Below are 57671 nucleotides of genomic sequence, written 5' to 3'. Positions count from 1 at the left end.
CGTGCCGGTGGCCGCGAGGACGGTCTGCGCGGTGCTGCTCGTCTCCGCGACGACGGTCCCGCTCTTGTCCGCGATGACGCTGCGCACGACCACCGATCTGGTGGTGGTGCTGTCGTTCCACAGCTTCGTCGTGACGGTCACCGTGGCCGAGGCCGCGCTCACGTTGGTCTGCCGGAGGTAGACGCCGGGGCCCGCGTAGTCCGTCATCCGGACGTGGAGGTCGTCGACGGCCCACAGGCTCACGTTGCGGTAGATGCCGCCCTGGAAGGTGTAGTCCGCGCTCAACGGGGCGATGCCGGTGTCGCGGGCGTTGGTCACCTTCACCGCGATGACGTTGTCCCCGCCCGGGACGAGCGCGGCCGTGGCGTCGAAACGGAAGCGGGAGTACCCGCCCTTGTGCTGCCCGAGGTACGTGCCGTTGACCCAGACGTCGGCGATCTGGTTGACCCCGGCGAACTGCAGGTACAGCCTCTTTCCGGCGAGTTCGGCCGGCACGGTGTAGCGGCGGCGGTACCAGCCCACTCCGCGGTAGTAGTCGTTGCCGCCGTCGGCACCGCCGACGGCGTTCCACGTGTGGGGGGTGACGACGGACGTCCATCCGGAGTCGTCGAAACCGGGCGCTTGCGCACCAGTGGCGTCCGCTCTGATGAATCGCCACCCGTTGTTGAGGTGGATCCACACCCGCGGATCCGGCGCCGTGTACGTCACAGCGGCGGACGCGGCACCGGCATGCGGGATCCCGGCCAGCGTGGCCAGTACTCCCGCTGCCGTCCCGCCGAGTACCTGTCGGCGACTGGGCAAACCTGTCATGTCAGAACTCACTTTCCGTGGAGTCGAGAAGGAAATCGACCTGGCGCGGCATTACGCCGACGACCGTGGCGGGCCGGGCAGCACCCGGATCGGGCTGACGGCCTGCTTCAGACAACCGGGAGGAGTGCCCCGGCCCGCCTCGCGTCCAGTCGGCGCTTCTCCCGGGCAGCGGCGCCGTAGTGGCACGAGGTGTGATTCTCGGAGATGCGGGGCCGCGCCGGCCGGCGCGGCCGTTGGTCATGTGGAAGCCGGGCGAGGTCGCACCTGGAGAGAGGGCCCCGGCACGTCGGCACAGTCGAGCGGAATGCCTCCCGATGACCCCATGGCCGAACCTCGCCAAGCCCGAGGAAGGACCGACACACGGAGCAACCCCCTATACCTGGGCTCACCACTCGGCTTCCGCCATCGGCTCTCGGACGACTGCGACGCGCTCATGGAGTCGGGAACCCGGTAGAGACAACGCTCGTGGCCGACCCTGCGCGCAGGGCACAGCCCGCAAGGCTGGGTGGGGTTGATCACGACCAGGCCACCGGGCTTGAGGCCGGCGACGGCCGGGCCGACCTCGGTGACCGTGCCCACGCCCTCGCGGCCGAGGATCAGGCCCTTCTGTCCGATGGCGTACTTGCCCTTCCGTTTGGTCATCAGACGGTGTGCGAACCCATGGATGCATCCTTGAAGACCGCACCGCTGTTTCGGCCCGTCGCTGACGAAGTGTGTGCCGGGAAACGGTCCTGACGAGGGCGGTGGGCTTCGCCGGGTCGCCTGGCCGGCCGCCATCGCCCCTCGACAGCGGCCCGGGGCTCGCCGAGCTCGGCACAGGCTCGCGCGTAGGCCTCGGCCCGGCCGATCTCGGAGAGGGGGATGCGGCAGGCGCCCGGCTCGAGCGGCATGCTCTCGTCGAGGGCAGTCCGCGGTCCGGGACCATCGTTCGGGGAACCGCCAGCCACCCCCGCCGCCGGGCCGTGCAGCGCCCGGTCGGCCCGCCGGCCCACGGTGGGCAGCAGCGTCGCCGACGGGCTCTGTTGCTCAGGCGCCCGGTGTGATGCGCAGCCTGATGGTGCGGGCTTCGGGGCGCAGCACGAACTCCGGCCACACGTCCGGCCCGCAGGACCGGGAGCCGAGTCCGTGCTGGACGGCGTCGATGATCAGGTGACTCGCGGTCGACTCCGGGAGCTCGAAGGGATGTGCGGCGCTGGCGATCTGCTGGGGGGTGTGGCGCCCGAGGGTGAAGCCGGGGCGCCGACCGCGGGCGTCGGGGAGTGCCACGAGCCGCAGTACCTCGGTGCCGCCGCTGGTCAGCGTGAGGCGCCGCAGCTGGGAGCGGTGGCCGGTCTCCTGGGGGCGCGCGTAGGCGACCGCGAGGTCCCCGATCGGGTAGGAGAAGCGGCCGGTGCGGGCCGCGCGGAGACTGTCGGGGTAGGACTCCAGCGGGCCCAGGCCGAACCAGTCCGCGCCGTCGACGGGTGCCGTCCCGTCGGGCAGTTCGAAGCGCACCCCGATCCGCGGCCACACCGACCGCCAGCCGCGCGACGGCTCGATCTCCACGCGCAGTTCGAGTTCGCCGTCCTCGATCGACCAGAGGGACTCCACGGTCACCGAGAGGGCGGAGCCCGCGGCGGAGACCCGGTCCACGGTGCGCAGGGCGTCCGCGGCCTGCTCGACGTCGAGGCGCCGCGTGGTCAGCCGGTCCAGGCCGTCGCGGCGCCAGGTGTCGGCGCTCGACACCCCGAGGACGCTGTTGTCGCTTCCCTCCAGCCGGTCGGCCCGGCTCTCGTCGTTGTCGGTGGGCGCGCGGAACAGTTCCAGGCGAGGGCCGGCCACGGGGCGCCCGGCGAGGCGGGTGAGGGAGCCGCCGGTGAACTCGGCGATGCCGAGCGTGAGCGTTCCCTCGCCGGGCCGCCAGTCGCGCCGGGGCCGGGCGACGGGCACCGGCCGCCGTACCGAGCGGTCGAGTTGGGCGGTGGCGATCTCATGCCCCTGCGGCGCCCAGGCGGTCGCCGTCGCCAGCACCGCCTCGACCGTCAGCCAGGTCTCGCCGTCCGGGGCCACCGCGACCGGCGGCAACGGCACCCGCCCCGACTCGCCCGCCGCGAGGACCGGGGCATCCCACTCCCCCAAGTCCACGAGGTTCCCGTCGTGCTCGACGCGCCAGCGAAAGCGCAGGTCGGACGTGTCGGCCGAGTGCCGCAGGTTGGTGATCACGAGCTTGTCGCCGTCGAAGGCGAAGCGGATCGGCGTCACGACCGCCTTGAACTCGTACAGGCTCGGCGTCGGCACGTCGTCGCTGAGCAGCATCCCGTCCATCACGAAGTTGCCGTCGTGCACGACCTCCCCGAAGTCGCCGCCGTAGGCGTGGTACGGCGTCCCGTCCGGGGCCGTGGCCAGGATGCCGTGGTCGCGCCACTCCCAGACGAAACCGCCGTGCACCCGCGGGAACCGGTGGACCAGTTCCTCGTACTGGTCGAGGGCACCCGGCCCGTTGCCCATCGAGTGGGCGTACTCGCACAGCAGGAACGGCTTGGTGCGCTGCCGGGCGCCCTGCGCGGGGGTGCAGCCGAGCAGCGGCGCGACGGAACCGTCCGTGCCGATCTGCTCGATCTCCGGGACCGTCGGATACATGCGGGAGTAGACGTCGGTGTACTCGCCGGTGTAATCGCCTTCGTAGTGCACGGGACGCTCGGGGTCGCGGGCGTGGACCCAGGCCGACATCGCGGCGAGGTTGGCGCCGGTTCCGGCCTCGTTGCCGAGTGACCAGATCACGATGGCGGGGTGGTTCTTGTCCCGCTCGACGGTGCGCTGGACACGGTCCAGATAGGCGGCGCGCCAGGCCGGGTCGTCGCTCGGGTTGTCGGCCCAGTCGACGTTCTCGAAGCCGTGGGTCTCCAGATCGCTTTCGAGGACGACCCAGAAGCCGAGTTCGTCGGCGAGGTCGAGCAGCCGGGGATGCGGGGGGTAGTGACTGGTGCGGATGGCGTTGACGTTGAACCGCTTCATGCGGGCCAGGTCCGCGCGGGCGTGCTCCTCGTCGAAGACCCGGCCGCGCTCGGGGTGGGCCTCGTGCCGGTTCATCCCGTGGAAGACGACACGGCGGCCGTTGACCAGGAGCCGGTCGCCGTGGATCTCGACCGTGCGGAAGCCGACCCGCAGGGCGATGCTCTCCGCGGCCGAGGACACGGTGGCGTCGTACAGGCGGGGCCGCTCGGCCGACCACGGCTGGACGCCCGCGATGTCGAGGGGCGCCACGTCGGCCGGGGTGGCCCAGACCCGCTCGACGCCGAGTTCGGGGATGCGCAGGGTGACGGGGAACGCGGCGGCGTCGGCGGTGACCTCCGGGTCGATACGGCCGTTTCCGTGGTCGTAGCCGGTGCGCAGCCAGACGTCCTCGACGCCCCCGGCCGGGCGGGCGAGCAGGGTGACGTCCCGGAAGATGCCCGGCAGCCACCACTGGTCCTGGTCTTCCAGGTAGCTGGCGGCCGACCACTGGTGCACCCGTACGGCGACGACGTTGCCGCCCGGTCGCACCGCGGACGTCACGTCGAACTCGTGGGCCAGCCTGCTGCCACTGGCGCTGCCGATCTCGACGCCGTTCACCCACACCCGGAACAGCGACTCCACCCCGTCGAACCGCAGCAGGACCCGCTCGGCGTCCGACCAGTCCTCGGGGACGTCGAAACGGCGGCGGTAGTCGCCGGTGGAGTTCTCGTCGGGGACGTGCGGCGGGTCGATCGGGAAGGGGTACTGGACGTTCGTGTAGATCGGCCGGCCGTAGGCGCCGTCGCCCTCCAGCACCCAGTGCGCCGGCACCGGGATGCTGTCCCAGCCCCGGTCGTCGAAGTCCTCGGAGGCGAAGTCCTCGGCGACGGCCGCCGTGGGCGACAGACGGAACTGCCAGGAGCCGTTGAGCGACTGGGAGGGAGCGTCGGAATGCAGCCAGGAGCGGGCCGGGCGCAGGGCGCCCCGCCACGGTGCGGTGTCCGACACATACGTGGGGAGCTGGGAAGGCAAGGGGCTCACAACCTTGTTGGGGCGTTCGGTGCTCACAGGTGCTGCTCCGGGGAAGTGCGGGGAACGAGTGGGGGGTTCAGGTTCAGCCCTTGTTGGCGCCCAGCGTGAGGCCGCTGACGAACTGCCGCTGGAGCACGAAGTACACGATCAGGGTCGGGATCGCGGTGAGCAGGGCTCCGGCTGCGACCAGGTTGGGGTCGGTGAAGTACTGGCCGGAGAGGTTGTTCAGCGCCGAGGTGATCGGCATGTTCTCGCCGGTGGAGATCAGCACGATCGCCCAGAAGAAATCGTTGTAGATCCAGATGGACAGCAACGTCGCCAGGGCGGCCATGGCGGGCTTGCACAGGGGCAGCACGATCTGCCAGTACAGGCGCCAGACGGAGGCGCCGTCGACCAGGGCGGCCTCGGTCAGCTCGTGCGGCAGGGAGCGCATGTAGTTGGCCAGCACGAAGGCGCAGAAGCCGGACTGGAACGCCACGTGGATCAGTACCAGGCCCAGCGCGGAGTCGTAGAGCTTGCCGCTCATGGTGATGCCGGGCAGGTCGATGAGCAGATACAGGCGGTACAGCGGGGTGATGATGACCTGCTGGGGCAGCAGGTTGCCGGCCGTGAACACCAGCAGCAGGAACAGATTGACCCGGAAGTCGAAGCGGCTGACGTAGAAGGCGACCATCGACGACAGGAACAGCGTCAGCAGCACCGCGGGGATCGCCACCAGCAATGTGTTGCCGAAGTAGTGCAGCATGTCTGACTGCTGGAAGGCGTTGGTGAAGTTGTCGAGGCTCAGTTCGTCGGGCCAGGAGACGTAGCCCTTGGTGCTGGTCTCGGCGTACGGGCGCATCGCCGCGTACATCGCCCACAGCAGGGGTGCGAGCCAGGCCAGCGCGGCACCGGCGAGGAAGACGTGCAGCAGGATCCGGGCAGGGCGGACGGGGGTGCGCTGCTTGGCCAGCGCGCCAGAGTTCAAAGGGGTGGCGCGAAGCGCCTCGTTCAGGGTGGTGGTGGGCGACGGGTGGGAGCTCATGCGCGCCGCTCCTTCCGGAAGGTCGCGATCAGATACGGGATGATCACGGCAAGCGAGATCACCAGCAGGACCACGGCGATCGCGGAGCCGTATCCGATGCGGCTGGACTCACCGATGATGTTGTTGGTGACCAGGATCGACAGCAACTCGGTGCCCTCGGCGCCCTTGTTGAAGACGAAGACGAGGTCGAAGGCGCGCAGCGCCTCGATGATCGTCACGACCAGGACGACGGTGTTGGTGGGGCGCAGGGTGGGGAAGATGACGTTCTTGAACGTCTGCCACTCGTTGGCGCCGTCCAGCGAGGACGCCTCCCGAAGCGCCGGGTCGACACCCTTCAGGCCGGCCAGGTAGAGAATCATCATGTAGCCGGTGTGGCGCCAGGAGGCGGCGATGAGGACGGACCACAGGTTGAGGTCCGGGTCGCCGATCCAGTCGATGTAGTGGCCGGGCTCGTTGGCGCCGATGATGCTGTTGATCAGGCCGGTGTCGGGGTTGTAGACGAGCTGCCATACGAACCCGATGACCGCCATCGACAGCACGACGGGCAGGAAGAACGCGGTCTGGTACACCTTGCTGAACCGGATCTTCTTGTCGAGCTGCACGGCCAGGAACAGGCCGAGCGGCGTCGGGATCAGGATGAGCACGACGAACCAGACGATGTTGTGCTCGACGGCGGGCCAGAACTGCGGGTTGCTGGTGAACAGCTCACGGAAGTTGTCCAGGCCGACCCATGTGATGGAGTCGAAGCCGATGCCGTCCCAGGTGGTGAAGGCCAGCGCGATCGAGGCGAGAGCTGTGAGCCAGACGAGCATGACGTGCAGGATCGTCGGCACCCCGGCCATCAGGCCGAGGGTGAGGCGGTCCCGTCGGGTGAGCAGCCGTCGGTGGCCCAAGGGGGCGCGCAGCCGCTTGGTCTGATTCTTGGTCACATTCTTCGGGTTGCCCGGGGGCGGCACTGCGGCCGCCCCCGAGGTGCTGGTGGTTCCGGTCCCGGTACCGGTGTTCGTGGTGGCGGTCATGCGGACGCGAAGATCGTCTTCTTCTGGCGCTCGATCGACGCCAGCAGGCTGTCGACGCCCTTGGGGTCGCGGACGAACTTCTGCAGGGCGGGCTGCATCACCGTGGAGGTGAAGTCCGGGCGGCTGTCGCGGTCCATGAACTGGGTGAGGTGCTTGGCGCCGGCGATCGTCTCGTACGCCTTCTTCTGGAGCGGGGTGTACGAGGAGGTGTCGGCCTTGTTGGAAGCCGCGACCAGGCTCGGGTCGGACTTCAGGTAGATCTGCTCTGCCTCCGGGGTGCCCAGGAACTCCAGGAGCTTCAGCGCGCCGTCCTTGTTCTTCGGAGCCTTGGAGAGCATGAAGCCGTCGGTGGGCGCCTCGACGGTGTCCTGTCCGTGCGCGGAGTCGATCTCCGGGAAGGGGAAGAAGTCAAGGTCGTCCAGGTCGGCCTTGTTCGTGAACTGCTGCGCCACGAAGCTGCCGAACAGGTACATGCCCGCCTTCTTCGAGATCAGCGTCTGGGCCGCGTCCTGCCAGGTGCGGCCGACCGCGCCCTCCTGGTGGTAGGGGAGGATCTCGGCCCAGTGGTCGAAGGCGGTGCGGACCTTGGCATCCGTCCAGGACGCCTTGCCGGCCATCAGCTCGACGTGGAAGTCGTAGCCGTTGGTACGGAAGTTGATCTGGTCGAAGGTGCCGAGCGCGGGCCAGGCGTCCTTGTCGCCGAAGGCGAACGGAACCAGGCCGTCCTTCTTCATCTGCTTGCACAGGGCGACGAGCTGGTCCCAGGTGGTGGGGACCTCGTAGCCGTACTTCTCGAAGACGCTCTTGCGGTAGAAGACGCCCCAGAGGGACGTGGAGATGGGCACGAAGTAGTACTTGCCGTCCGCGCCCTTGCTGAGCGCCTTCATCGCCTCGGGGAAGTTTCCGCCGATCTTCTGCCACACGTCGTCGATCGGGGAGGCGAGGCCCTTGGCGGCGAAGAACTGCATGCGGTAGCCGGCGAACCAGTTGAACACGTCGTCCGGGGTGCCCTGGAGGTAGGTGTTGATCTGCTCCTGGAACGTGTTGTGGTCCTTGGTGTTCACGTCGACCGTGATCCCGGACTGCTTCGTGAACGCCGCGTAGATCTCGGCGAACGCCTTCTTCGGCACCGCGTCCGACGCGTTCGACCCGAGGCTGACGGTCTTGGGGTCGGATGCCGTGCCGCTGCCGCTGCCGCTGCCGCCGCAGGCGCTGAGCAGCGGTATGCCGGCGCCGAGGACGGCTGCGCCACCGATACCGCGCAGGACGGTGCGTCGGCTGGCAGAAGGCATGGGCCGACCGAGGGAGGAAGAGTGCATTTCGGCTCCTGACAGGGCGGCCGTGCTCAGGCGGCACGTCGGCCCGCGGGGTGTGACGGGGAAGCGGTCGTCTACGCGACCAAGACTCAACACGATCGAACAAATTCGACCGGCGGTTGGGAGGAAGAGTGAACGCTCCGAGGAGTCGCTGTCAAGCCCCTTCGACCTGACCTCAGAGCTGACCGTACCTGTCGGCAGGACGGCCGGCCTACCGCCGGAGGGGAGCGACACCCCCGTTCCGCGAGCCGGCGCGAGAGCCAACTTGTATCCCTTGACCAGCAGATATGTCCACCACGGGGGCTCTCCGCACGGCGACTGCGACTCCCTTCGCCGACCGGCCGCCCTCCGACGAACCCGCATCCGCCCCTCGGAATCGATACCGCCGGAACCCTTGACGTACCGCTGTCGGCTACGTAGACATGACCACGCGGTCAGACCGCGTGGTCATACAGTTGACCGCCTTCGATGCAGACGTACGGCCGTCGGGAGACTTCATGGCAGCAGTGGTGGGACGGAGCGAGGGCTCCGCTGTGCCGCGCAGCGCGGACGTGGCCCGCCTGGCCGGGGTGTCACGCAAGACGGTGTCCCGGGTCCTCAACAACGAGCCGTACGTCTCCGAGGACGCCCGCACCAAGGTCCTCGCGGCCGCCGAGGAACTCGGCTACCGGCTGAACCAGGCGGCCAGGACACTGGTCTCCGGGCGTACCGGCTCCATCGGTGTGGTCGCCCTGGGCACCGCCGGCTACGGGACCGCTTCACTGCTCGTGCACATCGAGCGGGCCGTGCGCGACGCGGGCTACGCGCTCCGCGTGGTCAACACGCCCGACGGCGACCCGACGGGCATCGCGGGTGCCGTGGCGTCGCTGCTCGAACAAGGGGTGGACGGCGTCATCGTCTCCGAACCCATCGTGGAAGGAGACATCAGCGTCCGCGTCGGCGTCCCCGTCCTCTTCCTGGGAGCACCGCCCGCCTTCACCGCCACCCGCACCGTGACCATGGGTGTGGGCGCACAGGAACTGGCGCGGGCGGCCACCGAGCATCTGCTGGACCTGGGACACACGACCGTTCATCATCTCGCCGGTCCGCGGCGCTGGTACGCCACCAAGGACCGCATCGAAGGATGGCGTGCGGCGCTCGCGGCACGGGGCGCGCACGAGCCGCCACTGCTCAACGGTGACTGGTCGGCTGCCTCCGGCCATGCCGTGGGCCGGGCGCTGGCGTCGGACAGGTCCGTGACCGCTGTCTTCGCGGCGGGCGACGAGATGGCCATCGGGCTCATCCACGCCCTGCGGGAAGCCGGGCGCCGCGTACCCGAGGACATCAGCGTCGTCGGCTTCGACGGCAACCCGGTCTTCGCCTACGTCTCTCCTCCCCTGACCACCGTGCGCCAGCCCTTCGAGGCCGCGGCCAGAGAGGGCATCCGCCTTCTCGTGCACGCGATCGAGAAGCCCGACACCGACCTGCCGCAGGCGAGCGACCCACCGGTCGAACTCGTCGTCCGCGGCTCGACCGCGCCTCCGCCGTCGCACCCCGACAAGACGGACCGGCCCACCACCTGAGAGCACCCCGGCTTCGGAGAACACACCGCGCCCCGGGCACAGCTCCGCCACTCGCACCAGCCGTCTCACTCGCGAGGCGGATCGGTCCGACTCCTATGCCGCACGACACCGCGGTTCCTCGTACGCGGTGGACGTGCACTCCGGGCTCGCCGCTTCCCACCCGGTTTCGTCCCGGGCGGCACGCACCGGACCCTCCTGTCCCTCCCCTGCCCTGAGAGCCGCACATGTCCCCTGCACTGTTGAGCGCCAGACCCGGCGCCGCTCAGCATTCCCGCCCCACCACCCTGCTGTTGCTCATCCTGGCGCTGATCGTCGCCGCGGCGACGATTGTGCTGCCTGCCTCGGGGCGGGCTCAGGCCCTCTCCCGTCCCTCGCAGACCATGTACACCCCGCCCGCGGGTGCGCCCTCGCCCGGTTCGCTGTACCCGCGGGTGCTGCGTCTGCAGCACAACGGATCGGCCAACGGCACCCTGCTCGCCACGTTCGAGCAGTACACCAACGGTACGCCCGTCTTCCCGATCTACCGCTCCACCGACAACGGCGACTCCTGGAGCAAGCTCTCCGACGTAGCCGACACCGAGAACGGCTGGGGCATGCGCTGGCAGCCCGAGCTCTTCGAACTGCCCACGGCCATAGGCGACTTCCCGGCCGGGACCATCCTGGCCGCAGGTGACTCGGTGCCCTCCGACCGGTCGGCCACCAAGATCGACATGTACGCCAGCACCGACCGCGGTCAGACCTGGGACTTCGTCAGCAACATCGCCACAGGCGGCTCGGCGTTCGACACGAACGGCCAGACTCCCGTGTGGGAGCCGTTCTTCCTCGTCTCCGACGGCAAGCTGATCGTCTACTACTCCGACCAGCGCGACCCCGACCACGGCCAGAAGATCGTCCACCAGGTCTCCACCGACGTCCGCAACTGGGGCCCCGTCGTCGACGACGTGGCAATGCCCACCGCCGGCGACCGGCCGGGCATGCCCACCGTCGCGAAGCTGCCGAACGGCAAGTACGTCATGTCTTACGAGTACGGCGGCGCTCCCGAGGGCAACTTCTCCGTCTACTACAAGATCTCCTCCGACCCGGAGGCGTTCGGCTCGGTCACCGGCATCCCGCTGCGGACGACGGGCGGCGTGGTGCCGCAGAGCGCTCCCTACATGACCTGGCTGCCCACCGGCGGCCCCAACGGCACACTCGTCGTCAGCGCCAACAGCGCCGAGGACCTGTTCATCAACACGCAGAACGGCGCCGCGAACACCTGGACGCGCATCAGCGCCAATGTGATCGGCGGCTACAGCCGCGGCATGACGGCCCTCGCCGACGGGCACAGCCTGCTGATCCTCAGCGCCGGACGGGGAGGCAGCGGCCTCTCCAACCCGGTCACCTACAGCACGATCGACCTGGGCGGCGGCGTCTCCGACGGTGCCACCTACACCATGACCAACGCGAACAGCGCCCTGAACCTCACGATCGTCGGCGGCTCCACCACCAACGGCACCACCGCCACCCAGCAGAACCCCACCACCTCCACCAACCAGCAGTGGCGCTTCGAGCAGCAGTCCTCGGGCTACTTCAAGATCTTCAACGTCGCCAGTGGCAAGGTCCTCGGCGTCCAGAGCCAGTCCACCGCCAACGGCGCCACAGTCCTGCAGTGGGATGACAACGGCACGCCCGACCACGAATGGGCCATCGCGCCCCACCCGGCCGGCGGGTACAGCATCACCAACCGCAGCAGTGGCAAGCTCCTCGAAATACCCAGCGCCTCCACCACCGTCGGCACCGCCGCCGTCCAGTGGAGCGGCACCAGCTGCGGCTGCCAGCGCTGGAACCTCACCCAGACCGCCCTGCCGCCCCTGGGCACCGGCCAGTACGTCCTGGTGAACAAGAACAGCGGCAAGTACCTCGACATCCCGAACGGCTCCACCACCGCCGGCACCGCCGCCAACCAGTGGCAGAACACGAACTGCACCTGCCAGCTCTTCACCTTCCAGTCCGCCGGCAGCGGCGCCTGGAACATCAAGAACACCAAGAGCAACCTCAACCTCGACATCCAAGGCTCCTCCAGCGCCGCGGGCGCTGCCATCGTCCAGAACACCGCCTCCAGCGCCGACTCCCAGAAGTGGACCCTCACCGACGGGGGCGGCGGCTACTACAAACTCCGGAACGTGAACAGCACCCTCGTCGCCGGCGTCACCCAGTCCTCCACCGCCGACGGGGCAGCCGTCATCCAGTGGGGCAGCGCCAGCCTCGACGACCAGCTCTGGAAGATCGTCCGGATCAACTGACCGTCCCACCGTGCCATGACCAGGCGCGGGGACCGCCGGCGAAGCGGTTCCCGCGCCTGACGTCCGCCTCGGCCGACCAGCCGAGGCGCAGCCGACCGCTCCTCTCTACAGTGACCGATGTGAACCTCCTGCCTGCGACGGACGACCCGACCACGACGCGGACCCGCCGACAGGGCTGCCTGCGTGCGACGGGCGTCATCACACTGGTCCTGCTGGCCGCCGCGGACGTGCTCATCGCCGTCACCAACGGCAAGACCCTCTGGCCTGTGCTCCTGCTGCTGTCGCTCGGCCTCGCGGCCGTCCTGTGGCCCTCCGCCCGGCAACCCGCGTGGCTCACTCCCCAACTGCGGGCCGCCCTACCAGCAGGCGCTTCCCTGGCCTTGACCGCCGTGGCCACGACGACCGAGCGAATTCGTATGTTCGGCCCTGGGGAAGTGGCGGTCCTGCTCTGCCTGCTGCTGCTCGCCGTCCGTACCTGCCCACCACGATGGGCAGGCCCCTGTGCCCTGCTCGTCGGCGGGGCGGCCATCGCTGCACCGCTGCGCTTCTACGCAACCGGCACCCAGGACGACGCCCTGATCCTGGGGCTCACACTGGTAGTAGCGCTGATGACCGGCATCACCATCGGCCTCGGCGGCTACCTGCGCTCCCTGGACCACAGGCGCGGCGTCGCGGTCGCCGAGACCCGTCGCTCCGAACGCCTCGCCATGGCAGCCGACCTGCACGACTTCGTCGCCCACCACGTCACCGGCATCCTCATCCAGACACAGATGGCCCGCATGATGGTCAGCAGCGAACCAGATCGCCTGGACCCGGTCCTGGCGGGAATCGAGCACGCCGCGACCGAGGCGCTCGACTCCATGCGGTTGACCGTCGGAATCCTGCGCGAAGGCCCGGAGCAAACGGCCCGGCTGGAGCCGGGCGAGAACCACCTGGTGGGCGACCTGGCAGCCCTCACGGAACTCGTCGACCGATTCGGCGGCCCGACCGGCCCGAAGGCCGAACTGCACCGCTCCGCCTCCATGCCCCCGAATCTGCCCCACGAGGTACAGGCCGCCGCCTACCGCGTCGTCCAGGAAGCCCTCACGAACGTACGGCGCCACCCCGCCGACGCCACCGAAGTCACCGTCGCCCTCGCTCACGCCGACGACACCCTGCACGTGACGGTGCGCGACAACGGCCGCGCAGGCGCCCCGCTGCCCTACGCCGCCCGCGGCGGAGGCTTCGGCATCGTCGGCCTCACCGAACGCGTCACCGCACTCGGCGGCACACTGCACACCGGCCCACGCGAGGACCACGGCTGGGAGGTCATAGCACTCCTCCCCACCATGCGACGAGCGGGCCCTGGCAGGGCCGGGCATCGCTAAGGGCGCCGCCAACTCCCGCAGTCCACCCGCCCCCCGGCACCGGACTGAGGTCTGCCCGCCGGGGCGAGCAGGTGCTGCGTCCAGTTGCTGGAGCCGGTGAACGGGCGCAGGCACTTCCTACCGGGTCCCTTGTCCAGCCGTCGCCCAGTCCTCCAACAGGCGCACTGTGCGTCCGACATGTTCCTCGTGCAGGTAGTGCCCGGTGTCAGGCCAGTGTTCGACGCGGGAGCCGGGGACATGCAGGGTGCCGCGTTCCCAGGTGGCCGCTTGCGCCGAGGTCCATACGGTGAGCGCGGGCTGGCTGCGCCGGCGCAGATACGCCTCGCTGTGCGGGCGGACGCCGACCGCGCCGGAGTCGGTGTACATGCCCGCGTACGCCTGGGCGATGACGTGATCCGGGGTGCCGAGCATGGTGCGGACATGTGCCGTACGCAGTCCGGCCGGAGCGCCTGCCGGGAAGGCGCCGGCGATGAACTCGGCCGCGGCACGCGCCCCGCGTTCCCGGTACTCCGCGAGCCGGGCGGGAATCCCCTCCACTTCCGCCCCGTGCGCGCCGTGAGCCGGATCAAGGGCGATGACCGAGCGGACGAGCTCCTGATGCCGGACCGCGAGCAGGTTGACGACCTGGCCGCCCATGGAGTGGCCCACGGCGATCGCCGGCCCGGTGCCAAGGTGCCGGAGCAGCGCGGCGAGGTCGTCGGCCATCTCCGTCGGCGTGTTGCCCTCGTCGGGGACGTCCGACCGGCCGTGCCCGCGCAGGTCGGGGACGATCACGCGGAACCGGTCGGCCAGCGCCTCGGCGTGCGCGGACCACTCCCGGCCGTCCCCGCCCCAGCCGTGCACCAGAAGCAGCGGCACCGCCTCGTCGGACCCGAGATCGGTGCGGAAGAGGTGGACGCGTCTCAGGTCGTCGATCGTCATGCGGGGCCGTCCGGAAAGGTCCGGTACGTGGCGTGGGCGAAGTCCGCGTGGACACCGGCGCCGTCGAGGTCCTGCACCCACAGGCCCCACATGGCGCCGGTGAAGCCGAGAACGCGCAACTGGCCGTCGTGGAACTCGTCGGCGTGCTCGTCGGACAGGACGGTGGCGTCGAGCTCGATCGGCAGCGTCTGGACTCCCCCGCCGGTGTCGTACGAGAAGCGCAGGGCCGGAACGTCGAGTTCCGCGTGCAGGACGACCGGGCGTCCGGGCTTCAGCGGTACGGTCGGCTCATGTGCGACGAGACGGCCGGCTTCGCAGCTCAGTGCCCGCAGGACCGGGGAGCCGTCGTCCTCGGCGGTGACGTACAGGTAGTGCCAGTTGCGGGTGTTGTAGTAGGCCGTCAGACCGGCCAGATGGTCGGGGGTGCGGGGCGAGAAGGTCAGGCTGGTCTCGAAGGAGCAGCGCGGGGCGGTCACCCGCCGGGCCACCAGACTGGGCGTGCGGCGGCCCACCGGCGACTGACCGCCCCGGATGCGCAGCCGCCCCGGTGCCGGCTCGATCCAGTCGTCGCCGGCCGGGCGGCGCAGGGTGGACCAGTCGGGGCCGAGAACCGGAGCGTCGAAGCAGTCGTGCGCCGGTGGTTCGGCGACGGGCGCCGGTGGCAGCGCGGGTGCCGGCACCGCTACGGCGGGTACGGCGCCGGGGATGCGGGGCCAGCCGTCGTCGGTCCAGGTCACCGGTTGCAATGCGGTCTCCCGGCCGAGCACGCACCGGCCCCGCTCCGTGTGAGGGCGGGCGGCGATGTGAGCGGCGTACCACTGGCCCGTCGCCGTCTCGACGAGGGAGCAGTGCCCGGCCTTCTGCAACTCCAGGGACGGGTCGTGCCGGGACGTGAGCAGGGGGCCGGCCGGATCGGCCTCGTACGGGCCGAGCAGGTCGCGGGAGCGGGCCACGGCCGCGCCGTGTTCGTATCCGGTGCCGCCCTCCGCGTGCACCAGGTAGTACCAGCCGTCGCGCCGGTAGAGATGCGGGCCCTCGGCGACACCGACGGAGGTTCCGGTGGTGAGGGTGCGGGGTTCGCCGAGCAGGGCCCGGGTCTTGCGGTCGTACTCCTGGATCTCGATCCCGGCGAATCCCTCGCGGTCCGGACGCCAGTCGAACCGCATGTTCAGCAGCCAGCTGCGGCCGTCACCGTCCTCGTCATGGAACAAGGAGACGTCGAAGCCGCGGCCGTGCAGCGGAACCGGGTCGGACCACGGTCCTTCGATCGAGGGGGCCGTGGTGACGTAGTTGGGAAGGTCCTTCCATCCCTCGGCGTAGGTGTCGACGACGGTGAAGACGAGGTGGAACAGGCCGTCCGCGTACGACAGTCCGGGCGCCCAGATGCCGCCGGAGTCGGGGACGCCGGTGAGGTCGAGCAGGCGCGTGCTGTCCAGAACCCCGCCCAGGGACCGCCAGTCGACCAGGTCCCTGGAGTGGTGGATCCGGACGCCCGGGTACCACTCGAAGGTGGAGGTGGCGATGTAGAAGTCGTCGCCGACGCGGAGGATCACGGGGTCGGGTTCGAAGCCGCGCAGGACGGGGTTGTGGATCACGAAAGCTCCGCTCAGAGGGTGAACAGCAGGGTGCCGAAGCCCACGTGGTCACATTGGAACGCCGCGCCCTCCGGGCTGATGTTCCCGATGGCCGCGTACGTCCAGGGGGCGGGCAGGCTGCGGCGTTTGACGTAGTGGTTGAAGGCCATCTCGTAGATCGGGCGCAGATTCCCGCGCTCGACGGTGGAGATGGAGTTGAACGTGAGCCGGCAGGAGCCCCAGACGGTGTACGGCACGTCGTTGCCGGTGTTGTACTTCGCCGTGTACTCGAAGCCGGCCAGCAGCCGGTTGGCGGAGGCGGAGTACAGGTCCTGGCCCTGGACCCAGGCGATCTCGCAGGCCTCGGCCATGCTGCCCAGGATGAGCTGGGTGTGGGCCTGGTCGCGTCCGCTGTCCACGCACTGGCCGGAGTCCCTGATCACCCGGCTGATCTTGCAGCAGTCGTGCAGGTGGAAGGCGTCGACGGCGGCGTTGTAGAGGGAGGTGTCGTTGCAGAACACCCCGAACGCCATCATCGCCTTGATGCAGTTGGTGCCCCAGCCCGCGTCGCCGAACGTCCTCACCAGGGGCACGAAGACGTTCCTGAAGAGGTTCTCGGTCTGGGTGATCTCGGCCGCGGACCAGCTGCCCGAGGGGGCGGTGTACCGCATCAGCTCGGCTGCCGCCGCGAGTTTGAAGCCGTAGATGGAGGCCGCGAGCTGGGCGTCCTTGCCGGTGATCGAGGTGAGGGTGGAGGACCATGCCTTGATGATCTGCAGTGCCTTGGTGGCGTGGGCGGTGGTGCCCGTCAGGTTCCACATCAGGGCGTTCTGGTAGGCCGCGTTGCAGTCGTTCCAGAACTCCCAGTTGCCGATCTCGGTGGTGCCCCGGTCGATGGTCGTGCGCGGGCCCAGCATGGCGTAGGTCGACTGCGAGTACGCGTTCGCCCTGAACACGTTCCAGCCGCTGAGCCAGGGCTCGGTGGCGGCCGCGATCCGCGTCTTCATCCGCTGGATGTCGGAGAGTTTGTGCAGCACCCCGGGGTGGATGAAGGAGGTCAGGGCGTCCGCGGTCGGGGCCGCGGCGATCCCGGTGGCGGCCGCCGTGGTGCCGACGGCGGTGATCTGCAGGAAACGGCGGCGGCTCGGGGACGCGGGCGTGGCGGGCTGTGACTCGGACATGCGTCTTCCTCTTTCACTCGACGTTGAGTGTCAGGGGGTGGCAGATGAGGGGGAACCGGGCGTCGGCCCGGCTCCCCCGGTGCGGTCAGCCGGCCGCGCGCCGGCCCCGGTACAGCACGAGCGTGCTGCGCGGGCCGACCTTGGGACGCTGTCCGGCGCCGATGACGCGGCCGGTGGCAAGGTCGCGGGCCGGACCGAAGTCCTGACGGGCGGGCAGGGTGTACGTCCGTTCGGTGCTGGTGTTCATGGCGATCAGGTAGTCGCCGTACTCGCACAGATAGAACGGGGCGCGTCCGACGAGCATGGTCTCCACGCCCTCGAAGTCGACGCCCATGGCCGGGTCCGGGACGTCGGCCGGGACCGGAGCGAGCGGGTACACGTCACCCTTGAGTGCCTGGTGGAGGGTGTCGCCGGGGGGCGGGAAGCCGCCGGGCGGGATGTGTCCGGCCCCGGGATCGTTGATCGCGTAGTCCCACAGGATCCAGTCGTGGACCGTGTACGTGTCGTCGGTGGCGCCCGCCGAACGCTGGCGGATCGTCGCGGAGCGCTGGTCGGTGGGTGTGAGGTGGTGGATGCGGGCGTAGTCGTTGACGCCCTGCCGGGCGCGCCAGTACAGGGAGGCGAAGAGGAGTTCCTCGCCGTTCTTCACGGCCAGGACGCCGTTCTCCTCGTCGGTGAAGACGAAGTCGGGCCGGTCCCAGGCGGTGGGGATGCGCCCCGGGCGGGCCGGGAGGGCCTGGAAGGCGTCCCAGTCGCGGGAGACCAGGCGCAGCGCGGCGAGGCCGACGCGGGTCCAGGTGTGGTGGACGAGCAGATCGAGCTGCCGGTAGAACTGCCCGTCGTCGACCATCTCCTGGGTCCAGCCGACGATGTCCGGGTCCTTGAACACCACCGCCGACATCAGCGGGTGCGAGTCCCAGGCCGTGCGGGAGGCGTAGGCGACCTCACCGGGGTAGACCTCGTTGCGCCAGCCGACGACGGTCTCGATGCGGGAGACGCGGGCGCCCGTCTCGTCGACGTCGACCACCCGGAACCGCCCCCGGGCCTTGATGATCTTCACCATCTGCTCGCGCAGCTCCGGCGCCTCCTGGGCCCGGTATCCGCGCGTGACCGACTCGTACATCATGACCAGCCAGTCGTGGACCTCGCCGTAGCTGCCCACGTACCCCAGTTCGCGGGTCAGGCCGGCCCGGCTGACCTGGTGGTAGCTCTCACCCAGCGGCTTGGTGGGGTTGCCGTCCTTGTCCTCCTTGCCGAGGTAGGGCTTCATGCCGAGCGACTGGTACAGGTAGTCGCGGGCCTTGTCCTCCGGCAGTGCGAGGTCAGGGGCGAGCAGGCCGAGGCCGCGGTTGGCCTGGTAGAGGCCGATGGCGCAGATCTGCGACTGGTTGGTGTAGTGCGGGAAGTGCTGACGCCAGTAGTCCCGGCTCGACTTCAGCATGTCGGTGTAGGCGGCGCGCCGCACCGGCTGCTCGTGGGTTCCGGTGGCCTCGGGCGCGACAACGGCCAGGTCGTCGAACCAGGCGGTGCCCGGTCCGCTCAGCCGCAGATGGAACTCCACCTGGGTGGCGCCGGAAGGGGTTTCCAGGTCTATGGAGACCTGCTCCCACCCATGGGTTCCGGTGGCGGCGTACTGCCGGTGGTCGCCGCCGACGAGTTTGCCGCTCGCGTCGAAGAACAGCGGGTCGATGTGGGCGCCCGTGCCGGTGACGCCGTCGGTCCTGACCCAGGCGCCGTAGGTGTACTTCCCCTTGCCGACCTGGAGCTTCGCCGTGTTGTACGCCGTGACGAAGCCGTTCGCCGCGGTGGCGGCCAGCCTCAGCGACGCGGAACCGGACCGGTTGACGGACGCGTCCCGAGCCCAGGAGGCGTCGGCGGTCTTCCCCCAGCCCGGCACCTCCCAGCCCGACGGGGTGCCGGTGCCCTGCTCGAAGCCGGGGTTGCGCAGCTCGGTGGGCCCCACCATGTCCACGGAGTCGAACCAGGCCGTGCCGGGGCCGGACAGTCGCAGGTGCATCTCCACCTGGGTGGCGCCGTCGGGTGTGTCCAGGTCTATGGAGACGTATTCCCAGCCATGGGTGCCGGTGGTGGCGAACTGGCGGTGGTCGCTGCCGACCAGCTTGCCGCCCGCGTCGAAGAACAGCGGGTCGATGTGGGCGCCCGTGCCCGTGACGCCGTCGGTCCTGATCCAGGCGCCGTAGGTGTACTTCCCCTTGCCCACGCGGGTCTTGGGCGAGTTGTACACGGTGATGAATCCGTTCGCCGCGCTCGCCGTCACCTTGAGCGAGGCGGAGCCCGACCGGTTGACGGTGGTGTCCCGGGACCAGGAGGCGTCGGCGGTCTTCCCCCAGCCAGGTACCTCCCATCCCATGGGAGTGTCGCCGCCCTCTTCGAAACCGGGGTTGGAGATCTCGTACGGCGAACCGGTCACCTTCTCGTCCAGGCGGTCGCCCAGGTGCTCCCAGAGCAGCGCCAGCACCAGCCCGACCCGGCCGAAGCCCTGCCACTGCTGGTCGGAGCCGGTCATCACGGTCGCGTCGTTCTTCCACGCCATGTACCGGCCGTCGAGCGCGCGCAGGACGCGGTCCAGCGCCGCCGGGTCGTGGTACGCGGGGCTGCCGGACCAGAGGTAGCCCTCGGCGAGCGACTGGAAGGCGAAGGCGTCCATGCCGGCGGGGTTGGCCCCGGTCAGGTAGTGCTTCTGGTCCTTGGCGACCCGTTGACGCACCGCCTCCAGGATCTCGGGGCCCTCGACGGTACGAGCCTTCGGCAGCGGCGCGGGGCCCTGCACCTCACCCTTGGGCGGGACGAAGTACGGCTCGGTGTGGGTGTAGAGGCGGTAGATGCCCCGCGACGGCGTGGTCATCTTGTAGTACAGCTGGTCGACGTTCTGGCCGTAGGACCAGATGCGGCCCATCGAGCGGATCTCCAGCTTCACCTTCTTCCTGCCCCGGGTGAGCCGCTCCGGAAGCGGCAGGGTGTGGAAGAAGAACCGGCCCGGGGTGCGCGGCGCGGTGTCCAGGATGTCGAGGCTGTCGACGGCTCCCTCGTCCTGGTAGCCGACCTGCTTGCCGTCGCAGAACAGCTGCAGCCGCCACATGTTCGTGCCGGAGCCCGCCTGCTGCGAGGTGGTGTCGTAGTCGTCGCCCCACAGGCGAACGGTGACGTAGGTGGTGTCGGTCGGGCTGACGACTACGTCGAACTCGAGCGTGCCGCCCCAGTACGTGGCCGGCTCGGTGGGGTTGAGGACACGGGCCTTCTGGCCGAGGCCTCCGGTGACCGTGTCGGAGAGCGTGGCAGTGAGACCGTGCGCCGACTCGGAGCTCCCGTTGCCGAAGACGACGATGTCCAGGGGCTTGCAGACGGCCGGCTCGAAGGCGGCGTCCGCGGCCGGGGCCGCGGCGGCGGACGGGGAGTTCAGCAGGCCGAGGCCGGCCGCGGCGACGCCGGTGGTGCCGGCGTACTTGAGGACATCACGTCTTCTGGGTGCGTTGGGCACGGCTGATCCTTTACTTGAGGCTGCCCATGAGGATTCCGCTGCGCCAGTACTTCTGGAGCGCGAACATGAAGACCGCGAGCGGAACGATGGACAACAGGGACCCGGTGAGGACGAGGGTGTTCATGTCGCGGGCGGTCTGCGCCTGCTGGAGCCAGGAGTACAGCCCGAGGCTCACAGGGAACGTGCGCTCACCGGTGAGCATGAACAGGGGCAGGAAGAAGTTGTTCCAGATGTTGATGAATTCGAGCATGAAGATGGTGATGCCGCCGGTCCGCATCAGCCGCAGCGCGACCGACCAGAAGATCCGCAGCTCCCCGGCGCCGTCGAGACGGGCCGCTTCCATCAGTTCGGTGGGGACGGAGCTGTCCGCGTACACCTTGCCCAGGTAGACCCCGAACGGATTGATGAAGTACGGGATGAGTACCGACCAGATGGTGTTGGTCAGGCCGATCTGGGCGAAGACGAGGTACAGCGGGAAGGCCAGCAGGGTGCTCGGCAGCAGCGAGGCACCGACGATGACCGCGAAGAACGCGCCCCGGCCCCGGAAGTCGAACTTCGACAGCCCGTACCCGGCGGCGAGCGAGACCAGGGTGGAACCGGCCGCGCCGAGTGTGGAGTAGAGGATCGAGTTGCCGATCCAGCGGTTGAACACCCCGTCGTGGTAGGTCCAGATCTCCTGGACGTTGTCCGCCAGGTGGTTGGAGGAGAACCACAGTCCGAAGGTGGAGTACAGGTCCGTCTGGTTCTTGGTCGCGGAGACGATCAGGAACCACGTCGGGGCGAGTGAGTAGATCAGGAAGAGGACCAGCAGGCCGGTGGTGAGCGCCACCGCGCGGCGGGTGGGGCGCACGCCGCCCCCGGATACGGCAGCGCTCATGACATCTTCCTGTTCGTGGCCCGGTAGAAGACGAAGGCGAGGATGCCGGTGACCACGGCCAGGACCAGCGACTCGGCGGCGGCGTACTGGTAGTCACCGGTCTTGAACGCCTTGTCGTAGATCTCCATCATCGGAGTGAAGTCGGTGTTGATCGACTCCGGCGCGATCTGCCGCAGCAGCAGTGGTTCGGCGAACAGCTGCAGCCTCCCGATGAGGGAGAACATGCCGGTCAGCACCAGGATGCCGGTGATGTTGGGAATCTTGACCGACCAGGCGATCCGCCACTCCCTGGCCCCGTCCAGTCGGGCCGCCTCGTACAGCTCGCGGGGCAGCGCCTGTAGCGAGGCGGAGATCAGGATCATGTTGAAGCCGATCCCCTGCCAGGTCAGCAGATTGCCCAGGGAGAGGTAGGTGTTGAGGCCGCCGAAGAAGGTGATGTCCGTGCCGGCGCCGTGCGCGAGGTCGAGCAGCGGAGAGCCCGTCGGGCTGTAGAGGAACAGCCAGATCACGGTGGACACCACGGCGGGCACCACGTACGGGATGAGCAGCGCCGCGCGGAAGAACCGCACCGCACGGGCGGCCACCCCGTCCAGGAGCAGGGCGAGCAGCAGCGACAGGCCCAGCATCACCGTGATCTGAGCCGCTCCGAACAGCAGCGTGCGCAGCATGCTCGACCAGAAGGCGCCGTCGCCGAGGATGGAGGCGAAGTTGGAGAAGCCGGTGAAGACGACCCGGGTCGGGCCGAAGCCCAGCCCGCTGCTCTTCTTCTCCCTCAGGCTCTGGCTGAAGGCATAGCCGATCGGCACGACGTACGTGGCCAGGAAGCCGAGCAGGAAGGGCAGTGCGAACAGCAGTCCCTTGTGGGCTCCCCGGCTCCCGGCCCGGCGGGGGGAGGGCCGCCGGGCCGGGGAGTCGGTGGCGACCTTGGGGGGTCGCGTCAGGGTGGACACGGGTGTCTCCAGAGGTGGGTCCTACAGAGGCGGGGCCTACAGGGGAGGTCAGCTGTCGGCGACGGCCTTGATGCCCTTGCGGTTGAGGTCGTCCACGGTCCACTTCTGCAGCGAGGTCAGCATGTCCTTGACCGTCAGCTGCTTCTTCATGACCTTGCCCCACTGCTTCTGCATCTCGGAGTACATCGCCGCGTAGTTCGGCCCGTACTGCCACTGCTCGCCGACCCGCGAGGCCGCCGTGGTAATCACCTGCGCGCTGTCCGACTTCCCGTTGAACATCCCGGTCGGGATGATCTTGTCGACGTACGGCGAGACGTCCTTGACGGCGGGGAACAGGCCCGACTTGGAGTCCGGGTCGGTGAGCGCCGTCAGTGACTCCTTGCTGCTGCTCAGCCAGGCGGCGAACTCGGCGGCGCGGTCGGGGTACCTACAGCCCTTGAGGACGCCGGTGGTGTCGAAGTTACTGGAGGTCTGCGGCTTGGCGGTGTCGAAGGCCGGCGAGTCGGCGAGCTGCCACTTGCCCTTGGACTTGGGGAAGTTCGTGTCGTAGATCGGCAGCTGCCAGGTCGAGCTGGTCATCGCGATGGTCTTGCCGAGGTCCCAGGTCTTGAAGACACCCGGGTCGGCGTACGACGCGTTGGAGGCGAGGTCGTTGTCGACGAGCTGCTGGACGATGTCACCGGCCTTGAGCGCCTCGGGAGAGGCGAAGTCGATGACCCAGTGGTCGCCGTCCACCTTGTACCACTGCGCGCCGGCCTCCCAGGACAGGTCGACGAGCGAGCTCGGGTCCTCGCCCGCCATGTTGTAGATCTTGACGTCCTTGTCCTTCTCCTGGACCTTCTTGCCCGCGGCGATCAGGTCGTCCCAGGTCTTCGGGGCCTCGATCCCGTACTTCTGGAACAGGTCCGCGCGGTAGGCGGTGAACAGCGGCGCCGACCCCATCGGAATGCCGAAGGTGGTGCCTCCGGGGCTGACCGCGTTCCACGCGGCGACCGTGTACGCGTCCTTGTGCTTGGCCGCGACCTCGCTGATGTCGGTCAGCAGTCCGTCGGCGGCGAAGCTCGCCAGGTTCATCCCGTCCATCTTGGACAGACAGGGCGCGGTGCCCGCGTTCACCGCGGCCCGCAGCTTCTGGTAAGCGGTGTCACCCGCAGCGTTGACGAACTTGATCTGCGTCTCGGGGTGCTTCTTGTTCCACACCTCGGCCTGCGCCTCGATGCCGTCCGTCCAGCTCCAGAACTCCAGCGTGACGTTGCCCTTCGTGGCCGCCGAGGCGTCGGTGCCGGAGTCGTCAGAGCAGGCGGTCAGCAGCAGCGAGAGAGAAGCGGCGGCGGCCACCGAGACAAGGACCCTGGGGCGCATACCGGACTTGGACATCGGTCCTCCACGAAAGGAATGGGACGGCGCCTGCACGTGGGGGAACGGCGCGGTCAGGGCGACGCGAGGGGAGAGAAACGGGTACTGCGCGGCGAGGCAGTAATCGTTTGTTGTCGTGGACGGTACGACCGAGGGAGCCAGATCCACAAGAGGTGGCGCCGGATTGTTTCGCTCGACTTTCCAGAACGCTACCTGTCGATGCGCCTGACCATGGACGTTCGCGCCATCGCGGGGCAGGTGGGTGGACTCTCTGTGACGTACCTGTGTCGCAGAGCTGGTCATTGACCGGGTTCTCTGGGGCTTCTAGCGTGGAATACGTTTACTGTGACGCTCAGGCTTGTCGCCGGCCGATCCCGGCGCCCCTCCCCAGGAGCAGCATGCATACGTCAGTGCCGCCGTTCGCCCTCTTCGCCATGAATCCGGTACATCTGCCCGAACTCTTCCCGCCTCCGCTGCTGACCCGCCTCCAGCAACTGGCGCGGGTCGACCTCACGCTCGTCGCCCAGGACTTCTCCGATCCCGCCGTGGCCGAGGCCCTGGGCCGCGCCGAGGTACTGGTCACCGGCTGGGGCTGCCCGCACCTCGGCGCGGAGGTACTGGCGGCGGCGCCGCGACTGCGCGCCGTCATGCACGCCGGCGGCAGCGTCCGCCACCTCGTGGGTGAGCCGTTCTGGGAGCGCGGTCTCACCCTCTCCAGCGCGGTGCGGGCCAACGCCCTGCCCGTGGCCGAGTACACGCTCGCCGCGATCCTGCTGGCCGGCAAGGACGCCTTCGGGCTGCGCGAACGCTTCCGGGCCGAGCACGTCTACCCCGCTGCGACGGAGTACGTGACGGTCGGCAACCTCGGCCGCCGGGTCGGTCTGATCGGCGCCTCCCGGGTGGGCCGCCGGGTCCTGGAACTGCTGCGGCCCTTCGAGCTGTCGGTGAGCCTCCACGACCCCTACGTCGACGCCGCCCAGGCCGCGGAACTGGGCGCGGTCCCGCTGGGCCTCGACGAGTTGCTGCGCACCAGTGACATCGTCAGCGTGCACGCCCCCGACACCCCGCAGACCCATCACATGCTCAACCGCGAGCGGCTGGCGCTCATCCCCGACGGCGGCGTCCTCATCAACACCTCACGGGGCGCCCTCGTCGACCACACCGCGCTCACCGAGGAACTGGTGAACGGCCGGCTCAGCGCGATCCTGGACGTCACCGACCCCGAGCCGCTGCCCGCGGACTCCCCGCTCTACCGCCTTCCGAACGTGTTCCTCACGCCGCACATCGCCGGCTCCCTCGGCAACGAACTGGCCCGCCTCGGCGGCACGGTGGTGACGGAACTGGAACGCCTGACGACGGGGCTGCCGCCTGCCCACCCGGTCCACCGGGCCGAACTGGCGATCAGCGCCTGAGGACTTCGACGCCCACCCGCCGGCCGAGGACGCCGCCCGCCCGCCCGGGCTCCCGCAACGCCGATCCCGTCGCACCCCACCCCACCCCAGCCCGTCCCTCTTCCCTCGGAGACACCCTTGAACACCATTCAGGCCGGACCGGTCCACCCCTCCCCACGTGCCGTCTCACCCCTGCGTCCCGCCTCCGCGGCCCGCATCGAGGGCGGCTTCTGGGCCGAACGTCGCCGGGTCAACGCCCGGATCTCCCTCGCCGAGGGCCCGGGGCGGCTGGAGCAGGCCGGCAACCTGGCCAACTTCCGTGCCGCCGCGGCCCCGCGCACCGACGGCGCGGACACCCCGTCCGGCACCGGCTTCTCCGGCGACTTCCAGTTCCAGGACTCCGACGTCTACAAGTGGCTGGAAGCCGCCTGCTGGCAGCTCGCGGACACTCCCGACGAGACACTCGCCACCGAGGTCGAAGCCATCGTCGAGCTGATCGCCGCCGCCCAGCGCGAGGACGGCTACCTCCAGACGTACTACCAGCTCGGCGGCGGCATTCCCTGGACCGAGCCGGGCTGGGGACACGAGCTGTACTGCGCGGGACATCTGATCCAGGCCGCCGTGGCGCACCACCGGGCCACCGGTTCCGACCGGCTGCTCGCCGTGGCCCGCCGGCTCGCGGACCACATCGACTCCGTCTTCGGCCCTGGCAAGCAGGTGGACACCGTCTGTGGCCATCCCGAGGTGGAGACCGCCCTCGTCGAACTCCACCGGACGACCGACGAGAAGCGGTACCTGGACCTCGCCCGCTACTTCCTGGAACGCCGCGGTCACGGCACCCTCTCCTCCGGCGCCGACCGGGGCCACGACCGCGACCCGGGGCCCGAGTACTGGCAGGACCACACGCCGGTCCGCGCGGCGGACGAGGTCACCGGCCACGCCGTACGCCAGCTCTACCTCCTCGCCGGAGCCGCCGACCTGGCCGCGGAGACCGGCGACACGGAACTCCGCACGGCGCTGGAGCGGCTGTGGCGGGACATGGTCACGACCAAGACCTACCTCACCGGCGCCGTCGGCTCCCGGCACGACTGGGAGGCCTTCGGCGACGCCCACGAACTGCCGGCCGACCGCGCCTACGCCGAGACCTGCGCCGCCATCGCCTCCGTCCACTTCTCCTGGCGCATGGCCCTGCTCACCGGCGAGGCCCGCTACTCCGACCTCGTCGAGCGCACCCTGTTCAACGGCTTCCTGGCCGGCGCCGGTCTCGACGGCCGCACCTGGCTGTACGTCAACCCGCTTCATCGGCGGGCCCGTTCACACGAACGCCCCGGCGACCAGACCGCCCACCGCACCCCCTGGTTCCGCTGCGCGTGCTGCCCGCCCAACGTCATGCGCCTGCTCGCCGGGCTCCCGCACTACCTGGCCACAGCCGACGACAGCGGTCTGCAACTGCACCAGTACGCCACGGGCGTCTACGGCGGCGACGGCCTCACCGTACGGGTGACGACGGAGTATCCGTGGGAGGGCACGGTGACCGTCACCGTGGACGAGGCTCCCACCGCCCTGCCGCGCACGCTCTCCCTACGCCTGCCGGCGTGGTGCGCCGACCACACCCTGACCGTGAACGGCACCACCGTCGAAGACGGGGCCGACTCCGGCTGGCTGCGCATCACCCGCGCGTTCACCCCCGGCGACACCGTCCGCCTCGACCTCGCGATGCCGGCCCGGCTCACCGTCCCTTCCTCACGCGTCGACGCCGTCCGGGGCTGCGCCGCCGTCGAACGCGGTCCGCTGGTCTACTGCCTGGAGCGGACCGACCAACCGGGGCGCCTGGACCCGGACACGATCGCTGTGCCGCCGGACACGCCACTGACCGTGCGCAGCCGCCCCGAACTGCTCGGCGGGGTGCGAACGGTGAGCGTCGCGGGGAACCGGCTCCGCGCCGACGATACGTCCGGCGACTGGCCCTACCTGCCGTACACGTCGGCGACTTCCGGCGAACCCCACGAGAGCGTCGAGCTGACGGCGGTGCCGTACTACGCCTGGGCCAACCGCGAGCCGGGCGCCATGCGGGTCTGGCTGCCGCTGGCCGCCCGCGGGTAGACGTCGGCGCGGTCAACATGCCCGCAGTAATCGTTTACCAAGATTCGGGAACCGGTCGCACCCTTCTGTGTCCGCGAGGATGCTCAGTGCAGTAACGTCAAGGTGTGACAGCGAACGGAAACGGTTCTCCCCCAACGCCCGCCTCCCAGGCTTCTAGGCGTCGGCGCAAGAACCAGGCAGGTGAAGAGCGCCCCAGCACGATTCGCGATGTCGCCGAACGGGCGGGGGTGTCGGTAGCAACCGTTTCCAGGGCCCTGGCCGGCAACTATCCCGTGTCGGCCGCCACCCGGGAGCGCATCATGGCTGCCGTGGAGTCGCTGCACTACGTGGTGAACGTCCACGCCAAAGCCCTCTCCGGTCGGGTGGCCGGTCCCGTCGCACTGGTCCTGCGGGACATCACCGGGCCGTCGCTGGCCCATGTCGCCGCCGGGGTCGAGCAGGAGGCGGCCCTGCGGGGCCGGCTGAGCCTGGTCTGCGCCACTCACGGAGACACTGCCCGCGAGGACGACCTGGTGCAGTTGATGCGCGAGCAGCACGCGGCCGCGGTGGTCCTCGTCGGCGGGGCAGTGCAGGACGAGGTCTACTTCCAGCGCATGACCGAGTACGCGCGCGCCCTGGACGCCGCCGGGTCACGTCTGGTCCTGGTCGGCCGCCCGCCCCTGCCCGGGCATCACCCAGTCACCGTCGTGGACTACGACAACCGCGGAGGCGCCTTCCAGGCCGCAGACCATCTGTTCGTCCAAGGCCACCGGCGCGTCCTCTTCCTGGGCGGCGACCCACAACTCAGTACGGGGGCGCAACGGAGGGAGGGCTACCTCCACGCCCTGCGCGCGCACGGCGTGGAGTACGCGGAAGAACTGGACGTCCCCGGTCCGTACACCCGCGTCTCCGGCTACCAGCGCACGAGGGACGCGCTGAAGGCGGGGGTCGATTTCACGGGCGTCCTCGCGGGGACGGACATGGTGGCCCTCGGTGCGTTGGCCGCGCTCCGCGACGCCGGCCTGAACGTCCCCCGGGACATCTCCCTGGTGGGCTTCGACGACGTCCCCTTCGCCTCGGACCTGACCCCGTCGCTCACGTCGGTCCGGGTGCCGTACGAGGATCTCGGCAGAACAGCGGTCCGGCTCGCCCTGGAGCACAGCGAACGCATCAGCGGCGACGACCATGTCGTCCTCAGTACGCAACTGGTGATCCGTCAGTCCGTACGCCGCCCCCGTCCGTAAGGCCGTTGAGACTCCTCGTCCGTTCGGTCGGGAACCCTGGACGGCGGGAACAACTCCGCAGATCCCGCCCTGGGTCACTCCGCCCCCGCCAGGGCAATATCACCCAGTCCCGCAGTCCTCTTGGCAACCTCCCACTTCGTTCATACCGACTTCCACTCCAGAAAGAGGCCCGCAGCGGTGTACTCCCGCAGCCCGGACCACCACCCATCCACAATAGCGAGGGCAACGACCAACGCAGCACTTCGTGCGCAAGTCGCAGCCGGGGCGAGTGCAAACCCTCCGTCAACGCATTGGGTGCCCGTGTCTCCAGCCTGCCGGTGGCCCTTCGTCCTCTCACCCGGCGGAGGAGTTGGACAGCACGCGACGCAGACGCCCGGCGCACCCTGTCGTGAGCGCGCCGGGCGTCTATCCCCCGTTTGACCGTAGACGAGAAACTACTTGACGTCAGGCGACCGTCACGTCCACGGGATCCGATTCGGTCGATCCCCTCGCGTTGGTAAGGACGACCTTCAGGCTGTGCTTGCCCTTCGGAACCCCGGACAGAGCTACCTGAGGCGACTGTGCGTTCGGCGAATCGGCGGCCAGCTGGCCCTCACCGACGACTGCCCCGTCGAGGTAGAAGGTGTACGAGGTGGCGTTGGTGCCCCACCACAGGTTCGCGGTGGCGGTGAAGGTGCCGTCCTTGTCCCAGTTGTCGTGGCTGACCACGGGCTTGCCCGGGGCGGCATCCGTGACCGTGACAGTCGTGGTGTTCGTGGACGTGGTGCCCTTCGAGTTGATCAGTTCGGCCCGGTACGCGTAGGTGCCATTGGGCCTGTCCTTGAATTCGGTCACGACTGACTGCGAGGTGCCGCTGACTGTCGTGGGCACCCGCGCGGCGACGAGCTTGTCGTTCTCGTAAAGACGGAAGAAGCTGCCTGGCGTGCCGTGCCAAAGGTTCATCTTCACGCTGTAGTTGCCGTCATGGAGGCCGTGGGTCCACCCGCTGGTGTTCGACAGGGTGCCGGCGCCAGCAGCCGAGGAAGCGGAGACGAAGTTCCGCAGAGCGTCGCGCGTGGCGTAGTACGCGGGCTTGGGGTTGTACTCCTCGTCGAACATGAGGGGCTTCGCGCCCGGCAGCCACGTGTAGGCGTGCTTGTCGGTGAAGCCCCAGAAGCTGATGTCCCGGATTCCGGCCGCCAGCGCCTCGGCCATGACGTCCCCGTAGATCTGCGTCTGCTGATCCACGTCGTAGGTGTGCACGTCGAGTTCGGTGATCGCGACTTCGAGTCCGAGCTTCTGGTAGGACTTCGTCATCTCTGTGATGACTCCGGGCTCGGGACCCGCCTGTGTCTCGTGCATCTCGAAGCCCACCCCGTCGATGGGCACACCGTCGGCGACCATGCCGGCCACTAGGTCGTAGAGCTCCTGGCGCTTCGCCGGGTAGAACTCCACCAACGCCTCGTTGATGAACAGCTTCGCCTCGGGGTCAGCGGCGTGCGCGATCCGGAACGCTTCCGCGATGTAGTCCTCGCCGAGCACCTCGTAGAAGTGGTTCGGCGCGAGGCCGGTGCCGCCGAAGGTGGAGAACGGCTCGGTCATCACGTCCCACCGGTCCATCTTTCCGGCGTAGCGGTCCATGATCGTGTTGAAGTGAGTCTTCATGACCGCGCGCAACTCGTCCGGGTCGGTGACGTCGGTCACGTATTCCGGGTTGCAGCACTGGGAGATGAGCCCGTGTCCCTTGACTACCATGTCGTTGTCTTCAACGAAGTCGACGAGCCGGTCGAGGCCCCCGAACTCGAAGTCGCCCTCCGTGGGCTGGACGAATTTCCACTTCAGCTCGTTCTCGGGAGACAAGCTGTTGAACTGTTCCGCCAGCACCTCGCCGAACTTCGGTTCGTCGAGATAGGTGGGGTTGGTCGCCCCCGAGCCGATGAGGATTCCCTCCTTCGCTGCCAGTTCGCGGAGGGTCGCGTCTGAATCAGCTGAGGCGCCGGTGGTGGGGAGGGCCACGGTCAAGAGCCCTATGGTGACAGTTGCGAGCGCCGCGCCGATGCGGTGCATTCTCATTGAATGGTGTCTCGCTTTCCTGTTGAAGGATGGTCCGAGGGCACGCTGCGGTATCCGGACGACGTGGACCGTACGCTGTCTCCCGGCGGCCCACGAACGCGGCTCGGCCCGAGACCGCCTCTGCGGGTGTGCAGAATGCGGAAATTGAGGGTGGTCGCTCAGCGGCCGGCGAGGGCCGGGACGACCTTCGTGGCACACAATTCCGCGAACCAGTGCGCGCTCAGTTTCGGAATGCGCTCGTGGGTGTCGTAGTCGACCCGGATGATGCCGAACCGCGGGCCGTATCCCATGACCCATTCGAAGTTGTCGAGCAGCGACCACACGAGGTACCCGACAACGCGGGCGCCCCTCTCGCGAGCACGATGAGCCGCCGTGACGTGATCGATGAGGAACTGTGTTCGGTCGCGGTCGACGACCACGCGCCGGCCACCCGAGTCGTCGACCACGTCCTCGAAGGCCGCGCCGTTCTCCATCACCATGATCGGCAGTTCGGGGAACTCCTTGGAAAGGGCGACCAGATGATCCTCGAGGCCTCGTGGTTCGATCCCCCAGTCCATCACCGTTCGCGCCAGCTCGTCGCGGCGGACGAACTCGATGCGCTCCGAGCCCGGGAAGGGCGTGCCGCCGGAGCTTTCGGCGCTGGGGTCGAAGTCCTGATTCAGACGTACGTGCATGACCTCGTAGTAGTTGACGCCGAGCAGGTCGATGGGCTGGTGGCAGATCTCCAAGTCGCCCGGCAGAACGAAGCTCCAGTCGGTGAAAGCCCGGGTGTCTTGCAGCAGATCGGCCGGATAGTTCCCGCGGAGCATGGGCCCTGTGAACACGCGGTTGGCCACAGCGTCGAACCGACGCGCGGCTTCGGCGTCCTCGGGGGTCTCGGCTTCGATGCGGAAGATGTTGAGCACCACGGAAATCTGTGCTTCGGCATTGGTCACGGTGCGCCGCAGTGCTGCCACCGCGAGTCCGTGGGAAAGGTTGAGGTGGTGCGCAGCCTTGAGCGCATCTGCATGGCTCTTACCGCCAGGCGCGAACACGCCATTGCCGTACCCGGCGAAGGAGTTGTTCCACGGCTCGTTGTGGGTTGACCAGACGGCGACCCGGTCCCCGAGGGCCGCCCCCACGATCTCCGCGTACTTCTCGAAGGCGAATGCGGTTTCCCGCCCTCGCCAGCCGCCGTAGCGATCCTCCAATGCCTGCGGGAGGTCCCAGTGGTTGAGCGTCACGATCGGCTTGATGCCGCGTGCGAGCAGTCCGTCGACGAGGCGCGAGTAGAACTCCAGACCCTCCGGATTCGCTTCGCCCTCGCCCGTGGGCATCACGCGCGGCCAGGAGATGGAGAACCGGTAGGCGTCGAGGTGGAGCGAGGCCATCAGGTCGAGATCGACCTCGACGCGGTGATAGTGGTCCGCGGCGACGTCCCCGGTCGCCCCCTCAGCAGTCTTCCCCGGGGCGTGGCTGAACGTGTCCCAGATGGACGAGCCTCGACCGCCCTCCCTCGCGCCACCCTCGATCTGGTACGCGGCGGTCGCGGCGCCGAGGATGAAGTCGGGCGGGAACGCCAAGTGCCCGCGGTCGATGGAGTCGCGATACATGGATCAGCCTCTCTGGTGACGTGGCGCCAAAACCTATCACCTGAACTGTTATCGGCACAGGGTTGCGTCAAGGCGAACTGCGACTTCACATTCGCGATGACTTCCGCTGCCGAACATCCACGTTGACCTGAGGGGAAGACGGCGATCGACTCACGATGGGCGTGCTTCTGCAGGGATCGACCAATCGGCGCACTTCGGACCAAGCCGTTTCGCCGTCACGGCAGTTGCGGGTGCGTACGGCAACGACGGCAGCCGACGAGGCGCTTGCCAACGCTGACCAGCGCAGGGCTGCCTGAACGCCACAGGTCCTGACCGACCATGGCCGGTGTCGGTGCGGTCCCTGGGCTGGTGCCGTCAGGCAGAGCGCCCCAGGTCGGGCGTAAGGTGGCCGTCGGGTTGCGGCTGGACGGCTCCGGCAGCCGGCGCTTGGAGGGTCTCGGTGGTGCGTCGCGGGTGACGAGCGCGGATGTCGCGCGGGAGTCAGGCGTGTCGCGGTCAACGGTGAGCTTCGTACTCAACTACGTGCCGAAACAGACCATCCCGGAAGCGACGCGACAGAAGGTTCTGGCGGCTGCCGAGCGGTTGGGTTACACCCCGAACGGGCCCACGCAGGCACTGTCGCGAGGACGCGGCAGCACTGTGCTGCTGCGCCTGCCGGACTTTCCGCCCAGCTCGATCGTCGCCGAGCTCGATCGGGGATTGGCCTCGCAAGGATTGATGCTGGTGACCCATACGGCCAGCCCGGGCCGCCAGCCGGCTCTATCGCTGGCCGCCCCGGTCGCGGTACCGGGACTGACCCCCTTCGACGCAAGGCAAGTCGTCGCATTTCAGGCACGCGGCGCCCGGGTGGTACTGCCAGGACCCGACGACCCGCCGCCTCCCCGTGACGACGCGGGCCGCGTCGTCGGCGCGGCCCAGGCGACCCACTTGGCCTGGCGCGGCACCGTCCGCATCGGCTACGTCCACCCCGCCGATCCCCGGCTCGGACCGATGTCCGACCGGCGCCACGCGGGCGCCGACGAAACAGCGCGCCGGCTCGGCCTGCCTATGGTGCCCTCGCGTCGCATGCCCGACGACGGGGACTTCACGCCGATACTGCGCAGTTGGCCGGCACAAGCGCCCGTCACCGCGATCGCCGCGTTCAACGACGACGTCGCCCTGGCGATCTTGAACGCCGCGTGGGTTCTGGGCGTGGAAGTTCCCTCCGAGCCGGCCGTGATCGGCGCGGACGACATCGCGGCCGCCCGGTACGCCTGCCCACCGCTGACTACGATCCGCGGCTCCAACAAGCCCTTTGGGGCCATGCTGGCCGGGTGGGTTCTGCAGCGGCTCGACGCCGGCGGAGTCGCGCCCCCCAGCTCGGACGAACCTCCGGTGTGGACACCGGACATCGTGGCCCGAGCGTCCGCCTGACCGGTTCTCCAATGTCGGAGTCTGCAGCCAAGGAGCCCTCACGGGTGCGGCCACCGTGGCCGTCATACCCGGCGCCACAGAGCCGAAGGTCAAGGCAGTTGTGCTCTTCGGCAACCCCATCCGCGGGTTCCCGACCTACCGTCAGGTGACCGGCACCTACCAGGCACGCACGCTCGACGACTGCGCGACCGGCGACCCGATCTGTGGCGGCGGGACGGACTCCGCCGCCCACGGCGCCTACTCCCAACCGCAACACAACGACTCCGCCGCGGAGTTCATTGCGGCACGCATGTGACGCAACATCCACAGTCCGACAACGGATGCGAGTCATGAGCACCGCTGAGACCGCCGCCTGACGGCCGCTTGCGCCTCCGGCTTCGCGCGCGAGCGGAGCCGGAGGTCTTCATCAACCCGGCGGACCGTGAACGACGCTCAGTCGGAGTCGTCGTCGCGGCGGTTGGAGTCGTCCGAAGCCGCCTGCTGCACCCAGTGCGCCCGAGCAGCAGCCACGAGCCGCCAGAAGGCGTCGATGGCCTCGACGACATCCAGGTCGTCCCGGTATCGCCGCTGGATCTGGAGCCCGTCCTGCAGGGCGGTCCCCAGCGTGGCGATCATCTCCGGGCTGATCCCCATCGGGGCACCTTCGGGCGCCTCAGGGCCGGGGTCGAGCGTGAGTGTCTGGGCTGCCTGGTAGTGCTCGACGAAGTACGGGTGCGCCGGATGATCGCGATCAATCGCCTCGGCCGAGAGGATGATGTACAGGGACGTCAGTCCCTCGTGCTCCGCGGAGTGACGCGCGACCTCGCGGGACCGCGTAGCGACATCGGTGGCGTGCTGCTCCGACAGGTAGTCGGCAACGGACGAATCGCGCAAGTTGAGCACTTCGACCAGGAGTTCTTCCTTGTCGGCGAAGTGGTGGAGAAGCCCTGTCTGTGTCAGGCGCATCCGCCTGGCGAGCTCACGCATCGACGAGTGTGCGTATCCGGATTCAGCAAAGAGCTCGGCTGCAGCGGCGACGATCTCCCGGCGGCGCTGGAGCCCCTTGCGATAGGGCCCCCGAGGCCCGGTGCTTTCCGCCATGCCTTCAACATACAGCGACGCGGCGGCCCGTTTGACCTGGGTGTGGGCGTGACGATGAAAACTCCACGAAAACTTGTCAGGTGAACTGTGTTACGTGATACTGACGGCCACCGCCACTCCGAGACGACATCTCAGCCGGGGACGCAGCGGCATACACGACGTTCGGGTGACGGGGTTCGCGCACGTCTCAGGAGCGTGGTGCGGCCGGGGGGGGGCGGCTCCTTGCCGCCGCAACATCGCGGCACACCGCCTGGAAATAAGGAGTACAGATGCGATCCATTCGAAGGTCCCTCGCTGTGCTTGCAGCGGTCGCATTGACCGCCGTCACCGCCGGGTGCGGATCCAGCGACGAGGGCGATGCCGGCGGCAAGATCACCCTCAACGTCTCGACGTTCAGCGAGTGGGGTTACAGCGGCCTGCTGAAGGAGTACCAGAAGCTCCACCCCGACATCACGATCAAGCACAACCGCTTCGCCACGAGTGATGAGGCCAAGGAGCAGTTCCAGACCGCGCTCGGCGCGGGCTCGGGTCTCGCCGATGTCATCGGTGTCGACAACAGCTGGATGCCGCAGATCCTCAAGTACCCGGACAACTTCGTGGATCTCTCCTCACCGAAGGTCGAGGGCCGCTGGCTGGACTGGACAACGAAGATCGCCACCACGGACGACGGCAAGCTGCTCGGATACGCGACGGACCTGGGACCGCAGACGATCGCCTACCGCGCCGACCTGTTCAAGGAGGCCGGTCTGCCGAACGACCGCGAGGAGGTCGCCAAGCTCTTCGGTGGCGACAACGCGACATGGGACGACTTCTTCGCCGTCGGCGAGAAGTTCAAGGCCGCCAAGACAGGTCCGGCGTTCTACGATGCGTCGGCCTCGGTGGCGACCGGCTGGACCGACCAGTACGAGGTGCTCTGGGAGGACCCCAAGAACGGCGAGATCATCGCCGGCGAGAACAAGGACCTCCGGAACATCTACGACACCGTGATGTCGCATGAGGGCCTGTCCGCAGACCTCGCGCGGTTCAGTGAGGACTGGGTCAGCGCATTCCAGAAGGACAAGTTCGCGGTGATGCTCGCGCCTTCGTGGATGCTCGGCGTCATCAAGGGCAATTCGGCCGGGGTCAAGGGCTGGGATATCGCCGACGTCTTCCCCAACGGCGGTGTCAACAGCGGCGGTTCGTACCTCAGCGTGCCGAAGCAGTCCAAGCACCCCGAGGAGGCGCAGGCGCTGGCGGAGTGGCTCACCGCCCCGGAGCAGCAGATGAAGGCGTTCAAGGCGTCGGGCAACTTCCCCAGCCAGGTCGAGGCCCAGAAGAGCCCTGAGATGCAGAAGGTGACCGAACCCTTCTTCAACGATGCGCCCGTAGGAAAGGTCCTCGCCGAGCGCGCGTCGAACATCAGCGTGGTCCCGTACAAGGGTGACAACTACTTCGCGATCACAGCGGCATTCAACGACGCGGTCAACCGTGTCTCGGTCGACAAGACCCACTCCGCCAAGGAGTCATGGGACATGTTCGTCGAGGGACTGGACTCGCTGAAGTGATCGGTTCGTCCGCGCGCTCGGGGGCGCCCTCCGCGGACGGCGCCCCCGATTCACCATCGGAGGAAGAGCGCATGGTCCGTCCGGCAGGGAGCGCGTCACCCCGTGGTGATGCCTCACCTCCACACACGCCCTCGCCCTGGCATCAGCGTCTGGGCCGCTGGGACATGAAGGCGTCGCCGTACGCCTATATCTCCCCGTTCTTCATCCTGTTCGGGATCGTCGGCCTGTTCCCGCTGCTGTACACCGCCTACGTCTCGCTGCACGACTGGGACCTCATCGGTGGGCAGAGCGAATTCGTCGGGCTCGACAACTTCACCTTTATCCTCGACCAGCCGGTCTTCTGGGATGCGATGGGCAACACCGTCAGCATCTTCCTGCTCTCGACGGTCCCCCAGATTCTGATCGCCCTCGTACTTGCCAGCCTCCTGCACGCGAACATTCGTGCGCGCACCTTCTGGCGGATGGGGGTACTGCTGCCGTACGTGATCGCTCCGGTCGCCGTGACGCTGATCTTCTCGCGCATGTTCGCGGACCAGTCCGGTCTGGTGAACGCGCTTCTCGAGCAGCTGGGCATGGATCCGATCGGATGGCACCGGGACAGCCTTCCGGCGCACATCGTCATCGCAAACATGGTCAACTTCCGGTGGACCGGCTTCAACACCCTCGTGCTGCTTGCGGCGATGCAGGCGATCTCCCGTGACCTGTACGAGGCGGCGATCCTCGACGGCGCGGGGCGGATTCGACAGTTCTTCTCCGTCACGGTGCCGTCCGTGCGTCCGACGCTCATCTTCGTCGTGATCACGTCCACGATCGGCGGGCTGCAGATCTTTGACGAGCCGCGTCTGTACGACACGCAAGGGCTCGGCGGCAGTTCAGGGCAGTGGAAGACGATCACTCTGTACCTGTACGAACTCGGCTGGAACCAGCAGCGACTGGGCCGTGCAGCGGCCGTCGCGTGGCTGCTCTTCCTGCTGATCATCGCATTCGCTCTGGTCAGCAACTGGCTGTCGCGCCGCATCGCTTCCGGAGACGACGCCACGGCCGGCTCCCGGCAGACGCGCCGTGCCGCCCGACGCAGCGCACCGAGCGCAGCAGCTCGTACGCCCGACTCCTCCGCACCGTCCGGTGCCACGCCCGGGAGCAGCACGTGACCCCTCCTTCCATCCCGTACATCGAGCAGACGTCCGGTCGTGGAGCCGCCCGTGCGGCGCGCCGTCGGCGTGGACGGAACGACGGCGCTGTGCGCCGACCGGGAAAGACGACCTACGTCATCCTCACTCTGGTCGCGCTCATTTCGATCTTCCCGCTCTACTACGCGCTCCTGCTCGCGTCCTCGACGTCGGCAGAGGTCGCGCAGAACCCGATCCCCTCGCCGATCCCGGGCGGGCAGCTGGCCGACAATCTCACGCGGGTCTTCGAGTCGGACATCGACCTGCCGCGCGCGGTCTGGAACTCGGTCTTCGTCTCGGTGACAACGGCCCTCGCCGTCGTGTTGGTGTCCACGTTGGCCGGCTTCGCCTTCTCGAAGCTCCGGTTCAAGGGACGTGCCGGCCTCCTCACATTCGTGGTGGGCACCATGGCGGTACCCACTCAGCTCGGGGTCGTGCCGTTGTTCATCGTCATGCGCGAGATGGGCCTGACGGGAAGCCTCTGGGCGGTCATCATCCCCGGTATCGCCTCCGCCTTCGGCGTGTTCTGGATGACGCAGTACCTCCAGTCGGCGCTGCCCTATGAGCTCATCGAGGCAGCCCGCATCGACGGGGCATCAACGTTCCGGATCTTCCGCTCCATCGTGCTGCCGGCCGCCAGGCCCGCGGCCGCCATGCTGGGCCTGTTCACCTTCATCGGGGCGTGGACCCAGTACTTCTGGCCGTCGATCGTGCTCGGCACGACCAATCCGACACTCCCCGTCGCGCTGCAACTGCTGCAGGCCGGGTTCTTCAAGGACATCCCCCTCATCATGACCGGCGTTCTCGTGTCCGTGGTGCCGCTTCTCGTGCTGTTCGCCGTACTCGGCAGGCAGTTGGTCGCAGGCGTCATGCAGGGAGCCGTCAAGGGGTGACCCGCCCGCACCGCACTGCCGGACCGGGACATGTGCCGGTGCACTGACACGGTGCACGGCCCCGACCGCCCCGAGGGGGCCTGCACCCAGGCCCCGGGAACGAAATCGAGAGGAACTCCCACCACTCATGCCTGCGACGACTGCATCGGGCAGTACCACCTTCCGCGATCTCAACGGCAACGGGCGCATGGAGCCCTACGAGAACCCGCGGCTCAGCGCCGAGGAACGCACGGAAGATCTGTTGACCCGGCTCTCGCTCGAAGAGAAAGTCGGTCTGCTCTTCCACACAGTCATCGAGATGGGCCCGGGAGGCACCGTCCTCGAAGAGCCCGGTGCGATCAGCAAGTCACCCACCAGCGAGGTGATCCTGGGCAGGGGGATCAGCCACTTCAACACGCACCGAATCGAAGACCCTCGGGCAGCCGCACGGTGGCACAACGCGATCCAGCGGCTCGCAGAGAAGACCCCGCACGGCATCCCGGTCACGATTTCCAGCGACCCTCGACACGGATTCCTGGAGAACATCGGGGCTTCCTTCACTGCAGGTCCGTTCTCGCAGTGGCCCGACGCCCTCGGCCTTGCGGCACTGCGCGACCCGGACACCGTGCGCGAGTTCGCGCGCCGGGTGCGCGAGGAGTACCGCGCCGTCGGCATCCGCATGGCACTGCATCCTCAGGTCGACCTCGCCAGCGAACCCCGCTGGGCACGCCAACTCCAGACGTTCGGCGCCGACACCGATCTCGTGGTCGCCTACACGCGCGCGTACCTCGAAGGTTTCCAGGGCGCGGCGCTCGACTCAACGAGCATCGCCTGCGTCACCAAGCACTTCCCCGGCGGCGGCGCGCAGCTGGACGGCGAGGATGCGCACTTCCCGTACGGTCGCGAGCAGGTCTACCCGGGTGGTGCGTTCGAGGAGCACCTCCGTCCGTTCGTCACCGCCGTCGAGCACGGCACCGCCGCGGTCATGCCCTACTACGGCATGCCGGTCGGTCTTGAGATCGACGGCGAACCGATCGAGGAGGTCGGGTTCGGGTACAACAAGCAGATCCTCACCGGGCTGCTGCGCGAGCGGCTGGGCTTCGACGGGCTGATCGTCACGGACTGGGAGCTGGTGAACGACAACCACGTCGGGGACCAGGTCCTGCCCGCACGCGCGTGGGGGGTTGAAGAGCTCGACGCCCGCGAGCGCATGGTCAAGATCCTCAATGCCGGCGCGGACCAGTTCGGCGGTGAACAGTGCACGGATCTCCTGCTTGAGCTCGTACGGGATGGCGTCGTCCCGGAGAGCAGGATCGACGAGTCGGCGCGCCGCGTCCTGCTGATCAAGTTCCGGCTCGGTCTGTTCGACAACCCTTTCATCGACGAAGATGCCGCCGTGGCCGTTGTGGGCAACGCCGAGACCCGGCGGGTCGCCCTGGAGACACAGTCCCGTTCCGTCACCGTCCTGAAGAACTCCGTGGTCGAAGGAAGGCCAGTGCTTCCGCTCGCCGTGGGCGCGCGCTTGTACGCGGAGGGGATCGATCCGGAGGTCCTCGGCCGGGAGTTCACCCCCGTGACGACGCCGCAGGAGGCAGAACTGGCCATCGTGCGCATCGACGCACCGTTCGAGCCGCGGGACGACCTGTTCCTGGAGTCGTATTTCCACCAGGGGTCTCTTGACCTGCCCCCCGGCCTCGTACACCGACTGCGTAGGATCGCCCACTACGCCCCGCTGATCGTGGATGTCGCCTTGGACCGCCCGGCCATCCTCACGCCGCTCGTCGACGCGCTCGCCGGACTGACCGTCACCTTCGGTGTCTCGGATGACGCTCTGCTCACCGCCCTCACCGGCCGCATCGCTCCGGAGGGCAAACTTCCCGTCGAGCTTCCGCGGTCGATGCAGGCCGTACGAGAGTCCGCGCCGGACGCGCTGGCGGACACCGCCGACCCGCTGTTCCCCCTGGGATCGGGGCTGGAGATCTGATGTCCCGTTCGTGGAACCCGCACTCGCACAGAAGGATCACGTCATGACCGACGCACGTTCCCGCGCCATCGAGTTGCTCGGTCGCATGACCCTGCACGAAAAGGTCGCGCAGCTGACGTCGCTGATCCCGACAATGCTCTTCGACGCCAAAGGCATCCGCCCGGACGTCGCCGCGGCCAAGCTGGCGAATGGCATCGGCTACATCGAACCGCACATGGGGGGCTTTCCGGCGAACGCGGCCGAACTCGCCCGGCTCAACAACGCGGTACAGCGCCACCTGGTCGAGAACACCCGCCTGGGCATTCCCGCGATCATGCACATCGAGGCGCTGAACGGTGTGAACGCCCCCACCTTCACATCCTTCCCCACCGCGATCGCCCTCGCGGCCACCTGGGACACCACCGGGGTGGGCGAGATGGCCGCACTGACCCGTCGGCAGATGCGATCCGTGGGCCTGCACCACGCCCTGTCGCCGCTGCTCGACATCGCCCGCGACGCGCGATGGGGCCGAGTTCACGAGACGTACGGCGAGGATCCATACCTGGTCAGCGCGCTGGGAGTGTCCTTCGTACGCAATCTTCAAGGCGAGTCGCTGCTGGACGGGGTCATCGCCACCGGCAAGCACTTCCTCGGCTACGCAATGAGTGAGGCCGGTCTCAACATGGCGACCGTGCCGATGGGAGCGCGCGAGCTGCGGGAGGTGTACGCGCGCCCCTTCGCCGCCGCCATCCAGCTCGCGGGACTGGGCTCGATCATGAACTCGCTCGCCGACTGGGACGGAGTGCCCGCTGCCGCCGACCCTCGGGTGTTCCGCAAGATGTTGCGCGACCAACTCGGGTTCAACGGCACCGTCGTGTCGGACTGGCTGTCGATCGAGAACCTCGTGACCCATCATCGCGCCGCGCGCGATGCACGCGAAGCGGGCGTGCTCGGCATGCGGGCCGGCATCGACGTGGAAATGCCCGAGCCGTTCGGCTACGGCGACAACCTCGTCGAGGCCGTCCGCGACGGCGAGATTCCCGAAACGACCGTCGACGAGTCGGTCCTCCGCGTACTGACGCACAAGTTCCAACTGGGCCTGTTCGAGAACCCCTACGTGGAAACCGACCCGGTGGAGATCATGTCCGTGGCGCAGGAGGGCCGCGACCTCTCCCTGCGTCTTGCGCGCGAGTCCGTCACGCTCCTCAAGAACGACGACGGGGTGCTCCCACTCAGCGGCGCCCCGCGCATCGCGGTCGTCGGACCTCATGCCGAGGCTGTGGGCACGGCCTTCGCCCCGTACACCTTCCCCTCCTTCATCGAGCTGACCCGAGCACTGCTGAACGGCAAGACGAGTTCCATGGTCGGTGTCGAAAACCTCGACTCCTTCGGCCCCGACGACGCCTACGTGCACGAGGAGATCGGCGACCTGCTCGCCATGAGCGAGGACGAGTTCGCGAGGTCGCGCTACGAAGCGGTCTCCCTGGCGGACGCCCTCCAAGCCGCGCTACCCGACTCCGAAATCCTCGTCGCAACTGGATGCGGAGTCACCGACGGGGCCGAGGGGATCGGCGCGGCAGTCGACGTCGCGCGTGATGCGGATGTCGTGGTCCTGGCACTGGGCGGCGTGGCGCGATGGTTCTTCGGTGAACGGACGGAGGGTGAGGGTGCGGACACCGCCGATGTGACGCTGCCGGATGTACAGCGTCGGCTCGTGCACGAGATCGCCGCGCTCGGCAAGACGACCGTCGGCGTGATCTTCTCGGGCCGCCCTCTCGCCCTTGGTGACGTCGAGCCCGAGCTCGACGCCATCCTGCTCGGGTACTACGGCTCGCAGTTCGGCACACCTGCCGTCGCGGAGATCCTCAGCGGCACGGCCGAGCCGCAGGGCCGCCTGCCGTACACGATCCCCCGCTCCAGCGGTCAGGTCCCCCTCCATGCGGGCCAGCGGTTCGGCAGCGGATACCGCCGTCGGGAAGGCGATCCGCACGGCGGATACGTGGACGAGTCCGCGGCACCGCTCTACCCGTTCGGGCACGGCCTGACGTATACCGAATTCGTCTACTCCGACCTCCAGCTGAGCAGCACGTCGATCGCACCCGACCGCACCGTCGAGGTCACCGCGACCGTCACGAACACGGGCGACCGCCCAGGCGTAGAACTCATGCAGCTCTACGTCGAGGACGATGCGCCCGGCGTGTCGAGGCCGGCGCTCCAGCTCGCGGGGTTCCATCGCCTCGAACTGCAGCCAGGGGATCAGGCGACGGTGAGATTCGCTCTGGAACTCCCGCTGCTGGCCTACCTGTCCCTGGACGACAGATGGGTCGTGGATCCGGGCCCGATGTGGATCTCGGTCGGCTCGTCGTCGAGTGACCTTCGCCTGCGCGGTCGCCTGGACGTCGTCGGTGACACCGTGGACGTCACGCGACGGAGGGTGTACCTGACCCACTCTGCACGGACCGCTCCTACGACGGGAACGTGACACGCGAGACCGCCGCCCCGCCAGCAGCCCGTGGGGAGCGGACCTGACACCGCTCCCCACGGGCCTTCGCCTGGCCAACTATCCGGCATCGCGCCGCACCCCTGGGACGGCGATGGCTGAGAGCGCCGGCAGCGACCTGGCGCCGTCCGCCGCCCTCGCCCGAAGACACCGCTCAACCGGAAGACATCGATGGGAGCCCCTTGCAACACCACGGCATAGACCAGGCCACGGGCCAGCTGATCGTCGGCGGTACGCCGTACCTGATCCGCGGCATCGAGGTCCACAACTCCACCTCGTCCCACGCCGACTACCTGGAACCCGTGTGGAAGCGGTGTGCGGACGCAGCGGTCAACACCGTTCTTGCACCGGTCAGTTGGGAGCTTGTGGAACCGACGGAGGGAGAGTTCGACTTTCACTTGGTCGACGCCATGCTCTCCGGTGCGCGCGACCACGAGCTCAAGCTGGTGCTTCTCTGGTTCGGCAGCTGGAAGAACGCTTCGTCGAGCTACGTGCCGGCCTGGGTCAAGCTCGATCCGGTCCGTTTTCCGCTGCAGGTCGACGAGGCCGGCGATCCGCTGGACAACCTCAGCCCGTTCTCCACGAACAACCGCGACGCCGACGCGGCCGCTTTCGCGGCCTTCATGGAGCACCTCGCACGCGTCGACGGCCGCGAGAAGACCGTGATCATGGTGCAGGTCGAGAACGAGGTCGGGCTGCTCGGGGCACCGCGCTCCTACGGAGCGGACGCGGCAGCCGCATGGGCGGCTCCCGTTCCGGCAGCCCTTGCGGAAGCACTGCGCAACGGAGCCTCCCCGTACGTCCAGGCCCCGGACGAGCCGTCCACCCCGACGTGGGACCTCCTGACGGGCGACTCCGACCGGAAGGCCGAGTTGTTCATGGCCTGGCACTACGCCTGCTACATCGAGCACGTCGCCGCCGCAGGCCTGGCCCGCTACGACATCCCGCTGTTCGCCAACGCCTGGCTGGACTCGAGCGTGCCGAACGGATCGGAGTCCGCGAACATCGCCGTCGCCGGCGGCAGCGCGCCGGGGGTGTTCCCCAGTGGGGGGCCACTACCGCATGTCAGCGCTGCCTGGAAGCTGGCCGCTCCCTCGCTCGCGTTCCTCGCCCCAGACGTGTACTTCGGCGACTTCGACATCCCGTTCAAGCGCTACGCGGACACGAACACCACCTTGTTCGTGCCCGAGATGCGCGCCGACTGCCACGGGGTCTCGCACAGCTTCCTCGCCATCGGACAGTACGGTGCCATCGGGGTCTCGCCGTTCGGCTTCGACTCCCTCGACGATGACCGCACGGTGGAGCTGCGCCGTATCTATGCGCAGCTCGCGGCGCTGGAGAACGACATCCTTGCCGCACAGCCGCGAGGGCGCGTGCGCGGCTTCCGGGTCCCGGCCTCCAAGGAGGAGACGTTCGCCCTCGGCAAGTACGAGTTCGTGATCAGGGCCTATCCGGAACACGGCAACGGCGAGCGGTTCGGCTATGGGCTCCTGCTGCAGTTCGACGACGACGTGTTCATCGCCGTCGGCGACAACTTCACGGTCTGCCCGCGCTCGCCGGACGGCCGGCCGGTGGCCATCTTGCAGGCGGACGAACTCGTGGCAGGCACGGGCCGGCTCCGTCCGCGAAGGCGCCTCAATGGTGACGAGACGTTGTCCGGCACCGGCATCAGGATCGCGGAGCACCCGGCCCCGATGCACGGTTTCATGGCGACCAGCGGGATCCCGTCAGGGGTGGTGAGGTTCTCGCTGTACTTCCCCGGGGCGCCGAGGGGCACCGCCGCCCCGGACTACTGATGGGTGCCGCCGTCAATACGGATCTCCGTGCCGGAGATGAAGGCGCCGTCGTCGGAGATGAGCGTGGCCACGACTGCTGCCACCACCTCCGGCGACCCGTAGCGCTCCCGGACTGCGGGAGTGAGCTTCGCGAAGAGGCTCCAGTCGGTGTCCTCCGGCACCAGTGACGCGAAGTTCTCGGTCATGGCGCTGACGATGCCGCCAGGGCAGATGTTTACCGCGCGCAAGCCCTGCTTGGCGTACTCCTGGGCGATGCTGTGCGTGAAGGACAGGATCCCGCCCTTGCTGGCGGAGTACGCGGCCAGGAACGGATGGGCGAACTGGGCTGACGTGGAGCTGAAGTTGACCACGACGCCGTTACCCGTCTCCAGCAGCGCGGGCAACGCGGCCCGGGTGACCAGGAACGTGCCCGTGAGGTTCACGGCAAGGACGCGGTTCCACAGCTCGAGCGAGCACTGGTGTGTATGCGCTCCGCGCAGCATGCCGGCGATGTTCACGAGCGCGTCGAGCCCGCCGAGGGTGGCAATCGTTTCACCCACGACGTCGACGACCGCGTCCGCGTCCGCCACGTCCAGCGCCGCGGTGACGAGCCGCTCGCCGGTGCCGGCCTTCGCGGCCAGGCCGGCGGTCCCGCTGAGCCCCTCTTCCTCGATGTCCGTCGCGACGACCGCCGCTCCTTCCTCGAGCAGCCTCAACGTCGTCGAGCGTCCGATGCCCGAAGCGGCTCCGGTGACGAACACGCGTCTGCTGCTGAGTCGTTCCATGAGGTTCCTCCAGGTCTCGACGGTGCGCTTGCCCTGGCCGCGAATCGCCGCCCGCTCATTCCGGGATCGGTACCTGGCGGTACGGCGCGATACGGACCGGCCCCATGAGGCCGTATTGCTGCCGGGGCTTCTCGGCCTGACCCGGGAAGCCTTCCGTGACCCGAAGGCGATTGCGCAGCGGTGTCGCCACCCGGACCGTGATGCTGTTGTCTCCTTGCTTCACGTAGCCACTGAGATCGATCCGCCGGCCGACCTGGTCGGACGGTGGCAGCGTCGTGCCGTTGACCGTCACCTCGAAGGTGTCGGTGACCTGTCCGAGGTCGAGGTAGGCCCCGTCCAACCGCACGAGCCGTACCGTGGTGCGATAGGTGCCGACCCCGGAGACGTCCTCAAGGCCGGGGATGGCGGACCAGGGTGCAAGGCGGTTCAGGTGATGCTCGTGCTCGCTGACTTCGAGCTTGCCGTCCGGGCCTCGGTGCCAGTCCTCGACGGAGAGCTCCCACACGTTCAGCTCCTGGGCTGCCCCGGTGGGAGGAACGGTCACCCTCCGTTCGGAGCCGTCGTCAAGCTTCACGGTGTACGAACCAGCCGTTGAGCCCCGCAGGAGCAGACCGCCACCGGGCGCCGTCACGACCTCTCCGCCCGTGGTGGCGACCACATGACGGGCACTGCCCGGTACGAGAACGATGATGGTGGATTCGCCGGGTGCGAGCCGCACCGGGACTGTGATCCGCCCGCGTTCTGTTCGGTACTGGGCGACTGAGGTGACCGTGCCCGTCCAGGCATCCAGTTCGTAGGGGGTGCCTCGGCCCTCCAGGGCGACCTCCTCGGACACGGCTCTTTCCGAGGAGTTGTGCAGGTGATACAGCGCGCCTCGCGACAGTGTGCGACGCAGGGCGAGCACGGCGGGAGCGACGCGCGTGTCCGCTGCGGGACGGATGCCGAGCACCTCGAAGACGGCGGGCAACCCGCTCGGTTCGGCGACGTGGCGTACCGAGGCCTGCTTGAGCAACAGGTCCATCAACTCGGCCAGTGCCGCATCCTGCTGTGCCGCCCGGTGGGCGCCAGGCGTGCGGGTCGGCGGCGCACCGACGATCACTACGGGCAGGCCGCTGCGGGCGTGCGACAGCAGCAGTCGGGCGGTGGCTATGGGCAACGTGGGCTGGCGGTCGAGGATCAGCGCACGATAGGCGGGTCCTTCCGGGGCAAGGCGCCGGTCACGTACGCGGGTTCCGTCGAGTTGTGCCGGGCCGGCGAAGTCGTAAGTGAAGCCGTCCAGCCCGGCCGGGATGCGCATGCCGGTCCCGTAGGCGTGGCGGTAGACGACCAAGTCCACCGAAGGCCTGCCCTGGCGCAGGGCGAACTGCGTGCGCGCAGTCCAGTCGACGATCTTGCCGGTGTCGTTCCACGTGGGCTGGCGCGGCCCCCATGCCTCGGAGAAACCGTTGCCGCCCTGGAGGGTGAACGGTGAGAAGCCGGGCCAGGTGGTTCCCAGGCCCGCCTCGGTGGCGAAGCCGTGATAGACGACCTGGTTGACACCGTGGGCGAAGGCGGCGTTGAAGTGCTTGAGCATCTGCGGCCAGGTCTGCGCGTACGCCTCGCCGTAGATCGCGCAGCCTTCGAGCGAGAAGACGCGCTGCCCGGACAGGTGCACCGCACCGGACGAGAGCCATCGGTATGGCTCGTCGGTGTAGTCGGGCGCCGCGCCGAGCGACTCGGTCTCGTTGATGTCGAGGGCCGCGCCGATCGTGGGAACGTCGGTGGTGGTGCCGTAGGGCTGGGCCCGCAGTCTCAGGCCCATGGCGTGCGCCCAGGACTTCAGTGGCTCGACGTGCTCACTGATGTACAGGTCCGTGAGCGTGTGATAGTAGTCGTCGCGGACGCGGGCGCCACTGTCGTCGGTGAACGCGAAGTCCGGGGTGTCGTCGGGTGTCACGCTCGTGTACTGCCGGTGGATCCGGTCGATGAACAGCACCGGCAGGTTGTCGATCAAGGAGTAGCCGCGCAGCTTCTTGAAGCGCGCCGGAAGTTCCCGGGACCAGTGCTGGGCGGAGTCCAACTCCAGGGAATCTTCGAAGAGATCCCCTCCGTTGTCCTGCAGCAGACTGCGCAGGCGGGGCGTCAGGACGCGCTCGTCCCAGTAGCTGGTTACTGCCCGGGTACCGGCGGCACTGAAGTGGTCGACGACATACGCCGCCTCTGTCGTGGCGGCCTGGCCGACGACGGCGGCCTGGCCGGTGCCGCGCTGCCAGAACGCGAACAGCAGCCACTGCCCATCCGCTGGGGCGGTCCAGGCGAGGGTGCCGTCGCTCACCCGTCCTGTGAGGTCGATCCGGGAAGCCCGCTCGAGCAGTACGGGCTTCGCGTCGGTTGGGCCCGCGCAGCGAAACGCCTGGACCGCTATCAGGGTTTGCTCGGTGACGCCCGCGTGCGGCTGCGGGGCCGCCGGCACGGGCCCGTCGTATGCTTCGCCGCCCGCAAGGACCGCACGCCCGTAGGCGATCTCCTGGGCTGCTTCCGGGCTGTCCGGCGACAGCCCGGGGGCCACCAGCGGCCAGGCCGGGCCCACGGTGAGATCGATGCGCACCCCGTGCCTGTGACCGGCGGCGACCGCCTGCTCCAGGCGCTCGGTGAGCACAGCGCTGCCCCAGCCGTACTGCTGAGCGTCGGCGGTGACGATGCACTGGATCTCGACTGCGCCGAAACCTCGGCCTGCGATCGCCTCGATCTCCGCGTCGATGGTTTCCGCCGCGATCTCTCCGCACGGCCACCAGTAGCGGATCTTCGGCCGGGCATTCGCAGGCGGGTGAGCGAACCGCCGGACGAAGGCGCTGTCCAGCCCGGTCGACGAAGAGGCGGCAGCGCTCTTGGCCCCGGCCCACAAGGTCCCCGTGGGTGCCAGCGTCACCGCGGCCGCGGTCGCACAGAACTGTCTGCGGGAGAAACGGGACACAGCGGCTCCAGATGAAGTGATCCCCGGCAGTCGGGAGTTGGTGTGCCGGGCACCCTTTCATCGCCTGGGCCGTTCGGTGTCGGTCGATCCCGGTGACCGGGAGCGCCTCACGTGGTCCCTCAACCCTCAAGAAGAGGCAGCAGTCCCGCCGTCAGCAAAGTTGCGCCATCCGGCGGGGCGTTCAATCACCCTCGCCGCCGTCGAGCACCTGGTGCAACCAGGCGCGTTCGGCCTGGCTGATGCTGCGGACCATGAGCAGCATGCCGCGGCGGTAGGGATCGGCGGTCTCCTCCGCGGACAGCGGACGATCACCCTCGTAGAAGAAGCTCGCGGAAGTCTCCAGGAACTCCAGCCGGCGCCGCAGCACGGCGTGCTCGCCGGAAGAGCTCCGGTTTGCCGATCGCAAGCTGAAGTGCGACGACTCCGCCCATAGAGTTGCCGACAACGTCGGCCTGCTGCAGTCCGAGCCCGTCGAGCAGCGCTCGCACGGCCCGCGGCGCGGCCAGCATGGGGTGCCTGTCGGTCGGATCGCTGATACCGAAGCCAGGGAACTCCAGGACGAGACAGCGGAATTGCCGCGCAAGCGTCGGCAGGTTGTGCCGGAAGTTGCGCCAGCCGGTGACAACCGGGCCCCGACCCGTGCAGCAGGAGCGGGTCAGAGCGATCCAGAGAAGCGCTTCCTCCCGGGCGTGAACGCCCGGGGTTCCGCGCTAGATCAAGCTGAACTCCCCGGTCGCCGGCAGGGGGACCGGCGACCGGGGTCTGTACAGGGACCAGGAATCTACGCGCAGAGGCGCCGCTCAGGCCGTGCCTACGCGTGCCGTGCGCAGTGCGCTTTCGCCGAACAGGTCCAGAGTGATCCGCTGCGCCATGTCGTACACCAGCGGCGCGATGCGCTCCAGTGGCGACGCGTGCCCGGCGACCAGGGAAATAGCGCCGACCGGACCCTCAGGTCCCCGGATCGCCACGCCGACGCACGCGATCCCCTCGACGCACTCCCCCCGTTCGACGGCGAGCCCTCGGTCACGCCGGATACGGCCGAGTTCACGGTGAAGTGCGGGAAGGCCGTCGACGCTCGCGCCCGTCGCGGCCGGCACCCCGTCGGCGTACAACTCGTCGATCTCTTCCGGCGGCAGCCAGGCGAGCATCGCCTTGCCGAGCGCCGTGCAGTGCGCGGGTGCCCGGCCTCCGACACGGGAGGCGACAGCGGCAGCCCGGCGGCCGCCGACCTTGTCCAGGTACTCGACATACGTCTCGTCGAGGGTGCCCAGATGTACGACGAGGTCAGTCATGACGGCGAGCTCGTGCAGCCACGGCGCGGCGGCCGCGCGCAGATCCGAGTGCCCGCTCTCCCGCGCCCCCCAGGTCCGCACTCGCCGCCCGAGGTGGTAGCCAGAGCGGGTGTGCTCGACCCACTGCAGCCGCACGAGCTGGTCGAGGATGCGGTGCGCGGTCGACCTCGGAAGTCCGGTGCGGCGGGAGACCTCCTCCAACAGCAGCCGGGTCTTCGGTCCCTCGAAGCAGTCCATGATCAACGTCATTCGCTCGACCATCGAGGGCGGTCGCACCGCGACCTCCGGTCGTGACGACAGCGCCAGCGTCATTGTCAGCACCCTTCGGCCACTGGAATTGATTTCAATTCTAGTGACGCCACGGTTACTGCCAAGAGATGTGCATGCCTTTTATCAAGTAATTTTGAGCCCGCTTTCCTCCGCTACAGAATGGAGGAATCGGGCGAAATGGCCCCAACTTGAAGGACAGCTCGGACAGATGACTGTATGCAGCCAAGTAAGGTGTGCGCCCCTCGGGGAGTACCTTGGCAGGGCACTCAGCCCGCGGCGCTCTTCGCCGCGTGCTCCATCGCCAGGTAGCTGAACACCATGGCGGGACCAATCGTGGCTCCTGCCCCGGCGTACTCGTTGCCCATCACCGCGGCCGATGCGTTGCCCGTGGCGTACAGACCAGGGATCACGCTGCCGTCCGGCCGCAGCACGCGGCCCTGAGCGTCCGTCAGTACGCCGCCCTTGGTGCCCAGATCCCCCGCCTCCGATCCGGATCGCGTAGAAGGGTCCGCCGTCAATCGTGTCGAGATTGGGGTTTGGTAGTGAGTGGTCGCCGTAATAGTTGTCGTACGGACTGTCGCCGCGCCCGCAGTCCTCGTCCCTGCCCTTGGCCGCGAAGCCGTTGAAGCGAGCGACCGTGGCCTCCAGGGCGTCCGGCGGGACCGCGATCTTCTCGGCGAGTTCGCGCAGCGTGTCCGCATTCGCCACCAGGCCGCTGCGTAGAACGAGCAGCCACGGCGCGGCGGCCGCGCGCGAGACGACCCGCCAGGCCGCCACGCCCAGCATCCGCCGGGCCTTCCACTCGCGCCGGATCATCATGAGGTTACGCGCTTCGTAGCCCGTGAACCACAGACCGAGCGGCATGGGGACGTCCAGCGCTAGCAACTTCCGCTCCTCGTCCCCCAGTTTGCGGACGTCGATCGGACGCGGCTGGATGGTCCTGCCCGCCGCCCTGCCGCCGGGCAGCTCAGGGTGATAGTCGGAGTAACCGGGACACCAGGAGAACTCCATGTGCCGACTGACGCGATGCAGCATCTCGAGCACCTCGAGCCCGCAGTCGACGTAGGCGTCGATCCGATCGGCCGCGACGCGGTCGCCGACGACAGCCCGCAGATAGTGCCGCACGTCCTCGACATCGTCCGTCTGCCCCTCCTTGCGCGGGGTGGGATTGTTGGGGATCCAGATCCCTCCGCCGGACATCGCGGTCGAGCCGCCGATCCCGGCCGCCTTCTCGACCACGAGCGACGTGAGCCCGAAGGTGTTGGGCCGTGATGGCCCCGACCATTCCGCCGGCCCCGCTGCCGCCGATCAGTACGTCGACCTCGTGGTTCCAAATGGTCCCGTCAGTGCTGGGCACCGCTGCCGACTCTCTGCCACCCGCATGGATGTGCAATGCTTGATAGATGTCCCGTATCTCGGCATACGGGCTGCCGTTCATGGAGTGGTGGGGGAAGGGGAGTCCGCGTGGACCGGGTGCCCGAGGAGCTCGCGCTGGAGAGGGCGACGCTCAGACTCATCAACACGGTCGCCTTCATGTCCGGTACGCGGGCGCACAGCCGCGGGTTGCGAGCGGTGACCGGAACCGAACTGTCGCCCTCCGACCTGCGCTTCATCGAGCTCCTCGGCAGCCGTGGCGCGGTGCCGACCAGCACGGTGGCACGCGAGCTCGGCATCGATCTCGGCCAGACGAGCCGACAGGCGGCCCAGCTCGAGGCTGCCGGACACCTCGTACGCAGCACGGATCCTGCGGATCGCCGCCGGACCCTGTTGGAACTGTCGGAGCCGGCCGCGGCGACGCTCGACCGGTGGCTGCTCGCATGGAGCCGCGACTACCTGGTGGCGGAACCCCGGTGGTCCGCTGACGGCATCGCGGCGCTCGCCGAATGGTTCACGCTCGTGTATGACCGGCTGGTGACGGCGCTGCCCGACAGCCCCCGGTCCGCGGCCGCTGACCGCTGGACGGAGCTTGCGGGTGACGACTACGACGCCGGAACCCGCGCCTTCTTCCGCCCAGTCATCGGAATCGTCACCTGGGTCGGCCAGTCCAGCGGGTTCAACGATCTGCTGGAACTCATCGACGCGCCCGTACGGCAGACCGGGCTGTTCGCCCTCCAAGTGATCCAACGCAGCGGCCCTCTCCCCGTCGCAGAGGTCGCGGCCCGGCTCGCGATCGACCCTTCGCAGGCGAGCAAGCGCCTGCGCCAGCTCACCCAACTGCGGCTGGTGGACCGCGCGGTGGACGGGTTCGACCGCCGCAGCACACTGGTCCGCATCTCGCGCAAGGGGGCGGCGCTGCTCACGCGCGTGCTCGAAGTCCAGCTGACGGTATTCCAGAAGCTGATCGACGACCTCAGCTCCGAGGACCGACAGCGCTGGACGCCCTTGGTCGAGTCGTATGTCACCACGCTGCTCGACGCTCGGGGCTCGACCGGCCCGTCCGGAGGAGATCTGTTCAGCCGGAACTGACCGCATTCGCGGTCACCGCCTTGATGAGCGTCTTCAGCGATACGTCCGGATCCATGAGATCGGAAGCCGCGATCTCCGTTCCGGAGGCCAGCGCCTTCTTCAAGGCCATGAAGTCGGCGGTCGCGTTGACGGCCTCGACAGCCGCCAGTCGCCCGTCCCGGTAGTAGCCGACGAGGCATCTGTCGCGATCGCCGAATTGGCGTGTGACAGCAGTGTCGTCGCTCGCACGCAGTCCGACGATCCGGATGCGCAGGCTGCCCTGATCCGACCAGAACCACGGCACGCACGTGTACGGACGACGCTCGCCGAGGATCGTGGCGGCCGCGGCATCGGGCCGGGCCCTGCGCGGCGAGTTCCACCACGCGCACGCCCGCCAGCGGTCCGCTTCCGGTCGCCATCAGAACCCCTCGGGAGCGGTGCCGACGACGCCCTGCTCCACCAGGCCGGCGTACGCCTCCTCGGTCAGCCCCAGTTCACCGATCAGCACCTCGCGATTGTGTTCGCCCAGGGTCGACGGGCGCCGAGTGAGCCAGGCGGGCCGGCCTCGGTGGCGGAACGGGAGAGTCGGCAACGGAACCGTGCCGGCATAAGGCAGTTCGGCCGTTTCGTACGCGCCTCGTCCTGCGAGGTGAGGGTGCTCGTGCACCCACCGACTGTCGATGGACACGGCGGCGGGGACACCGGCCGCGAGGAGCAGACCGACGACTCATCGGCCTCACGCTCCGCGACCCAGGCGCCGATTCGGGCCTCCACCTCGTCCGCAGCCTGCCGGCCGTCACGGTCGGCTAGGGTTGGATCGGTGCGCCAGTACGTCGCCCGGCTTCCATGCCCGTCTCGACGGCCGCACCTGGCGGGTCGACGGCGCGATGTCGCACGATACGCGCGTGGCGCCGGGCGAGCGCCTGGCGCACCGAAGGGTCGTCCAGGACATACGAGCCATCAGGCGCCTTGGTCTCGGCGGCCCACGCCCGCACACTCGCGAGGATCTACTCGAAGGGCGCCGTGGCCACCACGGCGACGCGTTCGGTGTTGAGCTGACCGGTGATCATGGCCCAGCCGTTGTTCTCCCCACCGATGCAGTTCTCCACCGGCACCCGGACGTTGCGGAGCACTTTCTCCTTAGGGGAACAGGTCTTACTGTGTGGGACACATAACCGCTTCGCTGTTCGCAGGACACCTGCCAACAGCGCAGATGCGGGAGAACTAACGGCTTCATGACAAGCAAATTCCTGATGAGCGGCCGCCTGGAACTCACCGCAGCGGGCGCCCCGGTGACGCCGCTTCATGTCGTTCCGCTCGACGGCATGGACTGGGACGACCCCTTGCTCCCGCCTCGCGTAGCTCCTGCTCCGCTGCTCGTGGGCGTTGCCACCGCGCCGCTCCCACCCGAAGCGGTGCCGGTCGTCGAGCAGCTCACGGTCACCCTCGGCGGCGGACTCGCCCCGTACTGCGCGGGGACTGCTTCGGATGTCGACGCCGTCCGTGCCACGGTCGCCGGCGCTCCGTAGGCTGCGCTGACGCTGGACGAAACGCTCCGAGCGACGCCCAAGGCGACGGTCGCCGAAGGACTGCTCATCGAGTCCCTCTCATACTCGATACTGCTCGGCGCCAGGGAGTTCGCGGCTTGGCGATCGCGCTCCAAGCCGCGCCCCACGGCGGCCTGTGCGGATCCGGTGCTCCTCGACCGGGACGACGGCACGCTACGGATCACTCTCAACAAGCCCAAACGGCATAACGCGTTCGGCCACGCCGTGCGCGACGGGCTGCTCGAAGGGCTGGAGTTAGCGCTCCTCGATCGAAGCGTGGAACACGTTGTGGTGAGTGGCGCAGGCCCGTCGTTCTGCAGCGGTGGCGACCTGGACGAATTCGGCACGGCGCCGGACATGGCGACCGCTCACCTCCTCAGGCTGCACCGCTCCGCCGCGCGTCATGTCGCCGCTCTCGGCGACCGAATCCGCTTCGAGGTGCACGGTGCCCGCGTCGGCGCGGGCGTCGAAGTACCGTCCTTCGCACCCCGCGTGACGGCGGCAGACGACGCGTACTTTCGGTTGCCCGAGCTGGAGATGGGCCTGATCCCGGGAGCCGGGGGCACGGTTGGCGTCACACGCAGGATCGGGCGGTGGCGGACGGCGTATCTCGCGTTGACCGGGCACGCCATCGATGCGACGCCGGCGCTGGACTGGGGACTGGGGGACGCACGTGCCGAGAGAGGGGATCCGCACCGGCGGAGCATGGAGGAACTCCCGTGCCGACACGGTCTTCCGCGACGTCGAGGTCGACGGCCGAAGGGTTGACGTCCACGTACGCGGTGCGACCGTCGTGGCGGTCGGTTATATCACCCCCGTCGCAGGGGCAGAGGTGGTCGAGGGTCATGGCGACGCTCTGCTGCCCGGGCTGCACGACCACCATCTGCATCTCCTCGCGATGGCGGCCGCCGCGTCCTCCGTCGACTGCGGTGTCCACGCGGGCGACCCTGACGGGCTGGCCGCCGCGCTGCGCTCGGCCCCCGGCACCTGGGTGCGCGCCGTCGGCTACCACGAGCGCACAGCGGGCCACCTCGACCGGCAGGGTGCTCGACGCATGGGTGCCCGACCGGCCGTGCGTGTCCAGCACCGCAGCGGGGCCCTGTGGATTCTCAACTCCCCTGCGCTGGCTCTCGTCCACCACATCCTGGACCACTCACCCGAAGTGGAACGCGATGCCGTCGGCCGCCCCACGGGCCGACTGTGACGCTACGACGGCCCTGTTCTCGTATAGCTACGGCGAGGGGGCAAGTAGCTCAGTGTGATTTCAGGGCCTCTGCACGGAAGATTTCAAGTCCAGTGAGACGGTCGTACACCGGAGGGCCGGCGGCTTCTTGCATCCGCTTGGCTGCACTCCGCGCGTGCTTGATCCGGTCCTTCGCTTCAGCCTTGCGACCACCGCGCGCGGCAGAGACAGCAGCGCGCAGTTGCAATGTCCCCCAGGCCCGAACAGCCAGCGGGTCACCGCGGTCGTACTCTCGCTGCACGCTGCGAATCGCCTTGTCGGACAGGGCAACAGAGTCGTCCCAGTCTGCCGTTGCCCACATGTCCCACACGCGCATCCAGTCGGCGACGGCAGGCATCACCGGGTCGCCCGACAGCCGCGCAGACCAAGCAGCTCGTTCGCATGCCATGGCCACCAGCTCCGGGTGTCCAAGCGCGTGCGCGGCAGTGTGGGCGAACTTGCAGCACACCGCGTAGATGGCATACGCCTCTTCCTGCTCATGGCCCGTGGCGACTTCGGCCAGGGCGCGCGCCTCACGGAACAGGTCGGGGAGCACCTGCACGATCGCCACGTTCGCGGCAGCGTCGCGGAGGCGATGCAGGCGGGTGGTTTCCTGCCACAGCTGACCGGCTGTACGGGGCGTTCCGTCGAAGACGGGAGCGAGGTCGTAGCGGCGCAGCTCGCGCATGATCGCGGCGGCAGACACCTGCCACTGGTTCTCGGCCGGTGCGGTGTTGTTGTACGGACGCCCGATCAGGTCGTTCGGGTGTACATGCAGTTCCGAGGCGAGCAGGTTGAGCAGGCCGACGCGGTCGAGTTCGATGTGGCCGCGTTCCATCTTGGACACCCAACCCTGTGTTTTGCCCAGGGCGGCAGCGAGGTCGGCTTGCGTCATGCCAAGGCGGAGCCGTGCGCGACGTGCGCGACGGCCGATCTCTTCGGCTTCTTCCAGCATCAGCGCGCCCCCCTGGGGGTGAGGCGCCAGCGTTCGAGAGGGCGGCGAGGCATCGTGCTCCATCCATCAGGGCTTGTCCCCTTGACGGTACCGAGGTCGCTGGGCCGAGTGTGGAGTGCCCAGGGCAGGAGGTGACTACTTGTGGTGCCTGGGTCAGTCCAGCCCCGACGAACCGGCGGCTGGCTGCCATGGCTCCAGCCCAGCCTGCCGGGCTGCACTCAACAGTTCCCTACGTTGTCTGCGGGACAGGGCGAGCCCTTCGTATGGTTCTTCCACCCAGGGGCGTCGGGCGTGGCTTTCAAAGTTCTGCCGCTTGGGGCAACCAGCGATTGGCCACCCGACGCCCCACGACGACTCGGCTGCCAATTAGGAATTGCGAATGATCGCTCCGTAGGGAATCGACAGCGAGGTCGTCCGTCGGGAGGCACCGAGCACACCCACCGCACGGAGGCACCATGGCCGCGATCTGGGCCGGCATCGACGCAGGCAAAACCCACCACCACTGCGTCGCGATCAACGAGAGCGGCCACCGGCTGCTGTCCCGGCGCGTCGCCAATGACGAGCCCGAACTCCTAGAACTCCTCACCGACGTCCTAGCCCTTGGCGACGAGGTGACCTGGGGCATCGACCTGGCCGACGGCGGAGCCGCCCTGGCCATCACAGTCCTCTTCAACCACGACCAGCAGGTCCACTACATCTCCGGCCGCGCCATCCACCGCGCCTCCGAGAGCTACCGCGGCGAAGGCAAGACCGACGCCAAGGACGCCGCCGTCATCGCCGACCAGGTCCGCATCCGCCGCGACCTGAACCCCTTACGCACCGGCGACGAGACCGTCACCGACCTCAAGATCCTCACAGGTCGCCGTATAGACCTGGTCGCCGACCGCACCCGCATCGTCAACCGGCTCCGGGCCCAGCTGCCCGGCATCTTCCCCGGCCTGGAACGGGTCCTGGACCTCACCAACAAGGGCCCGCTGACCCTGCTGACCGGCTACCAGACCCCCGCGGCCATCCGCAGACTTGGCGCCAAGCGCCTGGAGACCTGGCTGCGGAACCGCAAGGTCCTCCGAGCCGACCAGCTCGCCGAGGCCGCGGTCGAAGCCGCCGAACGCCAGCACACCAGCCTGCCCGGCGAGAAGCTGACCGCCCAGATGGTGCACACCCTGGCGAAGGAGGTGATGGCCCTCAACGAGCAGGTCGCCGAGCTCGGAAAGCTCATCGAGGCCCGATTTCGCGATCACCGACACTTCGAGGTGATCACCAGCATGCCCGGCCTCGGCATCATCCTCGGTGCCGAGTTCCTGGCCGCCACCGGCGGTGACATGGCCGTCTTCGGAACCCCCGACCGCCTCGCCGCCTTCGGCGGCGTCGCCCCGGTCCCGCGCGACTCCGGCAAGATCAGCGGCAACCTGCGGCGCCCGCAACGCTACAACCGCCGGCTCCAGCGCGTGCTCTACACCTCCGCGCTGATCAGCATTCGGCGGTCCGAGGCATCCCGGCGGTTCTACGACCGCAAACGCGCCGAGGGCAAGCGCCATACCCAGGCCGTCCTTGCCCTCGCACGCCGCCGCGTCAACGTCCTCTGGGCCCTCCTCCGCGACGGACGGCGCTACGAGCCCGCTCCGCCGACAAGGGCTGCCGCATAGGAAGGGACGCGACACGCTGCGCGCGGCCAATTGGCCTGACCGACCCCGTCAGACCAGGCAAAACTCGTTACCTTCCGGGTCTGCCATCACCACGTGATCCGGCCTGCCCTGCAACTCGTCCTCGCGGACCACGGTC

44 protein-coding genes and 2 pseudogenes (1 of these 46 running past the window's edge) are annotated in these 57671 nt (G+C 68.6%); 19 read left to right on the top strand and 27 right to left on the bottom strand.

Annotation, left to right across the window (positions count from 1 at the left end; genetic code table 11):
• From AWZ10_RS25350 to AWZ10_RS25330, 6 genes are all read right to left on the bottom strand, one after another.
• A protein-coding gene (locus tag AWZ10_RS25350) for a glycoside hydrolase family 2 protein (protein ID WP_173402941.1) crosses the window boundary here: on the bottom strand, positions 1 to 810 show its start. Its footprint begins 1317 nt before the window's first position; the window shows 810 of its 2127 coding nt (coding positions 1-810); its start codon is at positions 808 to 810; its stop codon lies beyond the left edge, outside the window.
• 237 nt (positions 811 to 1047) lie between these two features.
• Positions 1048 to 1452 carry an alcohol dehydrogenase catalytic domain-containing protein gene (locus tag AWZ10_RS55785; RefSeq protein ID WP_158512272.1) on the bottom strand — a complete coding sequence of 135 codons (405 nt, stop codon included), beginning with the start codon at positions 1450 to 1452 and terminating at the stop codon, positions 1048 to 1050.
• 384 nt (positions 1453 to 1836) lie between these two features.
• Entirely contained in the window at positions 1837 to 4815 is a 2979-nt protein-coding gene (locus AWZ10_RS25345; protein ID WP_216868753.1) for a glycoside hydrolase family 2 TIM barrel-domain containing protein, read from the bottom strand.
• A gap of 82 nt (positions 4816 to 4897) precedes the next feature.
• Positions 4898 to 5839: a carbohydrate ABC transporter permease gene (locus tag AWZ10_RS25340; protein WP_006379287.1), complete on the bottom strand. Its 942-nt coding sequence runs from the start codon at positions 5837 to 5839 to the stop codon at positions 4898 to 4900.
• Positions 5836 to 6858 carry a carbohydrate ABC transporter permease gene (locus tag AWZ10_RS25335; protein WP_006378583.1) on the bottom strand — a complete coding sequence of 341 codons (1023 nt, stop codon included), beginning with the start codon at positions 6856 to 6858 and terminating at the stop codon, positions 5836 to 5838. The genes AWZ10_RS25340 and AWZ10_RS25335 overlap by 4 nt, the downstream gene beginning before the upstream one ends.
• Positions 6855 to 8150: an ABC transporter substrate-binding protein gene (locus AWZ10_RS25330; protein WP_006378736.1), complete on the bottom strand. Its 1296-nt coding sequence runs from the start codon at positions 8148 to 8150 to the stop codon at positions 6855 to 6857. The genes AWZ10_RS25335 and AWZ10_RS25330 overlap by 4 nt, the downstream gene beginning before the upstream one ends.
• A gap of 521 nt (positions 8151 to 8671) precedes the next feature.
• Between AWZ10_RS25330 and AWZ10_RS25325 the strand changes: the two genes are divergently transcribed.
• The 3 genes from AWZ10_RS25325 (at position 8672) to AWZ10_RS25315 (ending at position 13385) form a co-directional block, all read left to right on the top strand.
• Entirely contained in the window at positions 8672 to 9736 is a 1065-nt protein-coding gene (locus tag AWZ10_RS25325; RefSeq protein ID WP_173402939.1) for a LacI family DNA-binding transcriptional regulator, read from the top strand.
• A 224-nt stretch (positions 9737 to 9960) separates the two neighbouring features.
• Positions 9961 to 12018 (top strand): RICIN domain-containing protein, encoded by a 2058-nt coding sequence (locus AWZ10_RS25320; protein ID WP_037727461.1) that lies wholly within the window; start codon positions 9961 to 9963, stop codon positions 12016 to 12018.
• Positions 12019 to 12128: 110 nt separating this feature from the next.
• Complete coding sequence (locus AWZ10_RS25315) at positions 12129 to 13385, top strand: sensor histidine kinase (protein WP_060892084.1); 1257 nt, start codon at positions 12129 to 12131, stop codon at positions 13383 to 13385.
• 117 nt (positions 13386 to 13502) lie between these two features.
• Here AWZ10_RS25315 and AWZ10_RS25310 read toward each other — a convergent pair whose 3' ends face one another.
• The 7 genes from AWZ10_RS25310 to AWZ10_RS25280 form a co-directional block, all read right to left on the bottom strand.
• Positions 13503 to 14306, bottom strand: a complete 804-nt coding sequence (locus AWZ10_RS25310; protein ID WP_006379216.1) for an alpha/beta fold hydrolase — start codon at positions 14304 to 14306, stop codon at positions 13503 to 13505.
• A complete protein-coding gene (locus AWZ10_RS25305; protein ID WP_006379147.1) occupies positions 14303 to 15901 on the bottom strand; it encodes a glycoside hydrolase family 43 protein in 1599 nt (532 codons plus the stop codon). The genes AWZ10_RS25310 and AWZ10_RS25305 overlap by 4 nt, the downstream gene beginning before the upstream one ends.
• A gap of 11 nt (positions 15902 to 15912) precedes the next feature.
• Positions 15913 to 17061: an alginate lyase family protein gene (locus AWZ10_RS25300; protein ID WP_006378835.1), complete on the bottom strand. Its 1149-nt coding sequence runs from the start codon at positions 17059 to 17061 to the stop codon at positions 15913 to 15915.
• 85 nt (positions 17062 to 17146) lie between these two features.
• Positions 17147 to 20560, bottom strand: a complete 3414-nt coding sequence (locus AWZ10_RS25295) for a hypothetical protein (RefSeq protein WP_006379029.1) — start codon at positions 20558 to 20560, stop codon at positions 17147 to 17149.
• 10 nt (positions 20561 to 20570) lie between these two features.
• On the bottom strand, positions 20571 to 21437 hold the full coding sequence (locus AWZ10_RS25290) for a carbohydrate ABC transporter permease (protein WP_173402938.1): 867 nt from the start codon (positions 21435 to 21437) through the stop codon (positions 20571 to 20573).
• Positions 21434 to 22387, bottom strand: coding sequence for a carbohydrate ABC transporter permease (locus tag AWZ10_RS25285; protein ID WP_006379128.1), 954 nt, complete (start codon positions 22385 to 22387; stop codon positions 21434 to 21436). Before AWZ10_RS25285 ends, AWZ10_RS25290 begins: the two co-directional genes overlap by 4 nt.
• Positions 22388 to 22435: 48 nt before the next feature.
• Positions 22436 to 23764 carry an ABC transporter substrate-binding protein gene (locus AWZ10_RS25280; RefSeq protein WP_060892083.1) on the bottom strand — a complete coding sequence of 443 codons (1329 nt, stop codon included), beginning with the start codon at positions 23762 to 23764 and terminating at the stop codon, positions 22436 to 22438.
• Positions 23765 to 24141: 377 nt separating this feature from the next.
• On the opposite strand from AWZ10_RS25280, the gene AWZ10_RS25275 reads away from it, so the two are divergent.
• From AWZ10_RS25275 to AWZ10_RS25265, 3 genes are all read left to right on the top strand, one after another.
• Entirely contained in the window at positions 24142 to 25155 is a 1014-nt protein-coding gene (locus AWZ10_RS25275) for a hydroxyacid dehydrogenase (RefSeq protein ID WP_173402937.1), read from the top strand.
• A 117-nt stretch (positions 25156 to 25272) separates the two neighbouring features.
• Complete coding sequence (locus AWZ10_RS25270) at positions 25273 to 27237, top strand: glycoside hydrolase family 127 protein (RefSeq protein ID WP_006378894.1); 1965 nt, start codon at positions 25273 to 25275, stop codon at positions 27235 to 27237.
• A gap of 227 nt (positions 27238 to 27464) precedes the next feature.
• A complete protein-coding gene (locus AWZ10_RS25265) occupies positions 27465 to 28460 on the top strand; it encodes a LacI family DNA-binding transcriptional regulator (protein WP_231885171.1) in 996 nt (331 codons plus the stop codon).
• Between the two features lie 444 nt (positions 28461 to 28904).
• Here the strand turns inward: AWZ10_RS25265 and AWZ10_RS25260 are convergent, their stop codons facing one another.
• Positions 28905 to 30455, bottom strand: a complete 1551-nt coding sequence (locus tag AWZ10_RS25260) for an endo-1,4-beta-xylanase (protein WP_231885299.1) — start codon at positions 30453 to 30455, stop codon at positions 28905 to 28907.
• Between the two features lie 215 nt (positions 30456 to 30670).
• Positions 30671 to 32104, bottom strand: coding sequence for a GH1 family beta-glucosidase (locus AWZ10_RS25255; RefSeq protein ID WP_010354074.1), 1434 nt, complete (start codon positions 32102 to 32104; stop codon positions 30671 to 30673).
• Between the two features lie 396 nt (positions 32105 to 32500).
• Between AWZ10_RS25255 and AWZ10_RS25250 the strand changes: the two genes are divergently transcribed.
• Both AWZ10_RS25250 and AWZ10_RS55150 read left to right on the top strand, forming a co-directional pair.
• Positions 32501 to 33517 (top strand): LacI family DNA-binding transcriptional regulator, encoded by a 1017-nt coding sequence (locus AWZ10_RS25250; protein ID WP_231885170.1) that lies wholly within the window; start codon positions 32501 to 32503, stop codon positions 33515 to 33517.
• Positions 33399 to 33812 (top strand): cutinase family protein, encoded by a 414-nt coding sequence (locus AWZ10_RS55150; protein ID WP_223786226.1) that lies wholly within the window; start codon positions 33399 to 33401, stop codon positions 33810 to 33812. Before AWZ10_RS25250 ends, AWZ10_RS55150 begins: the two co-directional genes overlap by 119 nt.
• 137 nt (positions 33813 to 33949) lie before the next feature.
• Here AWZ10_RS55150 and AWZ10_RS25240 read toward each other — a convergent pair whose 3' ends face one another.
• Complete coding sequence (locus tag AWZ10_RS25240) at positions 33950 to 34597, bottom strand: TetR/AcrR family transcriptional regulator (protein WP_006379142.1); 648 nt, start codon at positions 34595 to 34597, stop codon at positions 33950 to 33952.
• A 296-nt stretch (positions 34598 to 34893) separates the two neighbouring features.
• On the opposite strand from AWZ10_RS25240, the gene AWZ10_RS25235 reads away from it, so the two are divergent.
• From AWZ10_RS25235 to AWZ10_RS25210, 6 genes are all read left to right on the top strand, one after another.
• On the top strand, positions 34894 to 36141 hold the full coding sequence (locus AWZ10_RS25235; RefSeq protein WP_231885169.1) for an ABC transporter substrate-binding protein: 1248 nt from the start codon (positions 34894 to 34896) through the stop codon (positions 36139 to 36141).
• A 164-nt stretch (positions 36142 to 36305) separates the two neighbouring features.
• Positions 36306 to 37292, top strand: coding sequence for a carbohydrate ABC transporter permease (locus tag AWZ10_RS25230; RefSeq protein ID WP_006378862.1), 987 nt, complete (start codon positions 36306 to 36308; stop codon positions 37290 to 37292).
• On the top strand, positions 37289 to 38203 hold the full coding sequence (locus tag AWZ10_RS25225; RefSeq protein ID WP_029183909.1) for a carbohydrate ABC transporter permease: 915 nt from the start codon (positions 37289 to 37291) through the stop codon (positions 38201 to 38203). The genes AWZ10_RS25230 and AWZ10_RS25225 overlap by 4 nt, the downstream gene beginning before the upstream one ends.
• A gap of 127 nt (positions 38204 to 38330) precedes the next feature.
• On the top strand, positions 38331 to 40166 hold the full coding sequence (locus AWZ10_RS25220) for a glycoside hydrolase family 3 protein (RefSeq protein WP_006378679.1): 1836 nt from the start codon (positions 38331 to 38333) through the stop codon (positions 40164 to 40166).
• Positions 40167 to 40209: 43 nt separating this feature from the next.
• Positions 40210 to 42627, top strand: coding sequence for a glycoside hydrolase family 3 N-terminal domain-containing protein (locus AWZ10_RS25215; protein WP_223786224.1), 2418 nt, complete (start codon positions 40210 to 40212; stop codon positions 42625 to 42627).
• A gap of 200 nt (positions 42628 to 42827) precedes the next feature.
• Complete coding sequence (locus AWZ10_RS25210) at positions 42828 to 44441, top strand: GH35 family beta-galactosidase (RefSeq protein ID WP_006379260.1); 1614 nt, start codon at positions 42828 to 42830, stop codon at positions 44439 to 44441.
• Here the strand turns inward: AWZ10_RS25210 and AWZ10_RS25205 are convergent.
• The 7 genes and pseudogenes from AWZ10_RS25205 to AWZ10_RS53880 all read right to left on the bottom strand — a co-directional run.
• Entirely contained in the window at positions 44435 to 45205 is a 771-nt protein-coding gene (locus tag AWZ10_RS25205; protein ID WP_010354077.1) for an SDR family NAD(P)-dependent oxidoreductase, read from the bottom strand. The genes AWZ10_RS25210 and AWZ10_RS25205 overlap by 7 nt on opposite strands.
• Before the next feature lie 55 nt (positions 45206 to 45260).
• Positions 45261 to 48158: a glycosyl hydrolase gene (locus AWZ10_RS25200; protein WP_006378968.1), complete on the bottom strand. Its 2898-nt coding sequence runs from the start codon at positions 48156 to 48158 to the stop codon at positions 45261 to 45263.
• Between the two features lie 181 nt (positions 48159 to 48339).
• On the bottom strand, positions 48340 to 48525 hold the full coding sequence (locus AWZ10_RS25195; protein WP_006378702.1) for a hypothetical protein: 186 nt from the start codon (positions 48523 to 48525) through the stop codon (positions 48340 to 48342).
• Positions 48467 to 48715: an alpha/beta fold hydrolase gene (locus AWZ10_RS48085; protein WP_231885298.1), complete on the bottom strand. Its 249-nt coding sequence runs from the start codon at positions 48713 to 48715 to the stop codon at positions 48467 to 48469. The genes AWZ10_RS25195 and AWZ10_RS48085 overlap by 59 nt, the downstream gene beginning before the upstream one ends.
• Positions 48716 to 48958: 243 nt before the next feature.
• On the bottom strand, positions 48959 to 49762 hold the full coding sequence (locus AWZ10_RS25190) for an IclR family transcriptional regulator (RefSeq protein WP_010354078.1): 804 nt from the start codon (positions 49760 to 49762) through the stop codon (positions 48959 to 48961).
• A gap of 224 nt (positions 49763 to 49986) precedes the next feature.
• Entirely contained in the window at positions 49987 to 50421 is a 435-nt protein-coding gene (locus AWZ10_RS53885; RefSeq protein WP_341846097.1) for an FAD-binding protein, read from the bottom strand.
• Positions 50422 to 50617: 196 nt separating this feature from the next.
• Positions 50618 to 50920 (bottom strand): annotated as a pseudogene (locus tag AWZ10_RS53880) (FAD-binding protein); the annotation flags it as partial.
• Positions 50921 to 51292: 372 nt separating this feature from the next.
• On the opposite strand from AWZ10_RS53880, the gene AWZ10_RS25175 reads away from it, so the two are divergent.
• Positions 51293 to 52186 (top strand): MarR family winged helix-turn-helix transcriptional regulator, encoded by an 894-nt coding sequence (locus AWZ10_RS25175; protein WP_244172540.1) that lies wholly within the window; start codon positions 51293 to 51295, stop codon positions 52184 to 52186.
• Here the strand turns inward: AWZ10_RS25175 and AWZ10_RS25170 are convergent.
• The gene (locus AWZ10_RS25170) at positions 52173 to 52469 is read right to left on the bottom strand and encodes an oxidoreductase C-terminal domain-containing protein (RefSeq protein WP_006378921.1); all 297 of its coding nucleotides are present in this window, start codon (positions 52467 to 52469) and stop codon (positions 52173 to 52175) included. The genes AWZ10_RS25175 and AWZ10_RS25170 overlap by 14 nt on opposite strands.
• A 703-nt stretch (positions 52470 to 53172) precedes the next feature.
• On the bottom strand, positions 53173 to 53298 hold the full coding sequence (locus AWZ10_RS55145; protein ID WP_010354081.1) for a hypothetical protein: 126 nt from the start codon (positions 53296 to 53298) through the stop codon (positions 53173 to 53175).
• Between the two features lie 102 nt (positions 53299 to 53400).
• On the opposite strand from AWZ10_RS55145, the gene AWZ10_RS52985 reads away from it, so the two are divergent.
• The 3 genes from AWZ10_RS52985 to AWZ10_RS25145 all read left to right on the top strand — a co-directional run bounded on the left by AWZ10_RS52985 (position 53401) and on the right by AWZ10_RS25145 (position 54916).
• Entirely contained in the window at positions 53401 to 53694 is a 294-nt protein-coding gene (locus AWZ10_RS52985; protein ID WP_037727451.1) for a hypothetical protein, read from the top strand.
• Between the two features lie 165 nt (positions 53695 to 53859).
• Positions 53860 to 54480, top strand: a complete 621-nt coding sequence (locus AWZ10_RS52980) for an enoyl-CoA hydratase/isomerase family protein (RefSeq protein WP_010354083.1) — start codon at positions 53860 to 53862, stop codon at positions 54478 to 54480.
• Between the two features lie 25 nt (positions 54481 to 54505).
• Positions 54506 to 54916: a hydrolase gene (locus AWZ10_RS25145; protein ID WP_223786221.1), complete on the top strand. Its 411-nt coding sequence runs from the start codon at positions 54506 to 54508 to the stop codon at positions 54914 to 54916.
• A 97-nt stretch (positions 54917 to 55013) separates the two neighbouring features.
• Here AWZ10_RS25145 and AWZ10_RS25140 read toward each other — a convergent pair.
• Positions 55014 to 55889 (bottom strand): annotated as a pseudogene (locus tag AWZ10_RS25140) (helix-turn-helix domain-containing protein); the annotation flags it as partial.
• 455 nt (positions 55890 to 56344) lie between these two features.
• Here AWZ10_RS25140 and AWZ10_RS25135 point away from each other — a divergent pair.
• Positions 56345 to 57535 (top strand): IS110 family RNA-guided transposase, encoded by a 1191-nt coding sequence (locus AWZ10_RS25135; RefSeq protein ID WP_006378715.1) that lies wholly within the window; start codon positions 56345 to 56347, stop codon positions 57533 to 57535.
• Positions 57536 to 57583: 48 nt separating this feature from the next.
• Here the strand turns inward: AWZ10_RS25135 and AWZ10_RS25130 are convergent.
• Positions 57584 to 57671 (bottom strand): VOC family protein (locus AWZ10_RS25130; RefSeq protein ID WP_341846096.1); only part of this gene is annotated, 88 nt, incomplete at its 5' end.

The organism is Streptomyces europaeiscabiei, from assembly GCF_001550375.1.
Lineage (GTDB): Bacteria > Actinomycetota > Actinomycetes > Streptomycetales > Streptomycetaceae > Streptomyces > Streptomyces europaeiscabiei.
Note: the sequence above shows the minus strand (reverse complement) of the source record. Positions and strands in the feature narration are given on the sequence as shown.

What these genes read in the sequence shown, in the direction of transcription:
- AWZ10_RS55785 (WP_158512272.1), bottom strand. Translation starts at nt 1,452, where the DNA reads ATGACCAAACGGAAGGGCAAGTACGCCATCGGACAGAAGGGCCTGATC.
- AWZ10_RS25340 (WP_006379287.1), bottom strand. Translation starts at nt 5,839, where the DNA reads ATGAGCTCCCACCCGTCGCCCACCACCACCCTGAACGAGGCGCTTCGC.
- AWZ10_RS25335 (WP_006378583.1), bottom strand. Translation starts at nt 6,858, where the DNA reads ATGACCGCCACCACGAACACCGGTACCGGGACCGGAACCACCAGCACC.
- AWZ10_RS25330 (WP_006378736.1), bottom strand. Translation starts at nt 8,150, where the DNA reads ATGCCTTCTGCCAGCCGACGCACCGTCCTGCGCGGTATCGGTGGCGCA.
- AWZ10_RS25325 (WP_173402939.1), top strand. Translation starts at nt 8,672, where the DNA reads ATGGCAGCAGTGGTGGGACGGAGCGAGGGCTCCGCTGTGCCGCGCAGC.
- AWZ10_RS25320 (WP_037727461.1), top strand. Translation starts at nt 9,961, where the DNA reads ATGTCCCCTGCACTGTTGAGCGCCAGACCCGGCGCCGCTCAGCATTCC.
- AWZ10_RS25310 (WP_006379216.1), bottom strand. Translation starts at nt 14,306, where the DNA reads ATGACGATCGACGACCTGAGACGCGTCCACCTCTTCCGCACCGATCTC.
- AWZ10_RS25300 (WP_006378835.1), bottom strand. Translation starts at nt 17,061, where the DNA reads ATGTCCGAGTCACAGCCCGCCACGCCCGCGTCCCCGAGCCGCCGCCGT.
- AWZ10_RS25290 (WP_173402938.1), bottom strand. Translation starts at nt 21,437, where the DNA reads ATGAGCGCTGCCGTATCCGGGGGCGGCGTGCGCCCCACCCGCCGCGCG.
- AWZ10_RS25280 (WP_060892083.1), bottom strand. Translation starts at nt 23,764, where the DNA reads ATGTCCAAGTCCGGTATGCGCCCCAGGGTCCTTGTCTCGGTGGCCGCC.
- AWZ10_RS25275 (WP_173402937.1), top strand. Translation starts at nt 24,142, where the DNA reads ATGCATACGTCAGTGCCGCCGTTCGCCCTCTTCGCCATGAATCCGGTA.
- AWZ10_RS25255 (WP_010354074.1), bottom strand. Translation starts at nt 32,104, where the DNA reads ATGTATCGCGACTCCATCGACCGCGGGCACTTGGCGTTCCCGCCCGAC.
- AWZ10_RS25240 (WP_006379142.1), bottom strand. Translation starts at nt 34,597, where the DNA reads ATGGCGGAAAGCACCGGGCCTCGGGGGCCCTATCGCAAGGGGCTCCAG.
- AWZ10_RS25230 (WP_006378862.1), top strand. Translation starts at nt 36,306, where the DNA reads ATGAAGGCGTCGCCGTACGCCTATATCTCCCCGTTCTTCATCCTGTTC.
- AWZ10_RS25220 (WP_006378679.1), top strand. Translation starts at nt 38,331, where the DNA reads ATGCCTGCGACGACTGCATCGGGCAGTACCACCTTCCGCGATCTCAAC.
- AWZ10_RS25215 (WP_223786224.1), top strand. Translation starts at nt 40,210, where the DNA reads ATGACCGACGCACGTTCCCGCGCCATCGAGTTGCTCGGTCGCATGACC.
- AWZ10_RS25205 (WP_010354077.1), bottom strand. Translation starts at nt 45,205, where the DNA reads ATGGAACGACTCAGCAGCAGACGCGTGTTCGTCACCGGAGCCGCTTCG.
- AWZ10_RS25190 (WP_010354078.1), bottom strand. Translation starts at nt 49,762, where the DNA reads ATGACGCTGGCGCTGTCGTCACGACCGGAGGTCGCGGTGCGACCGCCC.
- AWZ10_RS53885 (WP_341846097.1), bottom strand. Translation starts at nt 50,421, where the DNA reads ATGCGGACACGCTGCGCGAACTCGCCGAGAAGATCGCGGTCCCGCCGG.
- AWZ10_RS52985 (WP_037727451.1), top strand. Translation starts at nt 53,401, where the DNA reads ATGACAAGCAAATTCCTGATGAGCGGCCGCCTGGAACTCACCGCAGCG.
- AWZ10_RS25135 (WP_006378715.1), top strand. Translation starts at nt 56,345, where the DNA reads ATGGCCGCGATCTGGGCCGGCATCGACGCAGGCAAAACCCACCACCAC.